Origin of the sequence: Micromonospora sp. NPDC048935 (assembly GCF_043197875.1) — a bacterium.
Lineage (GTDB): Bacteria > Actinomycetota > Actinomycetes > Mycobacteriales > Micromonosporaceae > Micromonospora.
In genome coordinates this window covers 286573-331433 of the sequence record NZ_JBICTZ010000010.1, presented here as the reverse complement: position 1 = coordinate 331433, position 44861 = coordinate 286573, and the positions used below count along the sequence as shown (strand labels likewise).

Here is a 44861-nt window from a genome sequence, read left to right as displayed (position 1 = left end):
ACAGACGTCCGACATCATCAACCACCGGAAATCCGTGCGCTCCTCGACACCGGTACCCCGCCCCGGCGGCTGCGCACCCGGCATCCCCAGGAACTCCGGCTTCGGCCCGGCCGACATGCGGGCCGCCGCCGCGGGCGAGCCGGTGGACACACCCGGGTTGGTCCCGGTGTCGACGCTCGTCAGCGCACCGAGCGTCGCCGTCGCCGGGCTGACCGCCGGCCCGTCCGGAGTCTGCGCGAACGCCGGGGTCGCCAGGCCCGCGCGGCGGGGCTGCTCGACGAACGCGACGTGCCGCCACGAGTTCGCGGTCAACGCGCCGGTGTTGTCGTACGACATGCCGAGCAGATCCAGGCCGCTCTCCGGCACGAGGTTCCACTCCTTGCAGGCCACCTCGCAGGCCTTGCAGCCGATGCAGACACTGGTGTCGGTGAAGAACCCCATCCGCGGCGGCGCGTCCTCGTAACCGGCGTCCGGCGCCGGGTCCAACGGGCCGTACAGGGCGTTGGCGTGGGGCATGGGTCAGACCTCCTGGTCCGGGCCGCCGTCGGCGGAGTCGGTCGTGACCTGCGGTGGGTAGTGCGGGTTGAGGTCCCCGGACCGCCGCCGGTAGTCGATGACGAGTTCCTGGAGTTGGAGCCCGCGGGGGCGTCGCCCCGGCTGGATGTCGCAGGTGCCGACCTTGCTCTCCTGGATCAGGACATTCGGGTCCAGGCTGATGCCGAACAGGTCGTTCGCCGAGTCGCCGGTGACCAGACCCTCGAAACCGAAGTGGTACGGCAACCACACCTGGTGGATGATCCGACCGTCCACCCGCAACGGGGTGAGCCGGTCGGTCACCAACACCTTCGCCTCGATGGCCGCGCGGGCGGTCACCAGGTGCGCCCAGCCCAGGTGGGTGAGCCCGCGTTCGACCGCCAGCTCCGGCGACACCTCGACGAACATCTCCGGTTGCAGCTCGGCAAGCGTCCGCACCGTCCGGCTCATCCCGCCGGCGGTGTGGTGCTCGGTGAGCCGGCTGACCGTGAACACGTACGGGAACACCTGACTGTGTGGTTCCGGTGGGCTCGGGTTGAGCGTGTTGATCGGGTGCGTGTAGACCTTGCGGGTCGGATTCGCCTGCTGCCGGTAGAGCGGGTTGCGCACCGGTGACTCCACCGGCTCGTAGTGCGTCGGCAGCGGCCCGTCCAGCACGCCTGTCGGCGCGTACAGCCAGCCCTTGCCGTCGCCCTGGAGGATGAACGGGTCGTCGCCAGCGATGCCCGCCACGCCCGAGGCGTCACGCTCCGGCCGGTACGACGGCGGTTTGGTCTTCTCGAAGTCCGGCACGTCGTAGCCGGTCCACTCGGACTTCTCCGCGTCCCACCACACGTAGCGTTTGCGCTCACTCCACGGGTTGCCGTCCGGGTCGGCGGACGCACGGTTGTAAAGGATCCGCCGGTTCGCCGGCCACGCCCACCCCCACTCCGGGGCCACCAGGGACTGTTCCGCACCGGGTTTGCGGCGGGCGGCCTGGTTGACGCCGTCGGCGTACACGCCTGTGTAGATCCAGCAACCGCCCGCGGTCGAGCCGTCCTCCTTCATCTCGGTGAAGGAGGCCAGGGGGCGGCCGGTCGCCACGTCGTACCCGTTGATCTCATAGAGCACCGACTCGGCGCTCGGTTCGGCGTGCGGACCGTGGGTGGGGTAGTTCCAGTTGAGGTCGAGCAGCGCCCGGTCGCGCGGCCGGGTCGACGATGCCAGCCGGTCCCTGACGATCCGCCCGAGGTGGTAGAAGAACCACAGCTCGGAGCGGGCGTCACCCGGTGGCTCGACGGCCTTCTCCCGCCACTGCAACAGCCGCTGCGTCTGGGTGAACGTGCCCTCCTTCTCCACGTGCGAGGCGGCCGGCAGGAAGAACACCTCGGTCCGGCACTCCCCCGTCACGATCTCGCCGGTCTCGATCTCCGGGGCGTTCTTCCAGAAGGTGGCACTCTCGATCTCGAACAGGTCCCGGACGACCAGCCAGTCCAGGTTGGCCATGCCGAGACGCTGCGCGCGGCCGTGCGCGGAGCCGACCGCCGGGTTCTGCCCGAGCAGGAAGTACCCCTTGATCTTCCCGTCGATCATGTCGAGCACCTGCTGGTAGGTGCCGTGGTCACCGGTCATCCGCGGTAGGTAGCCGTAGCAGTAGTCGTTGTCGGCGGTGGCCGCGTCACCCCAGTACGCCTTGAGCAGGTTGACGCCGTAGGTGCGCGCGTTGCCCCAGAAACCCTTCTGCCCGGGGTGCGCGATGCTGTCCACCCACTTCCCCAGCGTCGGGTGGTTGGCGTGGTGCGGCATCGGCAGGTAGCCGGGCAGCAGGTTGAACAGCGTCGGGATGTCGGTGGAGCCCTGGATGCTGGCGTGCCCGCGCAGGGCCATCACACCGCCACCCGGGCGACCCATGTTGCCGAGCAGCAACTGGATGATCGCGCCGGTACGGATGTACTGCACACCCACGCTGTGCTGCGTCCACCCCACCGAGTAGACGAGCATGCCGGTCCGGTCCCGGCCGGAGTTCTCCGTCCACGCCTGGGCCAGTTCGAGGAACTTCTCCTGCGGGATGCCGCAGACCCGTTCCACCATCTCCGGGGTGTAGCGGGCGTAGTGCTGCTTGAGGATCTGGTAGACGCAGCGCGGGTGCCGCAACGTCTCGTCGCGCTCGGTCTCGCCACCCACCGGGGCACCGTGTGACTCGTGTTCCAGCCCGGCGCCGGTCTCCCGCTGGATCTCGGTGTCGCGGGTCGTCTGGGTCTGACTGCTGCCCTCGTAGCGCCAACTGGTCTGGTCGTAGGAGGCGTTCTCCTCCTGGAAGCCGGAGAAGAGCCCGTGCAGGTCCTCGGTGTCGACGAACTCGTCGGTCACGATCGTCGCGGCATTGGTGTAGGCGACGACGTACTCCCGGAAGTCCAACTCGTTGTCGAGGATGTAGCGGATCACCCCGCCGAGCAGGGCGATGTCGGTGCCGGCCCGGATCGGCAGGTACGAGTCGGCGAGCGCGCTGGTCCGGGTGAACCGGGGGTCGACGTGGAACACCTTCGCGCCCTTGCGCTTGGCCTCCATCACCCACTGGAAGCCCACCGGGTGCGCCTCAGCCATGTTCGAGCCCTGGATGACGATCACGTCGGAGTTCGACAGGTCCTGCTGGAACTGGGTGGCACCGCCGCGACCGAAGCTGGTCCCCAGACCGGGGACGGTGGCGGAGTGTCAAATACGGGCCTGGTTCTCGATCTGGAGCGCCCCCATCGCGGTGAACAACTTCTTGATGAGGTAGTTCTCCTCGTTGTCCAGCGTCGCGCCACCCAGGCTGGAGATGCCGAGCGTCCGGTTCAGCGGTCGACCCTCGGCGTCGACATCCTCCCAGGTCTCGTCCCGGGCGGCCAGGACCCGATCGGCGATCATGTTCATCGCCGTGTCGAGGTCGAGGTCCTCCCACTCGGTGCCGTACGGCCGGCGGTAGCGGACCGTGGTCTGCCGCAGCGGGCTGGTCACCAGGCTCCTGCTGGCCGAGCCCTTCGGGCAGAGCCGACCCCGCGAGATCGGGCTGTCCGGATCGCCCTCGATCTGGCTGACCTGGCCGTCCTTGACGTACACCCGCTGCCCGCAGCCGACGGCGCAGTACGGGCAGATCGAACGGGCCATCGAGTCGGCGGTGTCGGTGCGGGCGGTGAGCGCCCGGGACCCGTCGGACTCGGCCGCCGCACCCCGGCCGAGGGGGTCGGTGCCGGTGAGCTGGCGGTAGACCGGCCAGCCCTCGATCCAGGTCCGCACCCCCATCGCCGCACCTTCCCGACCAATCCCGCCAAATATGAACACTCTGACGTTAGATGAGGTGCCGGCCCGGTCGCAGCGGGATCACAAAGTCATGCCTCCCCCGGCCCTTCGTGCGGGCCGGGAGAGGCGGGGATGACGGCGCTGGTCAGCTCGGTTGCAGCCGGCCCACGTGCTGGTCGCCGAAGGTCCGGTAGCGGCGCAGCTCCCAGAGCAGCCAACCGATGCTGATGATCGCCAACACGACGAAGACCAGTGAGCCGGAGAACGTGTCCCACAGGGTGTGCAGGACGACGACACCCAGGAACGTGCCGAGGAACCCGAAGAGCCGACCGACGCTCGGGCTCGCCAACAACGCCCACAGCGCACCGGCGGTCAACCCGGTCCAGGCGGTGTGACCGGCGGGCGCCGTCAGACCCCGGATGAAGAGCGTCTGCTCCACCGCGCCGATGTCGCCCTGCGAACTCAGCAGCGCGCTGAAGGCGTAACCCATCGTCTCCAGGGCGGCGAAACCCATGCCGGCGGCGATGCCGATGATCAGCCCGTCGGAGGGCACCCGCCGACGATGCTGGGCCACCACCGTGAACAGCAGCACCACCGGGACGATCAGCTTCGCCGACTCCTCGATCAGTGCCACGAACAGCATGGGAAGGGTGCCGAGGCCACGCAGGGTGTCGTACTCCAGTGTGCCGGCGACCACCGTGCCGATCACCCCGCCGAAGAAAGCCGACGTCACCAGCACCGACGCCGGCACCTGCCACCGCCCGGTGCGGGCCTGCGCGAACGTCAGGAACGTCAGCGGCACCAGCGTCGCCCCGAGCAGGATCAGCGCCGGGACGAAGTTCGGATTCTTGGTGCTGACCAGGGTCCGCAGCACCGCCATGTAGAGGATGAGCCCGACGACGAGCACCCCGACCCACGCCCACCGGCGCCAACGATCACGCATACCGCGCAGTCTGTCGGATCCAGGTTACGAACACTAGCTCCGCGCCCGGTTCGGGTGAGGTCGCGACGTGCCGAGCGAAACCACGACACCGGGGACGAGTGCCGGTCGTCCTCTGGTCAGTGCTCCGTCCCGGGTCTGGCGTGGGCGGCGAGCCAATTCGGCGGCAGGGGGATGGTGTGGAACCACTCGCGCGAAATCTGGCCGTAGAACGGCGCCTTGAGCACCGGCGTTCCCCCGCCGAACCGGGCGGCGGCAGCGGAGGCCCGCCGGACGTTCAACCACCAGCCGCCCCTCCCCCGGGAGTGGACGATTCTGTTGCCCTGGACGAGGCCGACGTGACGGCTCATGGGTGGCAGATTACTTGTGGTCCACACTCGACCCTGAAAGTAGACGATGGCGTCGATATTGGACCAGGGTTCGCGCGTCGCCGGCCTGCCGAAGTCATCCGGGCCCAGGTAGACGCCCTGCTCGTCAATCGCGAAGAGCACCTCCCGCCGCATCGCGCTCAGCACGCGACGACGTGAAGTGGCGAGGAGGATAACCTCGAACAGCACCCCGAGGATGAAGAACAGAAAGCGAACGGACAGGTCCTGTAGGCCGATCACGATGGCCGTGACCGGTAACAGGCTGTACAGCGCCAACGTCAGTCCGGTCCGGAGGCGGCTGCGCCGGACCACGTACGCCGAAGGCGCATCCACTCTCATGGCTACAAGATAGCGAGTGCGGCCCACGGAGGGTATGCGATCCGGTGCGCCGAAGGCCGCCGCTGGTCCCGGTGGCCGGGGATGCCCGCACATCCTTTGCTCTGCACCCGCCCGCGCACCACGCACGGTCCGTAACTGGCGCACGGGCGGGTGCAGAGCAAAGGACGTGGTACCAGGGGGTCGGGCCCGACCGCACGTCAGCCAGGGCGTCGGATCCGCCGGGTTGGATGCTCAGACGGCGGCGGTGCTCGCCACGGCTCCCGTCTGGTGCCGACCGGTCACGCAGTACACATCGCCGGAGTTCGCCCGGTGCGGCAGGTCGCGCAGGTGTGCCGCCATGTCGGTCGCGGGCAGCCACCTGTCGAAGGTCATCGACTTGTCGTCGCCCAGCGCGACGTCGAAGCCGTCGAAACCGAGCGCCGTCAGCCGATCGAGACTCCGACCGGCAACCGCGCGCGCGATCGTGGTGAACTCGAAGGAGAGCGCCGGCAGCGAACGGCTCAGGCCGGCCAGCACCTCGTCCTCGAAACCCTCCACGTCGATCTTGGCGAAGGTCGGCACGCCGTACTCGCCGATAAGCGCGTCGACGGTGACCACCGGGACCTCGATGTCGGCATCCCACACCTCGCTCTCCCAGCCACCGGCGCCCCTCGCCGCCCGCACGAAGTCGGGCGAGGCGGTCGACACGGTGGGGTTGGTGGAGTTGACGTGCAACCGGGTGCGCCCGGTCTGCGCGCCACACGCGGCTTCGACAAGCGTCACCCGGTCGTCGTCGGCGTAGATCGCCCGCAGGGCGCGCAGGCACAGCGGCTGCGGCTCCACGGCGACGACCCGGGCTCCGAGGCGACGGAAGCTGCCGATGTGGTCGCCCACATGGGAGCCGATGTCGAAGACGAGATCCCCACTCGTGACGAACCGGGAGTAGAAGGCGTCCATCCGCGCGTCCCGCTCGGGGTCGCCGTAGTAGACGTCCAGCGACCGGTGCAGCGGGGACATCCCCGGATCGGTCCGGAGCGCGGCGATCCTGGTGTCGGTGGTAGCCGTCATCTGTGTGGCTCCCGTTCGTGAGAGAGGTGGCCGGGGTTACGGTCCGAACGCGGTCAGGAACCGGTCCCGGAAGGCGTCCATCCGCCAGACCGGTGCCTGCGGCCCGGGCCTCAGCCCGTCCTGCCAGCCCCACCCGGAGATCCGGTCCAACACGGCGCGATCCCGTGTGATGATCGAGATCGGGACGTCACGGCTGGCGTTCTCGCCGGTGACGACCGCGGCGGGCTGGTGGTCACCGAGCACGATGAACACGAGATCGTCGTCGCCGTAGGTCTGCACGTAGGAGATGAGCGAGCCCATCGTGTATTCGATGGAGTGCCGGTAGTCCGCCCGGATCTGGGTGGTGCTCCGTCGCCGCTCGTCCGACGCCCCGCCGGCGGCGGCGCGGAAGACCGATCCGTCGCCCACCGTGGCCCAGTCGACGAACGGCGGGACGGGCGTCCAGGGCGCGTGACTCGACACCAGCGCCAACTCCGTCATCACCGGGTTGCCGTCGTGCCTCGCCTGCTCCAGGCGCTGCCAGCTGGCCAGGGTGTACTGGTCGGGCGGCGTGCCGAAGCTGAACTTCGGGCCACGGTACGCGAGTGCCTTGGCGTTGTAGAACCGGTCGTAGCCGAAGAAGGAGCCCTCTGGCCACGCCCTGGTGACGGCGGGCATGACACCCACGGTCTGCCAGTTCGCCCGCCGGAAGGCGCCGTTGAGGGTCATCCGGTCACTCGCCAGCAGGGTGCGGTGCCGCTGGTCGTTGTCGATCCAGAGGCCGGAGAGCAGTGTGTCGTGCGCGAGCCAACTGCCACCACCGAACGTCGGCGAGGTGAGAAAGCCGCTCTGCGCGGCGAACCCCGCCGCGGCCAGTCGGCTGGTGCCGCCGTCGAGGACCGCACCGACCTGCGGCGCGAACTCCGGGTCCTCGACGGCGTCCCGGCCGTAGCTCTCCACGAAGGCGATGACCACGTTCTTGCCGCGTAGCGCGGTCAACAACTGGTCGCCCGGTGTGTCGCCGAACCGGTCGTCCTCGATCAGGGCGCCGAACGTCTCCCGGTCGTCGAGGCGCACGCGCACCTGGAAGCCGTGGCCGTTGGCCAGGGTGGTCGCGGACGTGTCGGCGACGGGTACGCCCGGCACCACCCGCACGTTGGACGCGGCGCAGGCCACCCAGAGGACCACCAGCGCCGCCGCCAGCCGGGTCGTGCCGGTGCGGTGCCGGATCACCAGCCGCCGCAGTCGTCGCACCGACAGCGTGACCAGGATGGGTAGACCCACGACCACCACCGCCAGGACACTCGCGGCGCCGATGGCGGCGGGCCGACCGTAGGACTCACTGAGGAAGGCGAACCCCTCGTCGAGCAACGCCCAGTCGAGCACCGGGTCGAACGCCCGGCTGAGCGCGGCGGAGAACCCCAGGTCGAGCAGCTTCAGCAGGCCGAGCAGGCCGAGGGCCACGCCGGCGAGGGTGGCCACCAGCCGACTCCACCGCGACGGCAGGGCGAGCAGGAGGGCCACGACCAGCAGCGCCTCCAGGGGGATCCGCACGAACGCCGCGGGGGTGAGGCGGCCGTAGTCGTACGGCATGGTGAGCACGAACAACACGAGCAGTGCGGCCAGCACGGTCGTCAGTCGGGCGACGATGGAACGCCTCGCTCGGCCCGTGCCCGCGGTGCCGCCGTCGGCACTCCCATCGGGTGGTCCGGCCCTCCTCGCCGCTCGCCTCTGGCTCGGCAGCTCACGTACTCGCGTCAAGAGCGACAACCCGGCATCCCTTCCATGGTCACTGCGGAGTGCGGCGTACCGGCGGCTCAGACGCGGGCGACCCCTCCGCGGGCCACGGCGCCCGTCGGACGGTGGTTGGTCAGGTGGACCATCGTGGCCGGTACGGCCGGGGTGCCGTGGAGCGGGGTCCGGCGACGGTGCCGGGTCTGCCACAGCCACGTGACGTCACGGCCGAACGACTCGATCAGCAGCGCCAGTGACGCCACCAGCACAAGGGTCGTCAGCGGCCCGGGTAGCGCGCCTCCCATGGCCACCATCAGCACCACGCCCTGGATCGCCGCGACGACCTTGCGCCAGTAGCGCGGCGGCAGGGACCCGCGCATCCAGCCCAGCACCCAGCTCGCGGCGACGAAGACGTAGCGCATCGCGCCGATCGCGAGCACCCAGCCACCCGCCGCCGGAGCGACGTGGAGGCAGAGCACCAGCACCAGGAAGGAGTCGATCTCCATGTCGAAGCGCGCGCCCAGCTCGCTGGTGGTCCCGGTGCGTCGGGCCGTGTACCCGTCCACCGCGTCGAGGGCCAACGCCACGGCGGTCAGGGCGACCAGCACCGCGATCGGCGCCGGCCGGGTGAGCGCGTCCGCGGCCAGGGCCGTCACGCCGCCGACGAGGATGGCCCGGCTCAGGGTCACCCGGTCGGCCGGGCTCAGGCCCCGCGCACCCGACCGCGACAACCCCCGGCTGAGCAGGACGCACAGGCCAATCCCGTACGCCAGGCCGGCCACCCACCCCGCGGCGCCGAGACCGACGGTCGCGGCGAGCACCGCCAGCGCCGCGATCTGCACGAGCAGTCCGATCGCCGGACCAGTTCGAACCGTTGACATCGTGCCTCCGCGACTCTGGTGGGTGCCCCTGACCGTCATCACGGAAAATATGACCGATCGGTTCATTCTGAACACGACCTGGCAGGGTGCCGCGGAGGGACGTGCCCCGTGGGACGGCCGGTCAACCGTCCAGCCTCGTGACACGAGGAAGCTGGCCCCGGTCGGCGAGCGACCGGGACCAGCGGGTGACGCGTCTCAGGAGGCGGCGATGCCTTCCATGCCGATGCCGTTCTCGAACTTCGGCAGGCCCTCCACGGTGGTGACGAGCTTCAGCGAGCCGTCCTCGTTCACCTCGTAGCCCTGCACGTTGCCGGCGGTGGCGTTCTGCACGTACAGGAAGCCGTCGCTGGTGGTCATGTCGATCGACCCGCCGTTGGTGTCGGCGGCGACGTTCTTGACCACTTCGAGCTTCCCGTCGTCGTTGACCCGGTAGGAGCTGATGGTGGAGCTGCCCGCGTTGGCGACGAAGAAGTAGTCGCCGACGCGTTGGATCCAGCACGGCGCCTGCTGGCCGTTGGGCACCGACGGTCCGACCTGGTCGAGCGTGCCGTCGTCCTCCAGCTCGAACCGGCTGACCGCGTTGGCACCCGACTCGGTGACCAGCAGCGAGTCCTCGGTGTCGAAGGTGAAGCCGAACGGGGTGTTTCCCGCGTCGCTGACGACGGGGTTGCGGGCCAGCTCACCGTGGCGGCCGATCTCGTAGCTGAACATGACGTTGTTGCCCTTTGTCGACACCAGGACGAACTCGCTGTCCGGGTCGATCTTGATCTGGGCCGGGGCGGTGCCGAACGCGGGCGGGTTGCCGTTGTGCAGCCCGAGCGAGCGGTTGGCGTCCTCGATCCGCGACAGGTGTCCCTTGCGCAGCTCGAAGCCCTGCACCGAGCCCTCGCCACCGGCGTTGACGACGTAGACGAGGTCGCCACGGGCCGCGATGCTGACCGGCAGCAGGCCACCGGACCAGATGACCTGGAGCTTGTGCAGTTTGGTGCCCTCGACGCCGAAGACGGTCACGGTGTTGCTGCCGGCGTTGACGGCGAAGAGGAGCCCCTTGTGGTAGACCAGGGAACCCTGCGAGGCCAGCGCGTCGAGCGGCGCGCCGATGGTGAAGCCACCGAGCCCGCCGGTCTCGTACTCGCCCGCCTTGGTGAGCCGACCGTCCTCGTCGCGGTCGTACACCTTGATGGTGTTGCCTTCGGCCTTGTTGGTCTGGACGAAGACCGCGCCCTCGTCGCCGTGGTGGTTGTCACCCCCCTTGCGGTCGTCGTGGTAACCGGGACCGCCACCGTCGGCGAGTGCCGTTCCGGGGATCGATCCGACGCTGGTCAGACCCGCCAGGAGGGCTGCCGCGAGCGCAACACTGCGCTTCATCACTGACTCCTTTACGCACACGAAGGGAGGAATACGAGTTTTCCTCTCCTTCGAAAGCTATCGGAGGATGTAGTCGTGATGCGCACCCTTACCCTAAAGCGGTAATTTCGTGCCGTTCCGTGGAACGAGCAGACGTCCGCCCCCCGGATGGCATATCGCGAAGCGGACGTTCCGCCCCGCCCGGGGCGAAAACCGGCGGTTCGGCTCGCTCACCCCTGCGGCGGCATCCACGGCGTGAGCAGGGTCGGGTCGGCGACGTACTGCTCCACCTGCGTCCGCTGGGCCGGTGTCAGGGACAACGCCCGGAGGCGGGCTCCCCACTCGGGCACCCGGTCGGCCTCGTCCAGCGCGACCGACAACTCGATCAGGCCGGCCAACGCCATCGCCTGCTCGACGGCGGGAGCGCCCTCGGCGCGGCGACGCATTCCCGAGTCGAGCGCCCGGTACGCGGCCCGGTCGTCCATCTTGAACTCGCGCAGGATCCGCGCGTTGTCGAGCACCCGCGCCAGGCCCTGCAACTCCGTCGACCCGCCGTACTCCAGATCCTTCGGCTCGTCCCGCTGGATGAAGACGATGGTGTTGCCCGACGGGTCGACGATGCTGAACCGCGACGCTCCGGCGCGGTAGCGGGTCACCCGGGGTAGACCCTTGACCAGCGCCTTGCCGTAGCTGCGGCGCATCGCCTCGGTGAACGCCGCGTGGTACGCCGCCACCGAGTCGACCATCACCAGGCAGCCACCGGAGGTCTCCTTGGCCGGGTCCAGGTCCTTGGGCGCGGGGCCGTAGTGCAGCTGCAACCCACTCCAGGTGAAGGCCAGGTACAGGTACGGTTTGAGCTGCTCGAAGGCCACCTCGAACCCGAGGGCCCGCCAGAACGCCAGAGTCTCCTCCGGCGCCGCGCAGTGCAGCAGCGGCACCACTGTCTCGTTCGGTTGGATCCGGTCCATATTCGTCGGCACTTGTCACTCCCCGTCCGCTCGGCAGGCCGGCCATTGTGCCAGCGCCAGCGACGAACCTCGACGGCTTTCGTCTCCTACCCAGGGAGGAGGCCCACTCCGACCGCCGGCCGCAACCGGGGCTCGCGGTCGGACGCTTTCGACGGGACCGGCCGCGAGCATCTACAGGCATGACAACCGTGCTGCGTAGGGCGACGCACTGGAACCGCCCACTGATGGTCCTGGTCTCCGTGATGGCGGTGCTCACCGTCATCGCCGCGGTCGGCGTCCTCGCCGACTCGCGCGTCCTCACCGGGGCGCCGATCTGGCTCAAGCCGCTCAAGTTCGGGGTGTCCTTCGTGCTGTACGGCGCGACGCTCGCCTGGATGCTCTCCCTGCTGCCCCGAGGCAGCCGGGCCGTCGAGAGGGCGGCCGTCGTCATCGTCGCGGTGGCGGTCGTCGAGAACGCGTGGATCGTCGGTCAGGTGCTCCGCGGGCAGACCAGTCACTTCAACGCCACCACCCCCCTGAACACCGTGTTGGTCGCGTCGATGGGCCTGGCGATCATGGTGCTGTTCTTCGCCCACCTCGTCATCGGGATCGTGGTCCTGATCCAGCGGATCCCCGACCGGGCCGCCGCCACCGCCGTCGGGTGGGGGCTCGGCCTGTCCCTGCTGGGCATGCTCGCGGCGGTGCCGATGGTGCTCCCGATGCAGGACCCGGGGATCGAGGGGATCGGCGGGGCGCACAGCGTCGGCGTGCCCGACGGCGGGCCGGCGCTGCCCGTGGTCGGCTGGAGCACCACAGGTGGTGACCTGCGGATCGGGCACTTCGTGGGGCTGCACGCCCTCCAGGCGCTGCCGGTCCTGGCGATCCTGCTGAGCCGGTTCGGCAGCCGGCTGGACGCCCGTACCCGCGTCCGTCTGCTGGTCGTCGCGGGCAGCGCGTACGGCGTACTCACCATGTTGTTGACCTGGCAGGCGCTGCGCGGACAGCCGCTGCTGCGTCCGGACGCCGCCACGCTGGCCGCGGTCGCGGCCCTGGTGGTCGCGACGGCGGCGGCCAGCGGGCTGGTGCTGGCCCGCCGACGCCGCTCGGAACTGGCGTTGGCCGCGTGACCGAGACGCTGTTCTCCCTGACGTTCACGGTGGCCGCGCCGTTCTGGGCGCTGATGATCCTGCTGCCGCGCTGGTCGTGGACCGCCCGGATCATCTCCTCGCCGCTGATCGTGCTGCCGGTCGTGGTGATCTACGCCCTGCTGGTGATCCCGGCGCTCGGCGACGTGCTGACCGCCGTGCGGTCGCCGACCGTGGACGGGGTGCGTGACCTGCTCGGCACCTCCACCGGGGCGGCGGCGGGCTGGGCGCACATGATCGCGTTCGACCTGTTCGTCGGGCGCTGGGCCTGGTTGGACAGCAGGGAGCGGCGGGTGCCGGCACCGGTGATGGCTCCGGTGCTGCTGCTGACCATCCTGCTCGGACCGCTGGGCCTGGCCGCGTACCTCGCGGTCCGGCCCCGCTGGCGGCGGCCGGCGGCTGCCGCCAGCGGCCCCCAGCACCTAGGCTGACGACCGTGGGATGGCTGGGGCGACTGTTCGACATGCGGGACACGCTCGTCCGGATGGTGCTGCTCGACCTCAGCGGGCTGGGTTTCCTGCTCCTCGTCCCCCACGGCCACCCCACCACAACGACACAGTGGATCCTCGCGGTGTCCGCGTTCGCGGTGGCGCTGGCGGCATACCGTCGACCGGTGGTCAACCTGATGATTCAGACCGCCCTGCTGGCGGTCGCGATCAGCCTGGTCGAGGACTTCACGATCAACCAGGTTGGTGCCAGTTGGGCGCTGCTCGAGGTCACCATGCGGGCATACCACGCCCGGACGATCTGGCTGTCCGCCGCGTTGCTGGTCGTGGTCGGCCTGGGCGACTCGTTCGGCGCCCCGGCCGACCAGATCGCCCCCGGCGTCGTCGGGCTGGCCCTGGAGGTTGGCGTGCCGGTGCTGCTCGGCCTGGTCATCCGCACCAACCGGGAGTTGGGTCGACAGGCCGTCGAGCGGGCCGTGGCCGAGCAACGCCAGCACGAGTCGGAGAGCCGCGCGGCACGCGCCGACGAACGCGCCGCCATCGCCCGCGAGCTGCACGACGTCGTCGCGCACCACGTGGCGTCGATGGTCCTGCGGGTCGGCGTGGCCCAGCACGTGCTCACCGACCTGGACCCCCGGGTGGGCGAGGTGTTCGACGACGTGCACGGCACCGGCACCGCGGCCCTGGCGGAACTGCGCCGGCTGGTCGCGGTGCTGCGCGACCCCGACGGGGTACGCGGTGACGCGGCGCTGACCGCGATCGAACCCTCCGCGCTGCCGGCGGCGATCGGCGCGTCCATCGACCGGGCCCGCCAGGCCGGTGTCACCGTCGAGGCCGACCTCGATCCGGCGATCGGTTCGCTCGACGCGGTACGCGGCATGGCGGTGCTGCGACTGACCCAGGAGGCGCTGACCAACGTGGCCAAACACGCGGGAACGTCCGCGCTCGCACACCTCGTGGTCACCGTCCACGACGATGCCGTGCACTGGGAGGTCTCCGACAACGGGCACGGTGGGGCGCCGGCGGGCGTGCCGACCGGTGGCGGGCACGGCATCACCGGGATGCGCGAGCGCGTCGAGGTCCTCGGCGGTCGGCTGGAGGCCGGCCCCACCCCGGCGGGGTGGCGCGTGCGGACCGTGCTCCCGGCCCCCGCCGCCGAACCGCCCACCCGCCCGGTGCCCCGCGACCGCACCGCCCCCGCCGGTTCGCCCGCGCCGGAGCCGGTGTGATCCGGGTGCTGCTGGTCGACGACCAGCACCTCATCCGCGCCGGGCTGCGCATGCTCTGCGACGCCCAACCCGACATCCAGGTCGTCGGCGAGGCCGACAGCGGCCGCGAGGCGATCCCGCTGGCCGGGCGGCTCCTGCCCGACGTCGTCGTCATGGACCTGCGCATGCCCGGTGTCGACGGGATCACCGCGACCAGTCGGATCCTCGCCGACCGCCCCACCACCCGCATCCTGGTGCTGACCACGTTCGGCGACGACGACCACCTCTACCCCGCCCTGACCGCCGGGGCCTGCGGGTTCCTCCTCAAGGACGCGCCGCCGACCGAGCTGCTCGACGGCATCCGCCGGGCCGCCGTCGGCGACAGCCCGTTCAGCCCGGAGGTGCTGCGGCGGCTCGTCCAGCGCGCGGTGCACGCCCGACCCGGGACACCACGGCTGGTGCAGGGTCTGACCGCCCGCGAACGCGACGTACTGGACCTGGTCGCCGAGGGCCTGTCCAACACCGAGATCGGCGACCGGCTGCACATCGGTGTCACCACGGTCAAGACCCACATCACCAGCCTGATGACCAAGACCGACAGCCCCAACCGGGTACGCCTCGCCCTGTTCGCCCGTGGTGTCTGACGGCCCGGCCTAACGGCCGCACGCGTAGCCCTGCATCCCCCGGGGGTTCGCACCGGCGGCCAGCACTCCCGTCGCCGGATCGCGGGTCACCGCGCACAGCCGACCCAGGCTCCACCCGTCGGTGACCCGCACCTCGTGCCCGTACGCCCGCAGGGCCGCCCGCACGCCCTCGTCGAGCCGGTCCTCCACCACCAGGACGCCGGGTTCCATCTCGCGTGGATAGAACGACCCCGGCAGGCTGAGCGTGTGCCAGGTTGGCGCGTCGATCGCCTCCTGTAGTGGCTGGCCGGCGACGAGATGCCGCAGCAGGAACGGCAACTGCCACTGGTCCTGCTGGTCGCCGCCGGGTGTGCCGCAGGCCAGCACCGGCTCCCCGTCGCGGTGCACCATCGTCGGGCTCAGCGTCGTACGCGGGCGACGGCCCGGGGCCAACGACGAGGCGAGCCCCTCCTCCAGCCAGCACATCTGCAACCTGCTGCCCAGCGGGAAGCCGAGGTCGGCGATGGTCGGCGAACTCTGCAACCAGCCGCCGCTGGGCGTCGCGGAGATCATGTTGCCCCAGCGGTCGACCACGTCCACGTGGCAGGTGTCGCCACGGGTCACCCCGTCCGCGCGCACGGTCGGCTCCCCCGTCGTCGGGTCCGTCGGGTCCGTCGCGTGCGCTCGCCGTACGGTGTCGGGTCGGACGTGTGCCGGCAGGCGGGGCCGCGCCCCGTCGGGACGCCCCGGTCGCACCTGCGCCGACGCGCGATCACCGATCAGGGCCGCCCGCTCGCGCGCGTACTCCCGGGACAGCAGCGCCGTGCCCGGCACGTCGACGCCGTCGCCGTACCAGGCCTCCCGGTCGGCGAAGGCGAGCTTGAGCGCCTCGACCTGGGCGTGCACCCCCGCCGCAGTGCCCGGGTCGTAGGCACCGGGATCGTCGAGCGCGTCCAGGGTGGCCAACGACTCCAGCAGCACCGGGCCCTGGCCCCAGAAGCCGGTCTTCGCCACCGAGTAGCCGTGCCAGTCGAGGGTGGCGGGCGCCTCCCAGGTCGCCGAGTACGCCGCCAGGTCGTCGCCGGTGACCAGCCCGGCGTGTGGCCGTCCGCTGGAGTCCTGGAACGGCCGCCGGCTGAACGTGTCGATCGCCTCGGCCACGAACCCGGTACTCCAGGCGCGGCGCGCGGCCTCGATCTGCGCCTCCCGGTCGGTGCCGGCCGCCTGGCCCGCCTCGACCAGCCGGCGCAGGGTGTCCGCGTACGCCGGGTTGGTGACCAGCTCCCCCGGCGCCGGTGGCCGGCCGCCGCGCAGCCAGAGCGCGGCGGAGGTCGGCCAGTGGTCCTCGAACAGCGACCGGACGGCCGCCACGGTGGCACCGACCTGACCCACCACCGGGTGGCCGGCGCCGGCGTAGCCGATCGCCGGCTCCAGCACCTCGGCGAGGGTGCGTGTGCCGTGCTCGCGCAACAGCAGGAGCCAGGCGTCCACGGCACCGGGCACGGCCGCCGCGAGCGGTCCGGCACCCGGGATGAGGTCCATCCCGAGGGACCGGAAGTGCGCGATGGTGGCACCGGCCGGTGCGGGGCCCTGCCCGCACAGCACCTTCGGCCTGGGGTCCGCCGCGGTGGCCACGATGGCCGGCACCTCGCCGCCCGGCCCGTTGAGGTGCGGCTCGACGACGTGCAGGACGAACCCGGCCGTGACCGCCGCGTCGAAGGCGTTGCCTCCGCGTTCCAGGATGCCCATTGCCGCCTGGCTGGCGAGCCAGTGCGTGGAGGAGACCATGCCGAAGGTGCCCCGCAACGTGGGTCGGGTGGTGAAGGTCATGACACCACCTCACCCGCATCCGCGGTGCGGACGCAAGATCTGCCGGCCGGTGCTCAGCGCGCGGGCCGGGCCCGGCCGCCTCGGACGAGACTGAGCAGGACGACCAGGGCGAGCACCGCCACCACCGCGCCGAAGATCTCGCCTGCGGGGCGCAGGCCGATGCCCTGGATCAGCAGACCGACCCCGACGGCCGGCACGCCGAGCATGGCGAACAGGATGGCGAAGTAGGTGGAGACCGCCTCGGCCCGGTGCTGCGGTTCGGTCTTCATCGTGATCGTCGCGATGCCGTCGCCGACCGCCACGCCGGACGCCACCCCGATGATCGCCGCGCTGACCAGCAGCGTCGCCAGCAGGGCCATCCACATGCTTGCCGCGAGCAGACCCGCCCCCACGATCAGACCGACGCAGGAACCGGCCAGCGCGGCGCGCGAGGACAGGACACGGGTCAACAGCTGACCGAACGCGGCCCCGGCGAACGCCACGAAGACCACGAGCGCGGCCAGGGTGTGCGAGGTCTCGTGCAGGACCATGCCGAGGAACAGACCGGTCACCGACGTGAGCACGCCAAGCGCGGCGAAGCCGGCACCAGCGGTGATTGCCGAGCGGACGAAGGCGCCACGAATGTTCGCCGGGACGTGCAACCGTTGCACCCGCAGCGTCACCGGCGAGCGCTCCCGCACCGTCTCCGGCACGCCGCGCAGGGCGATGATCGCGGCCACCGCCAAAACCAGCACGATCAGCCAGGGCAGCCGGAGCGGGTCGGGTGCCGCGTCCGACACGATCCCGGACAGCAGGGTGCCGGTGGCGAGGCCACCCAGGTTCGCGAAGATCGACACGGTGGCCGCCCGCTTCGGATGCCGCGGGCTGATCAACTCGGCCAACGCCGCGGTCGCCGCACCGATGATCAGCGCGGCGGAGAAGCCGGCGAGGATCCGACCCACGATGATCATCGCCAGGTCCACGGCGGCCAGGAAGACGGCGTCCGCGGCGACGGAGAGCAGCAGCGCGATGAGGATGACCGGGCGGCGGCCGATCTGGTCGGAGAGCCGACCGAAGACCAGCAACCCGACGACCACGCCCAGCGCGTACAGCGCGTAGACCACTGTCACGGTCAACGAGGAGAAGCCGAACTCCATCTCGTAGAGCGGGTAGAGCGGGGTCGGCACCGTGGTGCCCACGAGCGTGATCCAGAAGGCGAACGCGACACGTACCGCGCCGGACGCGGAACCCGACCGTGTCGTTGCGCCATCGGCACGGCTGGCGTTGGACATGCTCGGTCCCTTCGGGCTCGGACACCCCTGCTGCGGGCAGTCGCGGCTCCTGTCCCCCGTGCAGCATGGGTCCTGGCCCTCCGCGCAGGTGCGGCAACGGCCCCAAAACCCCTCATCAGGTGGCGCGGTGGCGCACGCCGCGCCGGCCGGGCCACGGGGGGAGCGGCGCGCACGGCGCCGCTCCCCCGCGTACTCCTAGGAGTTGTACGCCTGCGCCGTCACCGTGACCTGGCGGGCCAGGCCCGGCCGCGCGGGCCAGGAGACCGCCACCTGGCGAGTCTCCCCCGGCAGGAGCCAGAAGTAGTTGTCGTCGTAGCGGGCCGGCAGGACCCGGTCACCGCGCCGGTCGCGCACAGCGAGCCGGACCAACGCGGCGACCGCCCGGCCCTGGTTGCGGACCGTCGTGGTGACGGTGTTCCGCCCGTCCACGACACGGACCGGGCCCGACGACGTCGACAGTCGGGTGCTCGGCAGGTCGTTGAGCGCCCGCATCTGCTCGGCCCTGTCGTAGCGCCAGTAGGTGTTCTCGGTGAGCAGCCGGTCCCGGCTGTCCCGCAGCTCCAGCCGGACCAGGTGCAGCCCGCCACCGTCCGGCGCGGCCAACGGGAAGACCGCCGTCGTGGCCGAGCGGGCCACGTCCACCCGCTGACGCCGGGGTGCGGCCAACGAGCGGCCACTCAGGTCGTACCGGCGGGCGGTGACGGTGACGCCGGTGAGCGGCGCGGCGGTGTGGTTGACCACCCGCACCTGCCAGGTGCCCGGGTCGGCCTGCACGTGCACCGGCTCGCACCCCTTGCGGGCGCCGTAGTAGGCGCCGTTGACGTCGAGGTCGTAGTCGTAGGTCTGCCAGACCGTGCTGTGCCAGGCCGGGTGCGACATCCACAGCAGCAGCCCGGTGGCGTCCTGCCACAGGTTGGCGTTCCATGCCTCGAACATGGCGCGGTGGCTCTCGTAGTTGACGAACTGCGCCCGCGCGGCGAACTCGTCCAGCGAGCCGGACTCACCCAGCCGCGCGTCGATCGCGGCCTGGTACGTCCCGACGCGCTGGTTCCCGATCGTCGACCAGTCGTGGTAGTTCCACACCTCACCGGGCGGCCACTCCGGCGCGTCACCGACGAGGTTGCGCATGCTCTCGACCACCGACACCACCGGCATGCCGATCTCGGTGTGGAAACCGAACGCGCCGGTGTCGTAGGTGTTCCTGTTGTTGTACGTCGCCGGCTCCACCCAGTGGTACGGGCCGTGGCCGCTGACGATGCCGCCGGCCGAGTTGGGGATGTAGAGGATCTCCGGGTGCTCGGTCGCCGCAGCCTGCTTGAGCCCGGCGTCCACGATCGGCGGCGGGTCGCCCTCGTTCGCGCCGCACCACACCACGATGCTGGGGTGGTGGCGGAACCGGCGGATGGTGTCGGCGGCGATGTCGACGTAGCCGGGCGGGTTGGGCAGGAACGCACCGGCCTGCCAGAAGTCGTTCCAGACCAGGATGCCCTGCTCGTCGCAGGCCCGGTACAGCTCCTCGCGGTTGCTGCTGCCGAGCCAGTTGCGGATCATGGTGAAGTTCATGTCGCGGTGCATCTCGACCGTGTCGACGAGCCGGTCGGGCAGCACCCGACGCAGCAGCTCGTCCCAGCCCCAGTTGCCGCCCCGGGCGAACACCGGCACACCGTTCACGCTGATCTTGAGCTGGGTGACGGCGTTGCTCACCGACTTCACGTCGGTCCACCGCTGCCCGTCGTTCGAGACCTGGATGACGAAGTCGCGGGCGTACGCCTGCTCCCAGACGATGCTGACCTGGTCGAAGTCGACAGGCTTGCCGAGGTCGACCTGGATCCACTGGTTGTCCGCGAACGTCGAGGACCACCGGGTCCGGGGGTTGCCGTCGACGGCCCGGTCGGGCCCGTTCGAGTCGCTGTCGGAGGACGACGCGGTGGCGGTTCCGCCCAGGGCCAGGTCGACGTCCGGTTCGGCCTGCCGCCGCACCGACAGCGCCCACATGGACACACCCCACGAGGTCACCCGCGCACCGGTCTGGATGCGCAGGTACTGGGCGGCCTGACCGGCGAACGTCTCGACCTGGGTGGCGCGGCTGCCCAGCGGGGTGTCGTTGCTGACCGACGTGACGTCACTCCACTCGTCGCCGTCGGCGGAGACCTGGACGCGGTAGTCCAGCGCGTACGCCTGCTCCCACACGATGGTGACCCGGTCGAAGTCGACGGCCGAGGCGAGGTCGACCTGGATCCACTGGTTGTCCTCGGCCTTCGAGGCCCAGCGGGTCGCCGGGTCGCCGTCGACGGCCCGGTCGGGCCCGTTGGTTTCGCTCTCCGACGACGACGCGGTGGCGTCGCGACGCAGGGCCAGATCCGGGCCGGTGCCGTCGGCCACCGACAGCGCGAACATCGAGATGCCCCAGCCGGTGGCGCGCTGGCCGGCCTGGATGCGCACGTGCCGGGCGTGCTGCCGGGCGAACGTGACCGTCTGGGTCGCCGCGCCGTCGACGAACTCCAACGCGGGCTTGCCGGGCGGCGAGATGACGATCGGCTGGTGCCAGTCGTAGGCGAACTCCCGGATGCCGAAGCGGAGCTGTCGCCGGTCGCTGACCGCGCGCTTCACGGTGACGGTGAGCGTGAGGTCGTACAGGTGGGGCTCGCCGTAGCCGTTGGGCCACCAGAGCCGGGGGTTGCGCAGCCGCAGCGCGCGGAAGCGCTCCGGTGTGAAGGTGACTGTGGTGCTCCCGCCGGCGGGGACTGTCACTGTGGACTCGACGCGTACCTTGTCGAACTCCGCGCGGACGGTGACGGTGGTGGCGGTGGCCGCCGCGTTGCGGACCGGCACCCGGATGGTGACCTCGGCGGTGTCGGTGGCCGGCAGGTCGGGCAGCGTGGTCTGCACGTGCGGGTCGCCGATCACCACGGCGCCGGTGCTGCGCAGGCGGACGTGGTCCCACAGGCCGGTGACCCGGTCGCGGACGGCGGGCATCCAGTCCCACCCGGACACCGCCAGGTAGGTCGGCGCGTCGAGGTAGTGGTGGGCCGACTGGAGGAAGGTACGACCGTCGGTGCCCTTGTCGCCGGGGGTGCCGGGGTGCGGCATCGGGGTGACCCGGACGGCGAGGACGTGCTCGCCACGGTGACCGGCCAGCGCGTCGGTGATGTCGAACGCCGCCCGCGCGAACGGGTGCTTGACGCCGCCGACCCGCACACCGTTGACCCAGGCCGTGGCCTCGTGGTTGATGCCGTCGAACTCCAACCAGACCCGTCGACCGGCCGAGGTGTCCAGGTCGCGCGGCAACCGCAGCGCGCGCCGGTACCACCAGGTGTGCCGGGACAGCGCCTCCGGGATGCGCATGTTGTCGAAGCCGGTCACCGGGTCGGGCAGGTGGCCCTGCTCGACCAGGGTGCCCAGCACGGTGCCGGGCACCGTCGCCGGCAGCCAGGACCGCACGTCGACGCCAGCGCGGGCGAGTTCGGCGCCGTCGGCGGTGCCGGCGAAGTCGTCCATCGTGAGCGACCAGCCCGACTCCAGGGGCACCGTGCCGTCGGCGGCGACCCGCAGCTCGGGGGCCGGGTCGGTGTTGCCGCCCTCCCAGCTGGTCCAGCCCTCGGCCTTCGGCCGGCCCGCCAGGGGTACGCCGTACACCTGGAAGCCGTTGAGTCCCACCGGGTTGCTGTTCGACCGTTTGGTGGCGGTCATCCGGATCCACCGGGCGGTGACCGGCTCGGGCAGCGTGATGGCCTGCGTGCCGCCCTGCCCCTCGGCGGTCTCGTACACCGACCGCCAGGCGCTGCCGTCGGTGGAGACCTCGATCCGGTACGCCGTCGCGGCACTGGAGAGGATCTCGTCGCCGTCGGTGTCGGTGTAGTTGCCGTCGAACGGCCCATCGGCGAGCGTGGCCTCGAAGACCAGGGTGACGGCCTCGATGCGACACGGGGCCTGGAGGTCCACCGAGATCCACTGTGGGTCACCGGTGGCGGCGCGCCAACCACTGCCCCGGACGCCGACCTGCGGCAGGCCGTCCACGGCGAAGGTGCCCGGCGTCGGCGCGTAGTCGGTGGAGGAGACCGTCACCGGGCGGTACCGGGCGAGGTCGGTGGTCGGTGGCGGGGCAGCCGGCGTCGCCGGAGCGGCGGCCGCGACGGCGTCCGGTAGGACGGCGGTCACCCCGACGGAGGCCAGCAGGGTGGCTCCGGCGGAGAGGAAGGTACGCCGTGACAGGGACGGTTGCTCGGACATCTTGCCTCCAGAAACGACAACGTTGTCAGATGGGGGTCGATGACAACGTTGTCAGATCGTGGCGGCATGTTCCACCAGAGTCAAGACCCCGAGTCCATCGTGATCCCACGAACACGTTCCGCATCTGTTCGACTTCGGACACCGACACGTGGGACGGCTGCGGTCGCGCTCGCTCGGCATCGCGGTCCTGGCCATCGCGTACACCCGTGCCGGTGCGACGACCGACACCTGACCGCCCGCGGTGCCTGGGCCGCGACGGCTGCGGCGCGGGCTGCCGGGCCCCTGGCCGCAGGGCCCCGCCCCGTTGATCCAGCGACGCCGCGACCGCCGGAGGGTGAGCGAGACATCCACCCGTACCCGTGGTCGTGGCGGCACCGACCGCGACGCCCGTCGGTCAGCTCGCCGGCCCGCCCTCGCGGCGGCCGGGATCCCGAGGGTGGTACTCGGGACGGAGCTTCGCGCTCGCGAACGCCGACTTCACCGCCGCCGAGAGCGCGGTGATGTCGTACGCGCCGTGGTGCCGCCGGCCGTTGATGAAGAAGGTCGGGGTGCCGGTGACGCCGCTGAGGTCGGCGGAGTCGACGTCCTCGGCGATCCGGTCCACGCCCATCCGCTTCACCATGTGTTCCCGGAACCCGTCCAGGTCCAGGCCGAGCTGTTCGGCGTAACCGAGCACGTCGGTGGGGTTGAGCGCGTCCTGGTGGGCGAGCAGCAGGTCGTGCATCTCCCAGAACGCGCCCTGCGCCCCCGCCGCCTCGGCCGCCTCGGCGGCGAGTTGGGCATGCGGGTGAACATCGGTGAGCGGCAGGTGCCGCCAGACGTAGCGGACGTTGGCGAAGTCCGCCAGCAGCTCGCGGACCACCGGCTCGGCCTGCCCGCAGTAGGGGCACTCGAAGTCGCCGTACTCCACCACAGTCACCGGCGCCTCAAGCGACCCCCGCATGTGGTCGCGATCCCCGTCGACCGGCAGCATCAGGTCGACGATCCCCTCGGTGACGCCCAACAGCGCGCGGGTCCGCCGCGCCGGCGAGAGCCGTCCGACGGAGCGGAACACCAGCCAGGTGACGAGTGACGCGCCGAGCGTCGCCACGAGGATGCCCAACTTCGCCTCGTCGAGGGCCGGGCCGCTCAGGGCATGGGTGGCGATCAGGAGCGCGACGGTGAACCCGATGCCGGATATCGTGCCGACGCCCGCGACGGCAACCCAACCGACTGGCGGCCGGAACCGGCTGCCGCTGAGCCGGGTCACCAACCACGCGGTGGCCACGATCCCAGCCGGCTTGCCGACGACGTACGCGACCACGACCCCGAGCGTGACCGGAGAGGTCACGGCCCTGGCCAGCAGGTCGCCGTCGATCACGATGCCGACGTTGGCCAGCGCGAAGAGCGGCACCACCACGTAGCTCGCCCACGGGTGGTAGAGCGTCTGCAACCGTTCGTTCGGCGACAGCGCCGAGGTGAGCCCGGCCCGGGCCATCCGGGCGAGTTGCGGGGTGGGTTGTTCCCGGAAGAGGCGAAACTGGTCGCTGGCCCGCTGCAGGTCGCCTCTGCCGGGAGCGTAGGCGTAGCTCAGCAACCCCATCACCAGACCCACCGCGACCGGGTCGACACCGGACATCGAGACGGCCAGCCAGGCCGCCACCCCGAGCAGCGCATAGACGGGGCCGAACCGCACCCCGAAACCCCGGACGAGCAGCACCACGCCGAAGATCGCCGCCGCGATGATCAGCGCGGCCAGCGAGGGGTGGTGCGGGTACGCGATGGCCAGCACCGCAATCGCCACCACGTCGTCGACGACGGCGACGGTCAGCAGGAAACCCCGCAGCCGTTCCGAGAAGCGTGGCCCGAAGACGGCCAGCGCGCCGAGCGCGAGCGCCGTGTCGGTGGCCATCACCGCGCCCCAGCCCGCCGCCGTGGTGTACCCGGCGTTGATGGCGAGGTAGATCGCGATCGGCACGAGCATGCCGCCGACCCCGGCCAGCATCGGCAACGCCAGGCGACGCCGCTCCCGCAGCTCACCGATGTCGAACTCGCGGCGCAACTCCAGCCCCGCGACCAGGAAGAAGAACGTCATCAGGCCGCTGTTGATCCAGGTACGCCCGTCGTGCTCCACCTGCCAGTCGCCGAGCCGGACCGACAGAGAGGTGCTCCAGACCGACTCGTACGACGATGCGCTGAGGTTCGCCCAGACGAGAGCCGCCACCGCGGCGATCAGCACCACCCGCGCGCCGCCGGTCTCGGTACGCAGGAACGAGCGCAACGGGGCGTTGAACCGCCTGTCCCAGACGGTCCGGCTGGTCCAGCCCCGGGGGGTGTCGTCGCTCGTCACGGGGACAATCTTCGTCGACCGGACCGTCACGCGGTTCGGATTGCCACTCCTCCTGGGCGAAGACGACACTCCTGTGGCCGCGTCGCTGCACCTGGCGCAAATCCCTGGCGTTCACCCCGAGGGCATGCACGCAGGGCGACCGGTTGGTAGCGTGCCGGTGATGTCGCGCCGGTTGCCGCCGGCAGTGGTCCCCTGGGGAGGGTCGACATGTGGGCGGACGACGCTGCGCTCGACGCGGCGGAGCGCCGACTCGACGAGTGGGAGTCATCGCTCGCCGAGCGGGCGGAACGCGCGAAAACGCTGTCGGCGACGATGCGCGAAATGACCGGCACCGCACGCAACGCCGACCGGACTGTCGACGTCACAGTCGACTCGGCCGGCCTGCTGATCGACCTACGGCTCGACGAGCGCATCCGGCAACAACCCGCGGCGCACACCGCCCGGCAGATCCTGGAGACCACCACTGCGGCACGCGCCGACCTGCTCCGACAGGTCAGCGACGCGGCCACACAGTCATTGGGCGACGACGCGAGCGCCCAGGCCATCGTCGACTCGTACCGCAGCCGGCTTCTCCCCGACCAGGGATCGAACGATGCCCGCCGGTGACGGCATCCAGGTCGACCCGGACGACCTGACCGCCCACGCCGCACGCCTCGATCGCTGCGCCAGCAGCCTCGACACCGCCCAGCAGGCAGGCCAACACGTCCGGTTGGGCACCGACGCCTACGGGCAGCTCTGCGCGATGATGCCGGTGCTGCTCGACGGCCTGCAACGAACCCTTCTCGACAGCATCGGCGGCGCCGCCGCATCGGTACGGGACACCGCCGGCAGGCTGCGGGTCGGCGCGGACCGGTACCGGGAGTCCGACGCCCACGCCAAGCACCTGCTCGACGGAGTGCGGCAACGCCCGTGACGGCCAACCCGCTCGTCGCCGCCGCTGCGGACACCCCGCCCAGCGCCTGGGCGGGCCTGTGGATCTGCGAGGACATCGAACTCATCGCCCAGGGCGTCCGCAACGGCAGTTGGATCGACGGCAGCCTCGGCGTCGTGAGCGCCAGCCTGGACGCTCTCGCGTTCGTCTCCGACCCGGTCGGCGCCCTGCTCCAGTACGGGATCGCCTGGCTCATCGAACACGTCAAGCCACTCAGCGAGGCACTGGACTGGCTCGCCGGCGACCCCGCGCAGATCACCGCACACGCCCAGACCTGGCGCAACGTCGCCGCCTCCCTCCGCGACGACGCCGCCGAGCTGGCCCGCGCCGTCCGCACCGACGTCGCCACCTGGGGCGGCAGCGCCGGCCCCGCCTACCGCGCCTGGGCCTCCGAACAACACCAGGCCATCACCGGCCTCGCCCAGGGCGCCGACACCCTGGCCGCGATCACCGAAGGCGCCGCCGGCCTGGTGGCCGCCGTCCGGCTCCTGGTCCGCGACGCCATCGCCACCTGCGTGTCCCGCATCATCGTGTACGCGGGCGAACTCCTCATCACCGGCGGACTGGCGACGCCGCTGGTCGTGGAGCAGGTGACGACCCTGGTGGCGTCGTGGGGGGCGCGGATCGCGCGGCTGCTACGCGGGTTGCTGGCCAGCCTGCGACGGCTGATTCCGGAGATGCGCCGGCTCGGCGACCTCATCGAGAAACTCAAGCAGGCGCTGGGGCGGCTGCGCGACTCGCCGTCTGCGCGGTCGGGAAGCTCGGGAGAGGGGCCACAGGGCCTTCATGGCGGCCACACCACACGGCCTCGTGATCTTGGGGACTATGGACGGCAGGACCGTTGGGCAGAGGATGCCTACGACGCCATCCGTAGGCAGGATGATGTTGACCTCATAGCTCGCCAGGTCGCGGAGGTCCCCCGCCTCGACGGTTCCCGCGGGTTTTCGCGGGAGGACATAGAGCTGATCCGTCGGCACATCTTCTTTGACGAGCACCCGATGGACGACTACCCGGGCGGAGTCATCCATCAACGATATGATCCGAGCGCTCCCATGGCTGAGGCATGGTTACGCTTGCGCCGAGGCAACCCGTTGCCCGAGGATCACGCTCTGCTGGAGCACGAACTGGCGGAGTTGCATTACTACCGGGCACATCCGCAGGCGGCATACCGTGAGGCGCATCTTGCCGCCAACCAGGTGTCCGACTGGGGATCGTCCATACCCGGGCCGACCTACGAGGACTACGCCGACATGGGAGGCTAGGGCATGGGAATGATGGTGACCGCCCGGCGCGTCGAGGCTGCTGCGGGCGAGGTCCGGTACGAGTTCGGTTTGGATGACAAGTTCGACCGGATTCTCACGATCGATCCAGCCACTCTCGACGCCCATGTCGAAGATGGCGAATTCAACTCGGCCGCCGGTGCGATCGCGGCGAAGATCGTGAAGGCTTGGCGATCCAGCGGCGAGTTTCCGGCAAGGATGTTGTTTGCGAGCTGAACCCGTTCCATCGGGCCTATCCGGTCACCGGCGCAGGCGGCGCGAGCACTCACCCTCATGGCCCTCTCGGAGCAGGCACCGCCGGCCGCCTGGCATTCGCAGGTCACAGAAGACCCGGTGCCGGACGAGCTGATGGTCCTCTTCGAAAACGATGGTCTCCCCGGGGGTCGGTCATCGGCAGCACCAGCATCCAGCGACCGATGACCCGGGCCAGGCGTTGCGCGGCGGGCAGGTCGGTGGCGACGACGGGCAGGTGGATGACGTACCGCTGGCTCACCGGACCTGGTCCCACTCGTTGCGGGTGCCGGCCTGGTCGGCCTGCCGGCGACGCAGGCCGGCCTTGAGCCGGGCCGTCTCGAGGCGGCTCTCGGCGAGGGCGGCGTAGACGGCGGCCATGTCGACGGCGACCCGGTCGAGGAAGGCGTACACATCGTCGGGGTTCAGACCGCGACGTCCGAGCCCGGTCGGCACGAAGCGGCGCTCACGCACCTGCCACGGCAACAGACTTGTGTACGCGGCGGAGCGATAGGTCGCGCCGCCACTTGGCGGTTCCGGTCGCTGGTTTCTGGCGTTCATGTTCGCCTGCCTCCTCATGCGGGGGGCGAGAGATGTTCGGGGAAGCACGGCGGCCGTTCGGGGGACCGGACGACCACCGTGCTGTGACCAACCTGCGACAGTCCGCAGTGGAAACGCAACGTTCTAAACCGCAATTTCGCCGTTGTGCATTGACTTTCTCTGCTGGAACCCGTAGGAGTTGCAGAAGCAGGTCACGCAGTGTTGCGCAACGGAACCAGGGAGTGTGCGAATGCCCGACGACATCGGATCGACAGTGCCGCGCCGGCAACTCGGCCGGCTACTGCGACAGTTCCGCAACGAGGCCGGCGTGACGCTCGACGCCGCAGCCGAAGCCCTCGAATACAGCCGGCAGAAGATCTGGCGCCTCGAATGCGGCCAGGGTTCGGTCCGGGTGCTCGACGTCAAGGCGATGTGCGAGCTGTACGGGGTGTCGCCGGAGATGACCGAGGCGATGCGCGGGCTGGCCGTGGAGACGAAGTCGAAGGGCTGGTGGCACGCGTACGGCGACGCGGTGCCGAACTGGTTCGAGCTGTACGTCGGTCTGGAATCCGCCGCCGCCCACCTACGCCGTTACGACGAGTCGCTCATCCCTGGGCTCCTGCAGACCAAGGAGTACGCCCGCGCGCTCTACCGCCTCGGCGGGATGCTGAGCGAGGAGGAACGCGAACGTGCCGTACAGGTCCGACTTCAACGGCAGGCATTGCTCTTTCGGCGGTTACCGGCAGCGCCCAGGCTTGAGTCCGTGCTCTCCGAGGCAGTTCTCCGCCGTGGCGTGGGCGGCTCACCGGTCATGACCGAGCAACTCGCTCACCTCACCAAACTGTCCGAACTGCCGAACGTCAGCGTCAGGGTGCTGCCACTGTCGGCAGGCCCCCAGCCCGGCGCGGTTGCGGGCTCCTTCGTGGTCCTCGACTTTCCGACGACCAAGGGAGGCCGGGCCGCGCCGGAGCCATCCGTGGTCTACAGCGAGTCGTTGACCGGGGCGCTGTACCTCGACAAGCCCGACGAGTTGGCCGCCTACGAGCGCGTCTGGCGAGGGCTGGATGCGCTGGCCCTCGGCGAGGCAGAATCGACTGACATGATCAAGCGGATCGCTGGGGAGATGCGGCATGACTGACCTGACCGGCGCCGTCTGGCGCAAGAGCACCCGCAGCGGCGACAACGGCGGCGACTGCGTCGAGGTCGCCATGAACCTCTCCGGGGTCGTTGGCGTTCGCGACTCGAAGGATTCCAGCGGGCCCCTACTCACCTTCACTGCGCAGTCGTGGACCGACTTCATCTCGGCTGCCAGGCGCGAGGGACGCGTCAGTTGACGACATGCCTGCTGGTCACCAGTCACGAGCCCAGTCCCGCGGTGTTACGACGGCAAGCTGCGGCTCTCCACTGACGGTTGGAGAGCGTGCACGATCCGCAGGTCGCCGTCGGCGGCGGAATTCTTGTCGGTGCGGCCCCGGCCGCTACTGCCGTCGGTGCTGACCAGTAGCCACCGTCTTTTCCGAGGCAGCGCCCGCCGAGTGGAGCGGTCACCGACCAACAGACTGGTTCGTGCCCGAATGCGACGCGGAAGCCCTACGCCTGGTCGTCCACGTGCCCGCCGGCCTTTTCCGCTTGAGGGGTGCCCCTTCTCCCGCCGGCCTCCCAGGAAACCTGGCTGTAGCTGTCCCACCACCGGTCAAGCTCGGCCAGATCGGCCTGTTTGTCCGGCTTGACGGTGAAGTCGCAGCCGACCGCTTGCATCTGCATCCATATGGCGTTCACGATGTCCGCGTATCGCTCGTCCTCAACTCCCCGTAGCTCAACGGTGATTCTCCGACTGTGGTCGCTTGTCATTGTGATCCTCCAATGATCAGGGCAGCCGCAGACCCAGGCAGCCGCCGTCGTGATGGTCGTTGCGGTGGCGCATCCACACCGCGACGTCGAGGACCCGCAGCCGGCTGATCGCTGTGGGCAGGCCGGCCTCTCGACGACGGGCGTCGAGTTGCTGCGCCAGGACGCAGTCGTCCTCGCGCAGGATGTCGTGCAGCCATCTCCAGAATCCGGTGCCAGTCCCCAGAGCGCAGGACACGACCCCGTCGTACACCGGTATGAGCTTGGGACGCTTACGAGCCAGCAACTTCCCGGCCGTGACCCAGCCGAGGCCGGTCGCATGGTCGAGCATCCGCCAGGCGCGGTCGGCAGGACCGGCATCCGCGATCAGAGGCGAGGCCGCGTCAGAGCCCAACTCCACGGTGACCGGGATCTTTGTCAACTGTGCGGCAACGTCCCGGCCGAGCTGTCCCTGCAACAGATCGAGCGACCGAGGGGGCGGAATGTGGACACTGAGCAGTTGCACTGCGATCAGGTCGCCGGCCGTGAATTCGTTCGCCGTCTCGGAACGGTCACCGCCGCCGCCGAGCCGCTCGAACTGCCCCCCGGTAAATTCCTTTCCGTCGGCGGATAGGTAGTAGCGCCGCAGATCGGGGACCGTTCGAGGATCCTCCAGCATGGCCAGGATCTCGGCGAGAGGCAGCGGCTGGTTCATGTTTCTCCTTCGGTCGGTCAGGCCTCGGGCTGTACGGCCTGTCCGTAGAACCAGCGGAGGTGCTCGATGAGCGCCTCGCGGGCCTTGACGTTGACGAGGACGTCCAGAGAAAAGCCGGGGCGGAGCGCCAGCTTGGCTGCCGCGATATTCACGCCCTCCAGCTCGTTCAACCGCTGACGGAACTGCTTCCGCAACGTGATGTCGTCGAACGGCGGCCGGGTGCTGAGGTGCTGGAAGACTATCTCGAACTTCCCACTCGGGTAGATCGCCGCGGGCCAGATGTTGCCGAGCTCGTGGTCTTTTCCACGCGCCATGAGGAAGCACGAGGTCTCGCCGCCGGAGCCATAGAACAGCATGCCCCCCATGCCGGCCCAGGCTTCGAGCACCGCGACCGTGCCGTGCGCGACCTGCGCATCTTGAAGGTCCCTGAGCTGCTCAAGGAACCGGTCGTCCAGCGGACTGTTGTGTCGCGAGCGTGGCCGGAGGAGTTGGCCCGACCCGTCCTGCTGCGGCATCCCGGCAAGTTGGGCCAGTTCCTCGACACCGATCCGCTGCGCCTGGGTGGCCCGACCGTACCTGTCGAACTCGACACCCTCCTCGCGTAGCAGGTCGTGCGGGTCGTCGGTCCGGGACGGCTCAAGCCAGCGGAAGTTCGGTGCCAGCACCCCCTCGGCCTGGAGCACCCGGTGCGCATTCGGTGCGGCATGGTTGGCCAGTCGGGCACCGACAGAGACCGGGTGAGTGCCGATCAGCGCGGCCAGATCACCGTACGCGGTCCAGGAGCCGGCGGGCAGCGCGGCGAGCGCCGTGTTCATGACGTCCCAGGGCACCTCGGACTTGTTGCCCGCCCCCTCGGTGGGCCCGGGCCAGGTGGCGATAATCCGTTCGGCGAGCCCGTCGGCGCGCGCGTGGATCTCGGGGCGTCCCCAGCGCTTCTGGTCGGCGATCTCTCGGCTGAGTGCGATCCCGCTCTTGCCGAGTTGGGCCCGCTTGATCAGGAAGGAGCTGTTGCTCAACTCCGCGTTGTAACCGGTGAGGGTGAGGTTGCCCAACGTGTGGACCAGTGCCTCGTGCGCCTCGGCGAAGCTCTCCTCGCCCTGCAGATCCTCGCTCAGCATCTGCCGCCACTCGGCGGTAGGGCTCTGTGGCATGACGTGTTCGATCGTCAACGATGCTGGCGCGACCGGTTCCTTACTGCCGTACGACTCCTCCAGCCACTGAAGCACCAGCTTGCGCTGAGTTGCCCGCCCATTGAGATAGAACGGGATCGACCGTACTGCCTCGCGCAGGCTGGCGTCGGTGGCGTAGTACTTCCGGCCGACCGACAAGAACGCCCGGACCGCCTCGTCGACGGGCAGGTCCTTACGCATGTCGGTCACGATGCGCAGCAGGACCCGGTTGATGCTCGCAGTGGCTCGGCCGATCAGCAGACGGCGAATAAAGTAGCTCTCGACGTACAGCATCGCCGAGGCAATCTGCTCCGACGTCGCCGTCCCCTGCTTGCGGCGGTCCAGCAGGTGCAGCAGGAGCGGCAGGACCGTGGTGGTGTCCCAGGCGTTGAGCCGGGCCAACCGCCGCCGTACCTCCGGGTCCGGCTCCTCCTCGGGGTGCAGGATGATCCGCAGGAGGGCCCCGAGGCGGCAGAATCGGCGCACCTCGGCTTCGATCTCCGCCTCGGTGTGCAGGCCGTTCAGCCTCGCCTGCTGCCCAACGTAGGTGTCGGTCTGTTTGACCTCGGGGTTGCGGTGCACCATGTCGAGCCAGAACAACTGCTCCATTTCCCCGGCGTCCAACTGCTTCTGCAGGGGGAACCACAGCGAGTCGTAGACCGCCTCGCCACGGTTGGGCAGCCGCATGAACAGGTAGTTGCGCAGCAGGTCAGCCTGGGTGAGTTTCAGGCCGGTGTTGTTGAGCGATTCGAAGATCCGATAGACGTTGTCACCGGACTGCGCAACAACCGAGACCAGCGCCATCCCCGAGATGACTGCGTCCTCGATGCGTTCGATATCCAGCGGGTCGTCCGGGTCGTCGACGGCGACGAGTTGGGCCGCGAAGAACCGGTACGCCGCACCCACCTGGTCGCTGCCGCCGGCCTGGGGCGTCGCTTCGAGACAGGCCTCGTAGGCGGTGCGGTCGGCCTGGGTCGGAACGAGCTTCAACCGATGGGTCGGCTTGTACTTGTTGATCAGGTATTCCTGGTTGATGCGGTCCCGGTGGTCTGGACCCTCATGCGTGGCGCGGTGGTCGCGGATGGCGCAGAGCAGAATGGACAGCGTGGTGAGACGTTGCTGGCCGTCCACCACAAGGAACTCGGAGACCGCCGGACCGAGGGTGGGGCTGGGCGCGAGCACAAGCGAGCCGATGAAGTGCGTGAGGTTCTGGTCTTCGATTCGCTCCTCGGCCAACTTACGGATGTCGTCCCAGAGTCGTCTCAGTTGGGAGTCCGTCCACGAGTAGGTCCGTTGGTACAGCGGCACCCGATACTGCTTCGCGCCTTCGAGCAACTCCCGCAGCGTCGTCTCGTGTGCCGCAACCATGTGCGCTCCCCTCGTCCCCGGCGTAATCCGGCCAGCCAACCAGACACCCGAATCGGATCAACGCCTCAGTCAAAAACGCGACTTCTCTGTTCGGCACGGCAGGTCGGCGCGGCCACGGGGCGGCTGCCGACACGGTGATCGATGGAGAAGTCCGCAATGGACGTTAGGGTCCAGCGCGGTACTTGCGGAGCCTGAGCCATCGGGAGTGGTGTGTCACTCATCGCCGAGTTCGCCGCAGAGATACTGACCAGCCTCAGCATCGCCGCTGGCCAGCGGGCGACCTCCGCTGTCCGTACGCCCACTCTCGACCGCGACCTCGAAGAGGTCTGCCGGGCCGCACTCCACGAGGCGATCGCCGCCGCCGCGCCGGACGTCGACGAGTCGACCCGGGAGCTGCTGGAGCTGGTCTGTCTGGACTTCTTCGCCGAGAACGGCGTGCCGAGGTGGATTGTGCAGCCGGGCCTGGTGCGAGCCGGGACGAGCCGATCGGTGAGCCTGGACCGCTGGGCTGGTCGCTTCCGTAGTCGGCTTCCGCAGGACGAGACGTTCTCGGCCGTGGATGTCGATCCGGTCGCCTTCGCTGTGGCGTTCAGCTCTGCCCTGTGGGAGGCGATGGTCTCCCACTCCCTCGCCCGGGACAGCAGCCTCGGCCCGCTCGTGCAGCAGTTGCGGCTCGCGTTCATCGAGCAGCACGTCGACGTGATCGCCCAGCACCTGAGCGTTCAGCCCGCTGAGAGCGCACCATCCACCGGGGCCCTCGGCCCGGCTTCCCGCCGCAGGACCGATGCGCTGCTCGCGGCTCTGAGCGCGGATCGCGACGAGGGGCCGCCGTACCAGGAGCCGTTGGACGCGGTGGGCAGCGTGACGGGCTTCCTCAACTCCACGGCACGGGTTCACCTGCTCACCGGGGCCAGCGGATGCGGCAAGTCCCGACTTGTCCAGCATGTCGCCGCGGGTATGAGCGGCGCGGCGGACTTCCAGCTGCACGTCGCCGACCACTGGCTGGCCCAGGACGGACCGCCGGCGGCGCGCCTCCTGCGGTACGCGTCGCTGCCCGCCACCGATGAACCATCACTTTCGGTCGAGGCCGCCGTACGGGGCGCGGACCGTTGCTCTCTGATCGTGATCGACGGCATCAGGGACGCCGGACAGTTGACAGAGGTCGCCCAGGAGGTCGACGCGCTGCTGCGCGAAGTGGTGGAGCCGCAACTTCGCTTCATGCTGGTGGTCCGCACACCGCCGGAGGTCGACGTGAGCGCGTTTCCGGTGCTGGCTGCCTCGGTGTACGCGCCGCTTCGTACCACGGCCTCCTATCGCTTGTCCCGGTGGAGCAGGGGCGAGGCGGGTCGCGCCTGGGAGGCGTCTCGACGACCCGGTGATCCTGCATTCACGGCACTGCCCGCGGCCGTGCGAGAACTGGTCCGCGTGCCACTGCATCTGCGGCTGCTGCGGGCGGGAGGCGAGATCGGCTGGGCGCAGATCAACGCGTACGACCTGATTGACAGGTGTGTGCGGGCCATCGCCCCCAGCGAGGACGCGATCGACGAGTTGGCGCAGGCGGCGGAACGGGAACGGCCTGATCTGGTGCCACGGTGGCTGCGCAGCGATGTCCCGCCAGACAGCTCCCCAGCGGCGCTGGCACCCCTGCTGATCCGCTCGCCGATCACCGACCGGGTCGAGTTCGGCCACGACGTGATCCGCGAGTTCGCCCTCGCGACCGTTATCAGCCGTCGTATGCGGGACTCCCGGTCCGTCTCGGTGGTGACTGCGTCCTTCAACGCGATGGCTGCCCAGGCGGTCACTTCGGCGACGGCCCGATCGGTCTGCCAGCTGACCGCGCTGGCGCTCGACCGCCACACCCCGGCCACGGTGACGGCAGTGCTCACGGCTCCGACGGTGGACGCCCGGGTCACCGTGCCTCTGCTCCTCGCACTGCCCGATGCGCGATTCGTCACCGACGGGGTGCTACGCCAGGCGGCGGAGAGGGCGGTCCGCGAGTACGACCTCGACCTCACCGGCAGCGTGCTCGGCCATGAACGAACGGCGACCGCGCTCGGCACCAGCTTCCGGCCGTGGCTGCTGCGCGTCCTCGACCGGTACGGTTCGCAACTCTGGCAGCCTGTCCGGCTGGCGATCGACGCCCACCCCGCCGAGGCGGAACCCGACCGTTGGCTCGTTCCAGGCGAGTCGATCTCCGGCGAATTGGCGGCGTTCGTGGCCCGGCACTGGTATCTCTTCTCGACCGGCGAGGACGATCGGCTGGAGAACCTGTTGGCATCGCGGGACTGGCGGGTGCGGGCCGCGCTGGCCGACGGCGCCCGGGACAAGGACGCGCCGTTCCCGTCGGCGGTGGGGCAGGTTCTGAAGCGTCTCTGCGACGACACCGACTACAAGGTTCGGGCGGCGACCGCGCGGGCGTTGCCGGCGGCGCAGCCACCCTTGGGCGCCGACCTGATGGAGCGGCTGTTGGTCGACCCGAACTGGCACGTCCGGGAAAGCGTGTTGCACGTGCTTCTGGCGGAGCCGGACACCGACCTGCCGGCTCGGGCGGCACGGTTGATGGCTGCGGATTCGACGTGGGCGGTGCCGCCTCGGCATGTCGGGGTGCTGTTGGAGCGGCTACGGCTTCTTGTTCCGGCGTTCGGTCCGGCGTCGGTGGGTCCGGTGACGGAGCAGTCGCTGTTCGGTCTGCTGCGGGAGTCGCGCACCGGGTGGACCACGCTGAACGCGGACGACCGGCGCCGCCTGGCCGACCGGGGACGGCAGGCCGGGTCGTGGCTGGTGCGGCGCGAGGCGGAAGCGCTCGATCCGGAGCGCGATCGGGCGACCGACGTGCCCTGGGACGCGCCGGTGTTGCGCGAGGCGTTCCGGCGGCTGAGAGGTGCCCGGACGATCCAGGTCGCGCTGGACCTGGCTGACCTTGACGAGGCTGTGGCGGTGGCTCGGGCGGCAGCACGCGCCGGTGTTGATTTCGTCGAGGTCGGTGACCCACTGGTGAAGCAGCACGGGGTTCGGGCGATCGAACGGATCAAACGTGACGTCCCGGAGGTCGTCGTCGTTGCGGAGATGATGTCCGCCGACTGGGGGCGGGAGCAGGTCGTACTGGCCGCGGGTGCGGGTGCGGATGTGGTGTTCCTGATCGGCCCGGCGAGCGTGGCCAGCGTGGCGGCCGCCGCCGAGGCGGGACGTCGGCTCGGCGTACCGGTGATGTTGGACGTGCCGGGCACCGCGCTGTCGGAGTCCTGGGTCCGGGACATGGAGCGCGCTGGGGTTGATGCCTTCGCGATCACCACGAACATCGACATTGGCGTCGGTACCCGCCGACCATTGGCACGGGTGCAGGCCATCCGGTCGTGGACCCGGTTGCCGGTGGCCGTGTCGGGCGGCTTCGGTCCGAGTGACCGCGACGTGCTGACCAACGCGGACTGGGACATCCTGATCGTGGGTCGCAGCGTGACCGAAGGGCTGGATCCGGAGTTGGTCGCTCAGCAACTGGTGGCGGCGGTGCGCCGCCCACGTGAGGAGGCATGGTGATCGCAAGCCCGTTGCGGCCGGAGTTGATCGGCGACGTGGAGCGGTTGATGGCGCTGGGTGAGCCTTATGTGCGGCCGCGCACGTCGTCGGACTACTGGCTGTACGCGCGGCTGTTCTCGTCGACATGTCCAGTGGCGGTGGAAGAGGGCGCGCTGGCGGGCGCGGTGGTCGCGTTCCGCAGCCAGGACGACCCGGCCGACGTCTACGTGCAGGATGTGATGACCCATCCCGACTTCCGCCGACGCGGAGTGGCCCGCCTGCTGCTCGGCTCGGTGCGGGCCTGCGCGGCCGAGTGGGGTTGCCGCCGGTTGTACCTGACCTCCGAGCCGGAGAACCGGGCTGCGCACCGGACGTGGCTCACGCTCGGTTTCCGCAACGTCCCCGGTGAGCGGGAGGTCGACGGTGTGCAGGTGACAGCGAACTTCAAGGGCCCAGGCAAGGACCGAGCCGTCTACGAGCTGCTGATCAACCGGCAGTCCTGACGCGGGAACGCAGTTGGCCGGCCAGCTCCGGGGGTGCGGCGAGCACGCCGGTGTCGAGCAGCTCTACCGATGCGCCCGCCTCGGCGGCGATCACCCGGCCGGCCGCCCAGTCCCAGGGAGACGCGCGGTCTTCCACGTACGCGTCGATCCGGCCGGCCGCGATCCAAGCCAGCGCCAGTGCGGTGGAGCCGAGCATCCGTACGCCGCGCACGTCCATCGCGAGATCGGCGATCATGTCGGCCTGGCTCTTGCGATGCGCGATGTCGTAGGCGTAGCCGGTGGCGAGGATGACGTCGTCCAGCCCGGTGTGGCCCTCCAGGCGTAGTTGTCGTTCCCCCAGCCATGCGCCGGCACCCGACACGGCATGGAACGTTTCGTCATGCACCGGATCGTGCACCACCCCGAGCAGCGGAGCCCAGCCGTCCGGAGTCGCCCGTTCGCAGGCGACACTGACGCACCAGAACGGGATGCCGCTGATGTAGTTGACGGTGCCGTCCAAGGGGTCGATCACCCAGCGCAACCCCGAGCCGCTGTCCTGGTCGCTGCCCTCTTCGGCGAGGATGCCGTCGCTGGGCCGCCGTCGGCGGAGGAGGGCCACGATCACCTGCTCCGACGCCCGGTCGGCCGCACTGACCGGGTCGGTACGCGACGACTTGTAGTCGACCCGACCGTGGTCGCCAAAGTGTCGCAGCAGCTCGACTCCACCGAGGTTGGCCACCTCGCGGGCGAGGTCCCGCAGCACACGTACTCTGTCGTCCATTCCGATCTCCCTGCCCTCGGCATCGGTCAGGATCGTCGCACCCTCGGCCAACTCGGGCCAGCTCCCCTGGGGCACTGGAAACACTGTCCCGAGTGCAGACCTGGTCCTGACTGATGCTCAGCGCAGCGCCAACGTCGTGCGGGTAGGGTTCCGATCATGACGATTCCCCATCTGACGGCTGCCGACGGCACCGCCGTGCCGGCGATCGGGCTCGGCACGTACAAGCTGAACGGCTCCGCGGGCGTCGACGCGATCGGGCAGGCGATCCGGGCGGGTTACCGGTTGCTCGACTCGGCGGTGAACTACGAGAACGAGGGCGCCGTCGGTCGGGCCGCCCGTGCTGCCGGTGACGTCCGGGACGAGTTGATCGTCACGTCGAAGCTGCCGGGGCGGCACCACCGCTACGACGAGGCGCTGACCACCATCGAGGAGAGTGTGTTCCGCACCGGCCTCGACCACGTCGACCTGTACCTGATCCACTGGCCCAACCCCAAGGAAGACCTGTACGTGCAGGCGTGGCGGGCGCTGATCGAGGCGCGCGAGCGTGGTCTGGTGCGGCACATCGGGCTCTCCAACTTCCTGCCCGAGCACATCGAGCGGCTGGTGGCCGAGACCGGGGTCGCCCCGGTGGTCAACCAGATCGAGGTGCACCCGTACTTTCCGCAGCAGGAGGCGCTCGACTACCACCGGGAGAACGGCATCCTGGTGCAGGGGTGGAGCCCGCTCGGGCACGGCAACGACCTGCAGCAGCATCCCGTCGTCGTGGAGATCGCGACCGCGCACGGCATCAGCCCGGCGCAGGCGATCCTCGCCTGGCACGTGGCCCGGCGGGTGATTCCGCTGCCCAAGGCCGCCTCCCCGCGGCGGCAGGTCGAGAACCTGGACGTCTTCGGCATCAAGCTCACCGACGCGCAGGTCGAGGCCATCACCGCGTTGGGCCGTCCGGACGGGCGGCTCTCGGACCAGGACCCGGCGGTGTACGAGGAGTTCTGATCGCCCCGGCCAGGACCACGGAACGTGACGTCTGCGGGATCGGCCGCGGTGGTGAGCGTGCTGACTGTGCGGCATCGGGATGCCTGTGAGTCAGCACGCCCATCACCACGTCGCCGGGCTGTTCCGGGGCGCTCGGACGTCGGCGGGACGGACGCTCAGACGAGCCCGCCGAGGGCCGGGTCGCTGATGCTGTCCCTGCCGTTCTCGACATGACCCGCGCAGCGGTACGCGAAGTCGGCGTCGCCCGCGACGTGCACCGTCAGGTCGTACCAGCCGTGGGTGCGGGCGAGCGCCCACGTCGCGCGCTCGGTCTGGCCGGGGCGCAGGGACAGCTTCACCGGGCGGGAGTTGTACCCGTCCCGGACGGTCACCTCGACCCGCTTCGACCCGCGGTTGTGCAGCGTGAGGGCGAGCTTGTCGTCACGCTCGTCGGAGGTGGGGGTGACGTCGAGGTGGGACCGACCGTCGGTGAACCGGCGGAAGAACCCGTTCGGCCCGTGCACCGACAGGTCGTACCCGGAGGTGACCGGCCAGGTGTCGGTCAGGTGCTTGCCCGGCTCGACGGTGTAGCTGCGCGGGGCGTCCGTGCTGCCGGCCTGGCGGACCTGGAAGACGGCGGCGACACCGCCGGAGTTGCGGAAGTCGATCCGGTACGCGCCGTCGCCGCGCCGCCCGTCGGCGTGCAGGGTGTACGGGATCGGCCGCGCCGGGCGTACCCCGCGCTCCTGCTTCGGCAGCCGCTGGTCCGTCGGCGGGACGGGCACCTCGTCGGGGTGCCGCACCAGGTCCTCGGGCTTGAAGTCGTCGGTGTCGGGCAACCGGACCTCCCGCGACCGGTTCGGGTGCCGGAAGTCGAAGGCCGTGGTCAGGTCGCCGACGACGGCGCGTCGCCACGGGGTGATGTTCTGCTCGATCAGGTCGGGACGGCCGTGCCCGAAGCGGGCCTCCAGGAACTTGATCAGTGAGGTGTGGTCGAAGACCTGCGAGTTGACGTAGCCGCCGCGCGTCCACGGCGAGACGATGACCATCGGTACCCGGATACCGAGGCCGTACGGCCCGGCCGGGTGGTCGGCGTCGCCGGGGAAGATCTCGTTGGTGGTCGGGACTGTCGACTGCCCGTGCTCGCGGGTCTGCGGGGGCGTCGGCGGGACCACGTGGTCGAAGAAGCCGCCCTCCTCGTCGTACGTGATGAACAGCGCCATCTTGCTCCACACCTCGGGGTTGGACGCGAGGATGTCGATGACCTGCGAGATGTACCAGGAGCCGTAGGCCGGTTCCCAGTTCGGGTGCTCGGTGTACGCCTCGGGCGCGGTGATCCAGGAGACCTGCGGCAGGCGTCCCGCCTCGACGTCGGCGCGGAAGTCGGCAAGCAACGCCTCCGGGTCGCGGCCCTGGGTCCTGACCTCGGTGCCGGTCTTGGCCCGGTCGGCCAGCGGCGTTCCGGGCTGCGCGTTCTGGTACTGGTGGAAGTAGAGCAGCGAGTTGTCGCCGTAGTTGCCGATGTACGGGTCGTTCGTCCATCCCCAGGAGCCGGCGGCGTCGAGGCCGGTGCCGACGTCCTGGTAGATCTTCCAGGAGATGCCGTTGCGCTCCAGCCGCTCCGGGTAGGTGGACCAGTCGTAGCCGGCCTCCGCGTTGGTGATGACCGGTCCGCCGCCCTTGCCGTCGTTGCCGACCCAGCCGCTGAACATGTGGTAGCGGTTCGGGTCGGTCGGCCCCATCAGCGAGCAGTGGTAGCTGTCGCAGACGGTGAACGCGTCGGCGAGCGCGTAGTGGTAGGGCAGGTCCTGGCGGGTGTGGTAGGTCATCGCGGTGACGCCCTTGTTCGGCACCCACCTGTCGAACCGGCTGTCGTTCCAGGCGGCGTGCCCGTCGTTCCAGCCGTGCGGCGGGTCCGGCAGGAAGGTCTGGCCGAGATCCTTCACCTCGGGGCGGAAGGGCAGCAGTTCGTCGGCCCCGTTGGGCTGGTGCCACACGTCCTTGCCGGACGGCAGTGTCGCCGGATGCGGGTCACCGAAGCCGCGTACGCCGCGCATGGTGCCGAAGTAGTGGTCGAAGGAGCGGTTCTCCTGCATCAGGATGATGACGTGCTCGACGTCCCTGATCGTGCCGGTCCGGTTGTTGGCCGGGATGGCGAGCGCCTTGCTGAGGTCCAGCGGAAGCGCCGCGCCGATCGCGGGAACTCCCATCGCCTTGAGGAATGTACGTCGATCCACCGTGCCCATAACTCCGCCTTTGTGCGATCTGGTCGAGAAACTGGCGATCGGACGCTACCGACGTCGGGTTGACGGCAGATGGCCATAGTCGGGCCGGGCGGGAGCAGCCCGACGTACCGTGAGATCGTGCCGACCAGAGACGTACTCACCAAGGCTGACCTGGCCGAACTGCGCCGCTCGGCGCTCGGGATGGCCGACCCGCTCGGTGTCGCCGCCGATGTCGCCCAGGCGGCGGAGCAGGGCCGGCTGGAGGATCCGGACGACGCCGGGGACGCGCTGACCCTGGCCGCCGAGATCGCCGAGATCCGGGCCAGACCCGAGGCCGCCCTCCGGTACGCGGAGCGGGCGCTGGCGGCGTACCCGTCCGGGGATGATCCCCGGGCCGGGTTCGCGCGGGCGCTGCGGGCTCGGGCGCTGTTCCGGGCCGGCGGTCGCGACGACGAGGCGATGGCGGAGTTGACCGCGCTGCGCCCGTTGCTGCTCGTGCGGCCCGACGCCCCCGCCTACGTGAGTGCCGCGTTGGACGCGGGTGGTCGTTCGGCGACCGCCGAGACGTGGCTGAGCGAGGCGGTCGACACCCTGTTCGACCAACGCGCGAGCGCCGCGTCCGGGCCGGCCAGCACCACGATCGACCCGGTGGTCGATCTCGGTCCGCCGGACGCGCCGGGTGTCACCTTCTTCCTGTTGCAACAGCGGCATCGGGTACGCCGGGATCTCAATCTGCCGCACGACCGGCAGGACGATCTCGCGGACCGGCTGGAGACCCAGCTCGTGCGCCGGGCCGGCGAGCGCAGGGGCGGCGAGTCGGATCTGCTCTTCTGGCCGCGGGCCGAGTTCGATCGGCTGCTCGCCGAGCACGCCGCCCTGGCCGAGGTGTACGGGCCGGACTGGGACACGCACCGGGGCCGGCTGGAAACGGAGTTGGTCCGGCTCCGGGATGCCGGTCAGGCCGGGCTGGGCGTGTTCCGCGCCACCGTGGACGGATTGACCGCGTTCGCCGGTCGACGAGACGGCGATCCCACCGACGCGACGGTCCGGGCGGGCTACGGGGCCGAGGTGTCGGCGCGACCCGGCGCGCGGATCCCCTGGCCTCCGGAGCGCAACGACGCCTGCTGGTGCGGCTCGGGCCTGAAGTACAAGAAGGACTGTCTGCCGCGCTCCCGGTAGCCGACGACAACGTGTCCGGCCCGGTGGGGGCATCGGTGCCATTCCGACCACGACACACCGGCGTCACGGTGGACGCCCTGGCCGCCGGCTACCAGCAGTCGGTCGACCGGGCGCACGCGGCGGGCAGGTGCGTCGTCGGCGTTGGCCGTCCTGCGCTGCGACCGCTGAACCGCTACCGTCCTTCTCTGGACGATCGACGTCCACCCGATGCCTCCGGAGGAGACGCCGATGTTCGAGGAGTTCATGGGCCTCCCCGCCCACCCTCTGGTGCTGCACGCCGCAGTCGTGTTCGTTCCGCTGCTGGCCCTCCTGACGGTCGGCTACGCGCTCGTCTCGCCCGTGCGGCCGCACACCCGTTGGGTGCTGGGGCTGCTCGCCGTGGGTGCGCCGGTCGCCGCCCTGCTGGCGAAGCTCTCCGGGGACGCCTTCTTCGAGCGCATGCGTGCCGCCAACCGGGTCACCCCGGAATTCGCGCCGAAGATCGAGGCGCACCAGGAGTTCGGCGACATCACGTTCTGGGCGACCCTCGGGTTGGCGGTCGTGGCGCTGGCCCTGGTCCGCCTGGTCCCGCCGCGGCCCGCCGAGGCGGGCGCCGCCGACGACCGGCGGCCGGGGCAGGCGATGACCGTGGCGTTGCAGGTGCTGTCGGTGGTGGCTGCCGGCATCGTCGTGTACTACGTGATCCGCACCGGCGACTCCGGCGCGAAGGCGGTCTGGGAGGGGCAGTGACACCTCGGGCCCCCTCGTGGCGTGCCGGCCCGGCCAGCGCGCGGGCCACGTGTGCGGGCCGGCTCGGTGCCGGGCCCGCACACGTGGCGTGTCGATCAGCCGGCGCGGTACGCCCGGATGATGGTCTGGTCGATGCCGCTACCGCCGTTCGCGGCGGCCTTCACCCGCAGCGAGACGGCCTGCCCGGCGGTGGCCTTCGGCAGGGCGACCCGGTAGCCGTCGCCGCTGGCGGTGACCCGGGCCGACGCCCAGGTGGCACCGTCATTCGTGGAGGTCCAGACCTGGAACGACGTGACCCGCTGCGGCTTGACACCGTGCGCCTGTCGAACGGTCAACTCGGCCGTTCCGTCGACCGGGTGGTTGTCGTGGTCCATCGGCAGGGCGTAGTCGACCGCGAGCAGCGGCAACGCCACGCTCCCGGTCCCGTCCGGGCCGGCGGACCGGAACGTCCACGAGGTGTTGACCCTGGTCGAGATCGGCAGGATCAGGCTCGTGTCGATGTCGAGGGTCACTCGATAGTCGGCCATCGACTGCGGGACGCTGAAGTCGCCGAACGGGCCGGACCGCTCGTCGACGAGCTTGCCGTCTCGGTAGAGCGACAGCTTGCGCTTCACGCCGATCGCCTCGCCGTACAGGCAGTCGGCCCGCTGGTGCTTGTCGGTCAGTGACACCAGGTCGATGTGCAGGTTGCCCCGGGTCCGCGACGGCGGGGTGGCGCAGCTCCAGCCGGCGCCGGCCGGGTCGTCGTACCAGCCGGAGTGCAGGGGCTGACGGGCCCAGATCTTGGTCTGCTGGCTGCCCGGCTGGTAGCTGCGGGGTGCCTCGTCCGCCGCCAGCCCGCCGTAGACGCCCTGGTCGGCCCAGAGGATGTCGGGCGAGAGGTAGTCGGTCCGGTACGGGGGCAGGTTCCCCTCGTGGGTCTGGGTCACCGCCACCCCGTCGCGGGTCATGCCGGTACGGACCAACTGGGTGAACATCTCCGGCGAGTCCGTCTGGTGGAACCGTTCGTCGATCCGCGCCAGCTTGGCCTGCTCGGCCCTGGTCACCCGGAAGGCGGGGTCGGTCACCACGCCGCCCGGGTACTCGTGCACCAGGTTGTAGCGGTACGGCTTGGCGGTGCCGGCCGGCGAGTTCAGGTTGACGGCCGCCCAGGCGTGCCGGGATCCGACTGTGGGCTTCGGCAGCGCGGTGCTGCGCACGGAGGTCGCGGTCCCGTACCCGCTGATCTGGTGCCACCAGGACAGGCCGTTCGCCGCGGTCTGCACGTTGGTGAGGTCGGTCCGGGTGGGCGTGGTGGCGACCCCGTCGACGGTCGCCGTCACCGGCTTGGCGCGCGCCGGGTCGAGCGTCACGCTCCGCGGGCCGCGCACGTCCAGGTCGGCCTCGCCGGTGAGCGTCGTCTCCAGCACGTCGCTGTCGACGTAGTAGGCGACCGCGGCGCCGAGCACCGAGTACCGGCCCGCCGGAACCCGCAGCGTGAACGTGTCTCCGGGCGTACCGCCCGCGCCGCCGTGGTAGATCAGCGGGTCGGTGAGGTTGGTGATCATGAGGTTGAGCCAGCTCTCCGCGCCCTCCTTGAGCTCGGGCAGCGGCTTCGTGTGGATCGTCAGGTCGTAGCTGGGCTGCTCGACGTAGAAGCTCACCGGCGTGGTCGCGACGACCTTGCGGCCGGCGGTGCGGGCGGTGACGGTGGCCAGGTAGAAGCCGGGCCGGGCGGCCAGCGCCGCGCGGTTGATCCGCAGGGTCGCTTCGGCGGTGCTGCCGCGCGTGACCGTCACCCGGTTCGTCGACAGTGCCGCCGCGTCGCGCGGCACCTGCTGACCGTCGTGGTTGACGATCGCCACGTCGAGGTCGAGGACCGTCGTCGCCGGGGTGGCCGCGCCGGTCCAGCTCAGCTTGGCCTCGCTGGTGCCGGACTGCGGGTAGGCGAACGTGCCGAGGTTGACCACCGGCTGGTTGCTGGTCGGGCCGCCGAGGGCCCGGACCGCGTTGAGCCGGCCGGCACCGACGCTGTACCCGTCGATGCCGCTCAGCGGGTCGGCGGCACCGACCAGGGCCGCCTTGAGCTGCGTACCGGTCCAGTCCGGGTGCCTCTGGGCGAGCAGCGCGGCGGCGCCTGCCACGTGCGGGCTGGCCATCGAGGTGCCGGAGAGGCCCTCGTAGTACCTGTCGATCGGGTCCTGGAGGTTGGTGCCGGCGGCCCGCGCGGCGACGATGTCGACACCGGGCGCGACCAGTTCCGGCTTGGCCACGTTGCTGGTGACAAGCGGCCCGCGGCTGGAGAAGTCGGCGAGCCTGTCGTCGCGGTCCACGGCGCCGACGGTCAGCGCGCTGGCGGCGGAGGCGGGCGAGGAGATGGCCCCGCCGCTGTTGCCCGCGGCGACGACGAAGAGGACACCGGTGGACTTGCTCAGCGCGTCGACGGCGAGCGAGAGCGGGTCGGTGCCGTCGTCGGCCTCGCTG

32 protein-coding genes and 3 pseudogenes (1 of these 35 running past the window's edge) are annotated in these 44861 nt (G+C 70.4%); 15 read left to right on the top strand and 20 right to left on the bottom strand.

What is annotated here, in order from left to right:
• The 8 genes and pseudogenes from ACGFIW_RS26210 to ACGFIW_RS26175 form a co-directional block, all read right to left on the bottom strand.
• Nucleotides 1–516: pseudogene (locus ACGFIW_RS26210) on the bottom strand (4Fe-4S ferredoxin); the annotation flags it as partial.
• A 3-nt stretch (nt 517–519) separates the two neighbouring features.
• Nucleotides 520–3795, bottom strand: coding sequence for a formate dehydrogenase (gene fdh, locus ACGFIW_RS26205; RefSeq protein WP_393320836.1), 3276 nt, complete (start codon nt 3793–3795; stop codon nt 520–522).
• Nucleotides 3796–3937: 142 nt separating this feature from the next.
• Nucleotides 3938–4735 (bottom strand): PrsW family intramembrane metalloprotease, encoded by a 798-nt coding sequence (locus ACGFIW_RS26200; RefSeq protein WP_393320833.1) that lies wholly within the window; start codon nt 4733–4735, stop codon nt 3938–3940.
• Nucleotides 4736–4851: 116 nt separating this feature from the next.
• Nucleotides 4852–5439: a hypothetical protein gene (locus ACGFIW_RS26195; RefSeq protein WP_393320830.1), complete on the bottom strand. Its 588-nt coding sequence runs from the start codon at nt 5437–5439 to the stop codon at nt 4852–4854.
• 231 nt (nt 5440–5670) lie between these two features.
• A complete protein-coding gene (locus tag ACGFIW_RS26190; RefSeq protein ID WP_393320828.1) occupies nt 5671–6486 on the bottom strand; it encodes an FkbM family methyltransferase in 816 nt (271 codons plus the stop codon).
• Nucleotides 6487–6522: 36 nt separating this feature from the next.
• Nucleotides 6523–9080 (bottom strand): annotated as a pseudogene (locus ACGFIW_RS26185) (CDP-alcohol phosphatidyltransferase family protein).
• A 195-nt stretch (nt 9081–9275) separates the two neighbouring features.
• Complete coding sequence (locus ACGFIW_RS26180; RefSeq protein ID WP_393320825.1) at nt 9276–10448, bottom strand: lactonase family protein; 1173 nt, start codon at nt 10446–10448, stop codon at nt 9276–9278.
• A 209-nt stretch (nt 10449–10657) separates the two neighbouring features.
• Nucleotides 10658–11407: a glyoxalase gene (locus ACGFIW_RS26175; RefSeq protein ID WP_393320822.1), complete on the bottom strand. Its 750-nt coding sequence runs from the start codon at nt 11405–11407 to the stop codon at nt 10658–10660.
• A 167-nt stretch (nt 11408–11574) separates the two neighbouring features.
• On the opposite strand from ACGFIW_RS26175, the gene ACGFIW_RS26170 reads away from it, so the two are divergent.
• Genes ACGFIW_RS26170 through ACGFIW_RS26155 form a run of 4 tightly spaced genes read left to right on the top strand, consistent with a single transcriptional unit; the run spans nt 11575 to nt 14817 of the window.
• On the top strand, nt 11575–12501 hold the full coding sequence (locus ACGFIW_RS26170) for a hypothetical protein (protein WP_393320819.1): 927 nt from the start codon (nt 11575–11577) through the stop codon (nt 12499–12501).
• Entirely contained in the window at nt 12498–12950 is a 453-nt protein-coding gene (locus ACGFIW_RS26165; RefSeq protein WP_393320816.1) for an ABA4-like family protein, read from the top strand. The genes ACGFIW_RS26170 and ACGFIW_RS26165 overlap by 4 nt, the downstream gene beginning before the upstream one ends.
• A gap of 5 nt (nt 12951–12955) precedes the next feature.
• Nucleotides 12956–14194 (top strand): sensor histidine kinase, encoded by a 1239-nt coding sequence (locus tag ACGFIW_RS26160; RefSeq protein ID WP_393320813.1) that lies wholly within the window; start codon nt 12956–12958, stop codon nt 14192–14194.
• Nucleotides 14191–14817, top strand: a complete 627-nt coding sequence (locus ACGFIW_RS26155; protein ID WP_393320811.1) for a response regulator — start codon at nt 14191–14193, stop codon at nt 14815–14817. The genes ACGFIW_RS26160 and ACGFIW_RS26155 overlap by 4 nt, the downstream gene beginning before the upstream one ends.
• 9 nt (nt 14818–14826) lie before the next feature.
• Here the strand turns inward: ACGFIW_RS26155 and ACGFIW_RS26150 are convergent, their stop codons facing one another.
• The 4 genes from ACGFIW_RS26150 to ACGFIW_RS26135 form a co-directional block, all read right to left on the bottom strand.
• Nucleotides 14827–16626, bottom strand: a complete 1800-nt coding sequence (locus ACGFIW_RS26150; RefSeq protein ID WP_393320809.1) for a gamma-glutamyltransferase family protein — start codon at nt 16624–16626, stop codon at nt 14827–14829.
• A 53-nt stretch (nt 16627–16679) separates the two neighbouring features.
• Nucleotides 16680–17897, bottom strand: coding sequence for an MFS transporter (locus ACGFIW_RS26145; RefSeq protein ID WP_393320806.1), 1218 nt, complete (start codon nt 17895–17897; stop codon nt 16680–16682).
• A 195-nt stretch (nt 17898–18092) separates the two neighbouring features.
• A complete protein-coding gene (locus ACGFIW_RS26140; RefSeq protein WP_393320803.1) occupies nt 18093–22127 on the bottom strand; it encodes a discoidin domain-containing protein in 4035 nt (1344 codons plus the stop codon).
• 394 nt (nt 22128–22521) lie between these two features.
• Nucleotides 22522–24456: a Na+/H+ antiporter NhaA gene (locus ACGFIW_RS26135; RefSeq protein WP_393320800.1), complete on the bottom strand. Its 1935-nt coding sequence runs from the start codon at nt 24454–24456 to the stop codon at nt 22522–22524.
• 207 nt (nt 24457–24663) lie between these two features.
• On the opposite strand from ACGFIW_RS26135, the gene ACGFIW_RS26130 reads away from it, so the two are divergent.
• From ACGFIW_RS26130 to ACGFIW_RS26115, 4 genes are read left to right on the top strand one after another with little or no spacing between them, the layout of a single operon-like run.
• Complete coding sequence (locus ACGFIW_RS26130; RefSeq protein WP_393320797.1) at nt 24664–25062, top strand: YbaB/EbfC family DNA-binding protein; 399 nt, start codon at nt 24664–24666, stop codon at nt 25060–25062.
• Nucleotides 25049–25369, top strand: a complete 321-nt coding sequence (locus ACGFIW_RS26125; protein WP_393320794.1) for a type VII secretion target — start codon at nt 25049–25051, stop codon at nt 25367–25369. The genes ACGFIW_RS26130 and ACGFIW_RS26125 overlap by 14 nt, the downstream gene beginning before the upstream one ends.
• The gene (locus ACGFIW_RS26120; RefSeq protein WP_393320791.1) at nt 25366–26649 is read left to right on the top strand and encodes a WXG100 family type VII secretion target; all 1284 of its coding nucleotides are present in this window, start codon (nt 25366–25368) and stop codon (nt 26647–26649) included. The genes ACGFIW_RS26125 and ACGFIW_RS26120 overlap by 4 nt, the downstream gene beginning before the upstream one ends.
• 3 nt (nt 26650–26652) lie before the next feature.
• The gene (locus ACGFIW_RS26115; RefSeq protein WP_393320788.1) at nt 26653–26883 is read left to right on the top strand and encodes a hypothetical protein; all 231 of its coding nucleotides are present in this window, start codon (nt 26653–26655) and stop codon (nt 26881–26883) included.
• Between the two features lie 24 nt (nt 26884–26907).
• On the opposite strand, the pseudogene ACGFIW_RS26110 reads toward ACGFIW_RS26115, so the two are convergent.
• Together ACGFIW_RS26110 and ACGFIW_RS26105 are read right to left on the bottom strand one after the other, a co-directional pair.
• Nucleotides 26908–27160, bottom strand: a pseudogene (locus ACGFIW_RS26110) (hypothetical protein).
• Nucleotides 27157–27459 (bottom strand): DivIVA domain-containing protein, encoded by a 303-nt coding sequence (locus tag ACGFIW_RS26105; protein ID WP_393320785.1) that lies wholly within the window; start codon nt 27457–27459, stop codon nt 27157–27159. Before ACGFIW_RS26105 ends, ACGFIW_RS26110 begins: the two are co-directional and overlap by 4 nt.
• Nucleotides 27460–27688: 229 nt before the next feature.
• Between ACGFIW_RS26105 and ACGFIW_RS26100 the strand changes: the two genes are divergently transcribed.
• Nucleotides 27689–28576, top strand: coding sequence for a helix-turn-helix domain-containing protein (locus tag ACGFIW_RS26100; protein ID WP_393320782.1), 888 nt, complete (start codon nt 27689–27691; stop codon nt 28574–28576).
• The gene (locus ACGFIW_RS26095; RefSeq protein WP_393320779.1) at nt 28569–28772 is read left to right on the top strand and encodes a DUF397 domain-containing protein; all 204 of its coding nucleotides are present in this window, start codon (nt 28569–28571) and stop codon (nt 28770–28772) included. The genes ACGFIW_RS26100 and ACGFIW_RS26095 overlap by 8 nt, the downstream gene beginning before the upstream one ends.
• A gap of 256 nt (nt 28773–29028) precedes the next feature.
• Here the strand turns inward: ACGFIW_RS26095 and ACGFIW_RS26090 are convergent, their stop codons facing one another.
• The 3 genes from ACGFIW_RS26090 to ACGFIW_RS26080 are packed head-to-tail and all read right to left on the bottom strand — an operon-like array spanning nt 29029 to nt 32517.
• Nucleotides 29029–29289, bottom strand: coding sequence for a hypothetical protein (locus ACGFIW_RS26090; RefSeq protein WP_393320776.1), 261 nt, complete (start codon nt 29287–29289; stop codon nt 29029–29031).
• Nucleotides 29290–29305: 16 nt separating this feature from the next.
• Nucleotides 29306–29980 (bottom strand): DUF6308 family protein, encoded by a 675-nt coding sequence (locus tag ACGFIW_RS26085; RefSeq protein WP_393320773.1) that lies wholly within the window; start codon nt 29978–29980, stop codon nt 29306–29308.
• A gap of 17 nt (nt 29981–29997) precedes the next feature.
• Complete coding sequence (locus ACGFIW_RS26080) at nt 29998–32517, bottom strand: DUF262 domain-containing protein (protein ID WP_393320770.1); 2520 nt, start codon at nt 32515–32517, stop codon at nt 29998–30000.
• A gap of 210 nt (nt 32518–32727) precedes the next feature.
• Between ACGFIW_RS26080 and ACGFIW_RS26075 the strand changes: the two genes are divergently transcribed.
• A complete protein-coding gene (locus tag ACGFIW_RS26075) occupies nt 32728–36051 on the top strand; it encodes an orotidine 5'-phosphate decarboxylase / HUMPS family protein (RefSeq protein WP_393320767.1) in 3324 nt (1107 codons plus the stop codon).
• Nucleotides 36045–36533 carry a GNAT family N-acetyltransferase gene (locus ACGFIW_RS26070; protein ID WP_393320765.1) on the top strand — a complete coding sequence of 163 codons (489 nt, stop codon included), beginning with the start codon at nt 36045–36047 and terminating at the stop codon, nt 36531–36533. The genes ACGFIW_RS26075 and ACGFIW_RS26070 overlap by 7 nt, the downstream gene beginning before the upstream one ends.
• Here ACGFIW_RS26070 and ACGFIW_RS26065 read toward each other — a convergent pair.
• Complete coding sequence (locus ACGFIW_RS26065) at nt 36517–37368, bottom strand: inositol monophosphatase family protein (protein ID WP_393320762.1); 852 nt, start codon at nt 37366–37368, stop codon at nt 36517–36519. The two genes, ACGFIW_RS26070 and ACGFIW_RS26065, sit on opposite strands and share 17 nt — an antisense overlap.
• 81 nt (nt 37369–37449) lie before the next feature.
• Here ACGFIW_RS26065 and ACGFIW_RS26060 point away from each other — a divergent pair, with 81 nt between their 5' ends.
• Nucleotides 37450–38286, top strand: coding sequence for an aldo/keto reductase (locus ACGFIW_RS26060; protein ID WP_393320759.1), 837 nt, complete (start codon nt 37450–37452; stop codon nt 38284–38286).
• Between the two features lie 155 nt (nt 38287–38441).
• Here the strand turns inward: ACGFIW_RS26060 and ACGFIW_RS26055 are convergent, their stop codons facing one another.
• Complete coding sequence (locus ACGFIW_RS26055) at nt 38442–40511, bottom strand: phosphocholine-specific phospholipase C (protein WP_393320756.1); 2070 nt, start codon at nt 40509–40511, stop codon at nt 38442–38444.
• A 117-nt stretch (nt 40512–40628) separates the two neighbouring features.
• Between ACGFIW_RS26055 and ACGFIW_RS26050 the strand changes: the two genes are divergently transcribed.
• Both ACGFIW_RS26050 and ACGFIW_RS26045 read left to right on the top strand, forming a co-directional pair.
• The gene (locus ACGFIW_RS26050) at nt 40629–41669 is read left to right on the top strand and encodes an SEC-C domain-containing protein (protein WP_393320753.1); all 1041 of its coding nucleotides are present in this window, start codon (nt 40629–40631) and stop codon (nt 41667–41669) included.
• A 228-nt stretch (nt 41670–41897) separates the two neighbouring features.
• On the top strand, nt 41898–42398 hold the full coding sequence (locus ACGFIW_RS26045) for a DUF2231 domain-containing protein (protein WP_393320751.1): 501 nt from the start codon (nt 41898–41900) through the stop codon (nt 42396–42398).
• Nucleotides 42399–42493: 95 nt separating this feature from the next.
• Here ACGFIW_RS26045 and ACGFIW_RS26040 read toward each other — a convergent pair whose 3' ends face one another.
• Nucleotides 42494–44861, bottom strand: partial view of a S8 family serine peptidase gene (locus ACGFIW_RS26040; RefSeq protein ID WP_393320748.1) — the 3' portion only. It continues 986 nt past the right edge of the window; only the last 2368 of its 3354 coding nucleotides appear in the window; its start codon lies beyond the right edge, outside the window; its stop codon occupies nt 42494–42496.

Excerpts from the sequence above, each read along its gene's own strand:
- ACGFIW_RS26060 (WP_393320759.1), top strand. The coding sequence starts at position 37,450 with ATGACGATTCCCCATCTGACGGCTGCCGACGGCACCGCCGTGCCGGCG.
- ACGFIW_RS26055 (WP_393320756.1), bottom strand. The coding sequence starts at position 40,511 with ATGGGCACGGTGGATCGACGTACATTCCTCAAGGCGATGGGAGTTCCC.
- ACGFIW_RS26125 (WP_393320794.1), top strand. The coding sequence starts at position 25,049 with ATGCCCGCCGGTGACGGCATCCAGGTCGACCCGGACGACCTGACCGCC.
- ACGFIW_RS26170 (WP_393320819.1), top strand. The coding sequence starts at position 11,575 with ATGACAACCGTGCTGCGTAGGGCGACGCACTGGAACCGCCCACTGATG.
- ACGFIW_RS26200 (WP_393320833.1), bottom strand. The coding sequence starts at position 4,735 with ATGCGTGATCGTTGGCGCCGGTGGGCGTGGGTCGGGGTGCTCGTCGTC.
- ACGFIW_RS26105 (WP_393320785.1), bottom strand. The coding sequence starts at position 27,459 with ATGAACGCCAGAAACCAGCGACCGGAACCGCCAAGTGGCGGCGCGACC.
- ACGFIW_RS26150 (WP_393320809.1), bottom strand. The coding sequence starts at position 16,626 with ATGACCTTCACCACCCGACCCACGTTGCGGGGCACCTTCGGCATGGTC.
- ACGFIW_RS26085 (WP_393320773.1), bottom strand. The coding sequence starts at position 29,980 with ATGAACCAGCCGCTGCCTCTCGCCGAGATCCTGGCCATGCTGGAGGAT.
- ACGFIW_RS26045 (WP_393320751.1), top strand. The coding sequence starts at position 41,898 with ATGTTCGAGGAGTTCATGGGCCTCCCCGCCCACCCTCTGGTGCTGCAC.
- ACGFIW_RS26180 (WP_393320825.1), bottom strand. The coding sequence starts at position 10,448 with ATGAAGCGCAGTGTTGCGCTCGCGGCAGCCCTCCTGGCGGGTCTGACC.
- ACGFIW_RS26080 (WP_393320770.1), bottom strand. The coding sequence starts at position 32,517 with ATGGTTGCGGCACACGAGACGACGCTGCGGGAGTTGCTCGAAGGCGCG.
- ACGFIW_RS26140 (WP_393320803.1), bottom strand. The coding sequence starts at position 22,127 with ATGTCCGAGCAACCGTCCCTGTCACGGCGTACCTTCCTCTCCGCCGGA.
- ACGFIW_RS26130 (WP_393320797.1), top strand. The coding sequence starts at position 24,664 with ATGTGGGCGGACGACGCTGCGCTCGACGCGGCGGAGCGCCGACTCGAC.
- ACGFIW_RS26095 (WP_393320779.1), top strand. The coding sequence starts at position 28,569 with ATGACTGACCTGACCGGCGCCGTCTGGCGCAAGAGCACCCGCAGCGGC.
- ACGFIW_RS26090 (WP_393320776.1), bottom strand. The coding sequence starts at position 29,289 with ATGACAAGCGACCACAGTCGGAGAATCACCGTTGAGCTACGGGGAGTT.
- ACGFIW_RS26070 (WP_393320765.1), top strand. The coding sequence starts at position 36,045 with ATGGTGATCGCAAGCCCGTTGCGGCCGGAGTTGATCGGCGACGTGGAG.
- ACGFIW_RS26115 (WP_393320788.1), top strand. The coding sequence starts at position 26,653 with ATGGGAATGATGGTGACCGCCCGGCGCGTCGAGGCTGCTGCGGGCGAG.
- ACGFIW_RS26100 (WP_393320782.1), top strand. The coding sequence starts at position 27,689 with ATGCCCGACGACATCGGATCGACAGTGCCGCGCCGGCAACTCGGCCGG.
- ACGFIW_RS26195 (WP_393320830.1), bottom strand. The coding sequence starts at position 5,439 with ATGAGAGTGGATGCGCCTTCGGCGTACGTGGTCCGGCGCAGCCGCCTC.
- ACGFIW_RS26145 (WP_393320806.1), bottom strand. The coding sequence starts at position 17,897 with ATGTCCAACGCCAGCCGTGCCGATGGCGCAACGACACGGTCGGGTTCC.
- ACGFIW_RS26190 (WP_393320828.1), bottom strand. The coding sequence starts at position 6,486 with ATGACGGCTACCACCGACACCAGGATCGCCGCGCTCCGGACCGATCCG.